This is a genomic window from Dietzia sp. IBK-p2-16D, assembly GCF_057773085.1.
In genome coordinates this window covers 1-56,409 of the sequence record NZ_JBYMTL010000008.1, presented here as the reverse complement: position 1 = coordinate 56,409, position 56,409 = coordinate 1, and the positions used below count along the sequence as shown (strand labels likewise).

General features: G+C 71.8%; 55 protein-coding genes (1 of these 55 only partly in view). 17 read left to right on the top strand and 38 right to left on the bottom strand.

Going from position 1 to position 56,409, the window contains the following annotated elements; translation table 11 throughout:
- Together AC3DE3_RS15830 and AC3DE3_RS15825 are read right to left on the bottom strand one after the other, a co-directional pair.
- On the bottom strand, position 1 holds a 1-nt sliver of the coding sequence (locus tag AC3DE3_RS15830; protein WP_260488764.1) for an XdhC family protein. 1,112 nt of this gene lie to the left of the window's left edge; only 1 of the gene's 1,113 nt is visible here; the start codon is cut by the window's left edge — 1 of its three bases falls inside, at position 1; its stop codon lies beyond the left edge, outside the window.
- 47 nt (positions 2–48) lie between these two features.
- Positions 49–336 (bottom strand): ArsR/SmtB family transcription factor, encoded by a 288-nt coding sequence (locus AC3DE3_RS15825; RefSeq protein ID WP_260488765.1) that lies wholly within the window; start codon positions 334–336, stop codon positions 49–51.
- A gap of 109 nt (positions 337–445) precedes the next feature.
- Here AC3DE3_RS15825 and AC3DE3_RS15820 point away from each other — a divergent pair, with 109 nt between their 5' ends.
- Genes AC3DE3_RS15820 through AC3DE3_RS15805 form a run of 4 tightly spaced genes read left to right on the top strand, consistent with a single transcriptional unit; the run spans position 446 to position 5,538 of the window.
- Entirely contained in the window at positions 446–2,125 is a 1,680-nt protein-coding gene (locus AC3DE3_RS15820) for an ABC transporter substrate-binding protein (RefSeq protein ID WP_488370599.1), read from the top strand.
- Positions 2,092–3,117, top strand: coding sequence for an ABC transporter permease (locus AC3DE3_RS15815; protein WP_488370598.1), 1,026 nt, complete (start codon positions 2,092–2,094; stop codon positions 3,115–3,117). The genes AC3DE3_RS15820 and AC3DE3_RS15815 overlap by 34 nt, the downstream gene beginning before the upstream one ends.
- Positions 3,110–4,852 (top strand): ATP-binding cassette domain-containing protein, encoded by a 1,743-nt coding sequence (locus AC3DE3_RS15810; protein WP_488370597.1) that lies wholly within the window; start codon positions 3,110–3,112, stop codon positions 4,850–4,852. The genes AC3DE3_RS15815 and AC3DE3_RS15810 overlap by 8 nt, the downstream gene beginning before the upstream one ends.
- The gene (locus AC3DE3_RS15805) at positions 4,849–5,538 is read left to right on the top strand and encodes an ATP-binding cassette domain-containing protein (RefSeq protein ID WP_488370596.1); all 690 of its coding nucleotides are present in this window, start codon (positions 4,849–4,851) and stop codon (positions 5,536–5,538) included. The genes AC3DE3_RS15810 and AC3DE3_RS15805 overlap by 4 nt, the downstream gene beginning before the upstream one ends.
- A 177-nt stretch (positions 5,539–5,715) precedes the next feature.
- Here AC3DE3_RS15805 and ccsB read toward each other — a convergent pair whose 3' ends face one another.
- The 4 genes from ccsB to AC3DE3_RS15785 form a co-directional block, all read right to left on the bottom strand.
- Positions 5,716–6,714, bottom strand: coding sequence for a c-type cytochrome biogenesis protein CcsB (gene ccsB / locus AC3DE3_RS15800; RefSeq protein ID WP_488370595.1), 999 nt, complete (start codon positions 6,712–6,714; stop codon positions 5,716–5,718).
- Positions 6,711–8,372: a cytochrome c biogenesis protein ResB gene (gene resB, locus AC3DE3_RS15795; protein WP_488370594.1), complete on the bottom strand. Its 1,662-nt coding sequence runs from the start codon at positions 8,370–8,372 to the stop codon at positions 6,711–6,713. Before resB ends, ccsB begins: the two co-directional genes overlap by 4 nt.
- Positions 8,373–8,515: 143 nt before the next feature.
- Positions 8,516–10,243, bottom strand: a complete 1,728-nt coding sequence (locus tag AC3DE3_RS15790; protein ID WP_488370593.1) for a hypothetical protein — start codon at positions 10,241–10,243, stop codon at positions 8,516–8,518.
- A 149-nt stretch (positions 10,244–10,392) separates the two neighbouring features.
- Entirely contained in the window at positions 10,393–11,088 is a 696-nt protein-coding gene (locus tag AC3DE3_RS15785) for a DUF3558 family protein (protein WP_488370592.1), read from the bottom strand.
- A gap of 1,062 nt (positions 11,089–12,150) precedes the next feature.
- Here AC3DE3_RS15785 and AC3DE3_RS15780 point away from each other — a divergent pair.
- Entirely contained in the window at positions 12,151–13,515 is a 1,365-nt protein-coding gene (locus AC3DE3_RS15780; protein ID WP_488370591.1) for an HNH endonuclease signature motif containing protein, read from the top strand.
- A 20-nt stretch (positions 13,516–13,535) separates the two neighbouring features.
- Here the strand turns inward: AC3DE3_RS15780 and AC3DE3_RS15775 are convergent, their stop codons facing one another.
- The 10 genes from AC3DE3_RS15775 to AC3DE3_RS15730 all read right to left on the bottom strand — a co-directional run bounded on the left by AC3DE3_RS15775 (position 13,536) and on the right by AC3DE3_RS15730 (position 22,532).
- Complete coding sequence (locus tag AC3DE3_RS15775; protein ID WP_163376369.1) at positions 13,536–14,396, bottom strand: cytochrome c biogenesis CcdA family protein; 861 nt, start codon at positions 14,394–14,396, stop codon at positions 13,536–13,538.
- Positions 14,393–15,001 carry a TlpA family protein disulfide reductase gene (locus tag AC3DE3_RS15770; protein WP_488370590.1) on the bottom strand — a complete coding sequence of 203 codons (609 nt, stop codon included), beginning with the start codon at positions 14,999–15,001 and terminating at the stop codon, positions 14,393–14,395. The genes AC3DE3_RS15775 and AC3DE3_RS15770 overlap by 4 nt, the downstream gene beginning before the upstream one ends.
- A 3-nt stretch (positions 15,002–15,004) precedes the next feature.
- Positions 15,005–15,913 (bottom strand): histidine phosphatase family protein, encoded by a 909-nt coding sequence (locus AC3DE3_RS15765; RefSeq protein ID WP_488370589.1) that lies wholly within the window; start codon positions 15,911–15,913, stop codon positions 15,005–15,007.
- Positions 15,910–17,220, bottom strand: coding sequence for a glutamate-1-semialdehyde 2,1-aminomutase (gene hemL, locus AC3DE3_RS15760; RefSeq protein ID WP_488370671.1), 1,311 nt, complete (start codon positions 17,218–17,220; stop codon positions 15,910–15,912). Before hemL ends, AC3DE3_RS15765 begins: the two co-directional genes overlap by 4 nt.
- Before the next feature lie 84 nt (positions 17,221–17,304).
- On the bottom strand, positions 17,305–19,149 hold the full coding sequence (locus tag AC3DE3_RS15755) for an alpha/beta fold hydrolase (RefSeq protein ID WP_488370588.1): 1,845 nt from the start codon (positions 19,147–19,149) through the stop codon (positions 17,305–17,307).
- Positions 19,150–19,401: 252 nt separating this feature from the next.
- Positions 19,402–19,653: a hypothetical protein gene (locus AC3DE3_RS15750; RefSeq protein WP_260488779.1), complete on the bottom strand. Its 252-nt coding sequence runs from the start codon at positions 19,651–19,653 to the stop codon at positions 19,402–19,404.
- Positions 19,650–20,171 (bottom strand): hypothetical protein, encoded by a 522-nt coding sequence (locus AC3DE3_RS15745; RefSeq protein ID WP_488370587.1) that lies wholly within the window; start codon positions 20,169–20,171, stop codon positions 19,650–19,652. Before AC3DE3_RS15745 ends, AC3DE3_RS15750 begins: the two co-directional genes overlap by 4 nt.
- Positions 20,158–20,796, bottom strand: a complete 639-nt coding sequence (locus AC3DE3_RS15740; protein WP_488370586.1) for a hypothetical protein — start codon at positions 20,794–20,796, stop codon at positions 20,158–20,160. The genes AC3DE3_RS15745 and AC3DE3_RS15740 overlap by 14 nt, the downstream gene beginning before the upstream one ends.
- A complete protein-coding gene (gene hemB / locus AC3DE3_RS15735; protein ID WP_488370585.1) occupies positions 20,793–21,833 on the bottom strand; it encodes a porphobilinogen synthase in 1,041 nt (346 codons plus the stop codon). The genes AC3DE3_RS15740 and hemB overlap by 4 nt, the downstream gene beginning before the upstream one ends.
- A 51-nt stretch (positions 21,834–21,884) precedes the next feature.
- Positions 21,885–22,532, bottom strand: a complete 648-nt coding sequence (locus AC3DE3_RS15730; protein ID WP_260488783.1) for a maleylpyruvate isomerase family mycothiol-dependent enzyme — start codon at positions 22,530–22,532, stop codon at positions 21,885–21,887.
- Between the two features lie 92 nt (positions 22,533–22,624).
- Here AC3DE3_RS15730 and AC3DE3_RS15725 point away from each other — a divergent pair, with 92 nt between their 5' ends.
- On the top strand, positions 22,625–23,074 hold the full coding sequence (locus tag AC3DE3_RS15725; RefSeq protein ID WP_488370584.1) for a MarR family winged helix-turn-helix transcriptional regulator: 450 nt from the start codon (positions 22,625–22,627) through the stop codon (positions 23,072–23,074).
- A gap of 70 nt (positions 23,075–23,144) precedes the next feature.
- On the opposite strand, the gene AC3DE3_RS15720 is transcribed toward AC3DE3_RS15725, so the two are convergent.
- The 3 genes from AC3DE3_RS15720 to AC3DE3_RS15710 form a co-directional block, all read right to left on the bottom strand.
- Complete coding sequence (locus tag AC3DE3_RS15720; protein ID WP_488370583.1) at positions 23,145–24,788, bottom strand: bifunctional uroporphyrinogen-III C-methyltransferase/uroporphyrinogen-III synthase; 1,644 nt, start codon at positions 24,786–24,788, stop codon at positions 23,145–23,147.
- 62 nt (positions 24,789–24,850) lie between these two features.
- Positions 24,851–25,849 carry a hydroxymethylbilane synthase gene (gene hemC / locus AC3DE3_RS15715; RefSeq protein WP_488370582.1) on the bottom strand — a complete coding sequence of 333 codons (999 nt, stop codon included), beginning with the start codon at positions 25,847–25,849 and terminating at the stop codon, positions 24,851–24,853.
- Positions 25,846–27,159, bottom strand: coding sequence for a glutamyl-tRNA reductase (locus AC3DE3_RS15710; RefSeq protein WP_488370581.1), 1,314 nt, complete (start codon positions 27,157–27,159; stop codon positions 25,846–25,848). The genes hemC and AC3DE3_RS15710 overlap by 4 nt, the downstream gene beginning before the upstream one ends.
- A 485-nt stretch (positions 27,160–27,644) precedes the next feature.
- Here AC3DE3_RS15710 and AC3DE3_RS15705 point away from each other — a divergent pair, with 485 nt between their 5' ends.
- Positions 27,645–27,995, top strand: a complete 351-nt coding sequence (locus tag AC3DE3_RS15705; protein WP_488370580.1) for an HNH endonuclease — start codon at positions 27,645–27,647, stop codon at positions 27,993–27,995.
- Between the two features lie 37 nt (positions 27,996–28,032).
- On the opposite strand, the gene AC3DE3_RS15700 is transcribed toward AC3DE3_RS15705, so the two are convergent.
- Entirely contained in the window at positions 28,033–28,302 is a 270-nt protein-coding gene (locus tag AC3DE3_RS15700) for a glutaredoxin family protein (RefSeq protein WP_488370579.1), read from the bottom strand.
- Between the two features lie 73 nt (positions 28,303–28,375).
- Between AC3DE3_RS15700 and AC3DE3_RS15695 the strand changes: the two genes are divergently transcribed.
- A complete protein-coding gene (locus AC3DE3_RS15695) occupies positions 28,376–29,572 on the top strand; it encodes an HAD family hydrolase (RefSeq protein ID WP_488370578.1) in 1,197 nt (398 codons plus the stop codon).
- A 41-nt stretch (positions 29,573–29,613) separates the two neighbouring features.
- Here AC3DE3_RS15695 and AC3DE3_RS15690 read toward each other — a convergent pair whose 3' ends face one another.
- The 7 genes from AC3DE3_RS15690 to AC3DE3_RS15660 all read right to left on the bottom strand — a co-directional run bounded on the left by AC3DE3_RS15690 (position 29,614) and on the right by AC3DE3_RS15660 (position 36,889).
- Entirely contained in the window at positions 29,614–30,747 is a 1,134-nt protein-coding gene (locus tag AC3DE3_RS15690) for a lysophospholipid acyltransferase family protein (protein WP_260488791.1), read from the bottom strand.
- Positions 30,744–31,970, bottom strand: coding sequence for an NAD-dependent epimerase/dehydratase family protein (locus AC3DE3_RS15685; protein WP_488370577.1), 1,227 nt, complete (start codon positions 31,968–31,970; stop codon positions 30,744–30,746). The genes AC3DE3_RS15690 and AC3DE3_RS15685 overlap by 4 nt, the downstream gene beginning before the upstream one ends.
- A 222-nt stretch (positions 31,971–32,192) precedes the next feature.
- Positions 32,193–32,294 (bottom strand): 30S ribosomal protein bS22, encoded by a 102-nt coding sequence (locus AC3DE3_RS15680; protein WP_003855542.1) that lies wholly within the window; start codon positions 32,292–32,294, stop codon positions 32,193–32,195.
- 182 nt (positions 32,295–32,476) lie between these two features.
- Positions 32,477–32,698, bottom strand: coding sequence for a helix-turn-helix domain-containing protein (locus AC3DE3_RS15675; RefSeq protein WP_010540934.1), 222 nt, complete (start codon positions 32,696–32,698; stop codon positions 32,477–32,479).
- Between the two features lie 285 nt (positions 32,699–32,983).
- Entirely contained in the window at positions 32,984–33,823 is an 840-nt protein-coding gene (gene proC, locus AC3DE3_RS15670; protein WP_260488793.1) for a pyrroline-5-carboxylate reductase, read from the bottom strand.
- Between the two features lie 358 nt (positions 33,824–34,181).
- On the bottom strand, positions 34,182–35,939 hold the full coding sequence (locus tag AC3DE3_RS15665) for a hypothetical protein (RefSeq protein WP_488370576.1): 1,758 nt from the start codon (positions 35,937–35,939) through the stop codon (positions 34,182–34,184).
- Positions 35,940–35,941: 2 nt separating this feature from the next.
- Positions 35,942–36,889: a Ppx/GppA family phosphatase gene (locus AC3DE3_RS15660; protein WP_260488795.1), complete on the bottom strand. Its 948-nt coding sequence runs from the start codon at positions 36,887–36,889 to the stop codon at positions 35,942–35,944.
- A gap of 33 nt (positions 36,890–36,922) precedes the next feature.
- On the opposite strand from AC3DE3_RS15660, the gene AC3DE3_RS15655 reads away from it, so the two are divergent.
- The gene (locus AC3DE3_RS15655; RefSeq protein WP_488370575.1) at positions 36,923–37,777 is read left to right on the top strand and encodes a DUF3109 family protein; all 855 of its coding nucleotides are present in this window, start codon (positions 36,923–36,925) and stop codon (positions 37,775–37,777) included.
- Here the strand turns inward: AC3DE3_RS15655 and AC3DE3_RS15650 are convergent.
- The 3 genes from AC3DE3_RS15650 to AC3DE3_RS15640 form a co-directional block, all read right to left on the bottom strand.
- The gene (locus AC3DE3_RS15650) at positions 37,759–38,448 is read right to left on the bottom strand and encodes a response regulator transcription factor (RefSeq protein ID WP_260488797.1); all 690 of its coding nucleotides are present in this window, start codon (positions 38,446–38,448) and stop codon (positions 37,759–37,761) included. The genes AC3DE3_RS15655 and AC3DE3_RS15650 overlap by 19 nt on opposite strands.
- Positions 38,445–39,641: a sensor histidine kinase gene (locus AC3DE3_RS15645; protein WP_488370574.1), complete on the bottom strand. Its 1,197-nt coding sequence runs from the start codon at positions 39,639–39,641 to the stop codon at positions 38,445–38,447. The genes AC3DE3_RS15650 and AC3DE3_RS15645 overlap by 4 nt, the downstream gene beginning before the upstream one ends.
- A 114-nt stretch (positions 39,642–39,755) precedes the next feature.
- Positions 39,756–40,502: a phosphoglyceromutase gene (locus AC3DE3_RS15640; protein WP_163376355.1), complete on the bottom strand. Its 747-nt coding sequence runs from the start codon at positions 40,500–40,502 to the stop codon at positions 39,756–39,758.
- 41 nt (positions 40,503–40,543) lie between these two features.
- Between AC3DE3_RS15640 and AC3DE3_RS15635 the strand changes: the two genes are divergently transcribed.
- Positions 40,544–42,253 carry a long-chain-fatty-acid--CoA ligase gene (locus tag AC3DE3_RS15635; RefSeq protein WP_488370573.1) on the top strand — a complete coding sequence of 570 codons (1,710 nt, stop codon included), beginning with the start codon at positions 40,544–40,546 and terminating at the stop codon, positions 42,251–42,253.
- Between the two features lie 26 nt (positions 42,254–42,279).
- On the opposite strand, the gene AC3DE3_RS15630 is transcribed toward AC3DE3_RS15635, so the two are convergent.
- The 3 genes from AC3DE3_RS15630 to AC3DE3_RS15620 form a co-directional block, all read right to left on the bottom strand.
- Positions 42,280–42,816 (bottom strand): type III secretion system chaperone family protein, encoded by a 537-nt coding sequence (locus tag AC3DE3_RS15630; protein WP_260489189.1) that lies wholly within the window; start codon positions 42,814–42,816, stop codon positions 42,280–42,282.
- A gap of 73 nt (positions 42,817–42,889) precedes the next feature.
- Positions 42,890–44,200 carry a D-inositol-3-phosphate glycosyltransferase gene (gene mshA, locus AC3DE3_RS15625; protein WP_260488801.1) on the bottom strand — a complete coding sequence of 437 codons (1,311 nt, stop codon included), beginning with the start codon at positions 44,198–44,200 and terminating at the stop codon, positions 42,890–42,892.
- A gap of 112 nt (positions 44,201–44,312) precedes the next feature.
- Positions 44,313–45,197: an alpha/beta fold hydrolase gene (locus AC3DE3_RS15620; RefSeq protein ID WP_488370572.1), complete on the bottom strand. Its 885-nt coding sequence runs from the start codon at positions 45,195–45,197 to the stop codon at positions 44,313–44,315.
- A 161-nt stretch (positions 45,198–45,358) separates the two neighbouring features.
- Here AC3DE3_RS15620 and AC3DE3_RS15615 point away from each other — a divergent pair, with 161 nt between their 5' ends.
- From AC3DE3_RS15615 to AC3DE3_RS15605, 3 genes are all read left to right on the top strand, one after another.
- Positions 45,359–45,808, top strand: coding sequence for a limonene-1,2-epoxide hydrolase family protein (locus AC3DE3_RS15615; RefSeq protein ID WP_260488803.1), 450 nt, complete (start codon positions 45,359–45,361; stop codon positions 45,806–45,808).
- A 115-nt stretch (positions 45,809–45,923) separates the two neighbouring features.
- Positions 45,924–46,703, top strand: coding sequence for an SDR family NAD(P)-dependent oxidoreductase (locus AC3DE3_RS15610; protein ID WP_260488804.1), 780 nt, complete (start codon positions 45,924–45,926; stop codon positions 46,701–46,703).
- Between the two features lie 105 nt (positions 46,704–46,808).
- Positions 46,809–47,345: a ferritin gene (locus tag AC3DE3_RS15605; RefSeq protein WP_488370571.1), complete on the top strand. Its 537-nt coding sequence runs from the start codon at positions 46,809–46,811 to the stop codon at positions 47,343–47,345.
- A 122-nt stretch (positions 47,346–47,467) separates the two neighbouring features.
- Here AC3DE3_RS15605 and AC3DE3_RS15600 read toward each other — a convergent pair whose 3' ends face one another.
- The 5 genes from AC3DE3_RS15600 to AC3DE3_RS15580 form a co-directional block, all read right to left on the bottom strand.
- On the bottom strand, positions 47,468–48,073 hold the full coding sequence (locus AC3DE3_RS15600; protein WP_472981653.1) for a dihydrofolate reductase family protein: 606 nt from the start codon (positions 48,071–48,073) through the stop codon (positions 47,468–47,470).
- Positions 48,074–48,130: 57 nt separating this feature from the next.
- Entirely contained in the window at positions 48,131–49,756 is a 1,626-nt protein-coding gene (locus AC3DE3_RS15595) for an ATP-binding cassette domain-containing protein (RefSeq protein ID WP_488370570.1), read from the bottom strand.
- Between the two features lie 141 nt (positions 49,757–49,897).
- The gene (locus tag AC3DE3_RS15590; protein WP_260488808.1) at positions 49,898–50,482 is read right to left on the bottom strand and encodes an acetyltransferase; all 585 of its coding nucleotides are present in this window, start codon (positions 50,480–50,482) and stop codon (positions 49,898–49,900) included.
- A 78-nt stretch (positions 50,483–50,560) separates the two neighbouring features.
- Positions 50,561–51,688: a membrane protein insertase YidC gene (gene yidC / locus AC3DE3_RS15585; protein WP_488370569.1), complete on the bottom strand. Its 1,128-nt coding sequence runs from the start codon at positions 51,686–51,688 to the stop codon at positions 50,561–50,563.
- 280 nt (positions 51,689–51,968) lie between these two features.
- Positions 51,969–53,063, bottom strand: a complete 1,095-nt coding sequence (locus tag AC3DE3_RS15580; protein ID WP_488370670.1) for a UDP-N-acetylmuramate dehydrogenase — start codon at positions 53,061–53,063, stop codon at positions 51,969–51,971.
- 123 nt (positions 53,064–53,186) lie between these two features.
- On the opposite strand from AC3DE3_RS15580, the gene AC3DE3_RS15575 reads away from it, so the two are divergent.
- From AC3DE3_RS15575 to AC3DE3_RS15560, 4 genes are read left to right on the top strand one after another with little or no spacing between them, the layout of a single operon-like run.
- Positions 53,187–53,687, top strand: a complete 501-nt coding sequence (locus AC3DE3_RS15575; protein ID WP_260488810.1) for a DUF2505 domain-containing protein — start codon at positions 53,187–53,189, stop codon at positions 53,685–53,687.
- 57 nt (positions 53,688–53,744) lie between these two features.
- The gene (locus AC3DE3_RS15570) at positions 53,745–54,599 is read left to right on the top strand and encodes an LmeA family phospholipid-binding protein (protein WP_488370568.1); all 855 of its coding nucleotides are present in this window, start codon (positions 53,745–53,747) and stop codon (positions 54,597–54,599) included.
- A complete protein-coding gene (locus AC3DE3_RS15565; protein ID WP_488370567.1) occupies positions 54,596–55,117 on the top strand; it encodes a metallophosphoesterase family protein in 522 nt (173 codons plus the stop codon). Before AC3DE3_RS15570 ends, AC3DE3_RS15565 begins: the two co-directional genes overlap by 4 nt.
- 58 nt (positions 55,118–55,175) lie before the next feature.
- Positions 55,176–56,126 carry an NADP-dependent oxidoreductase gene (locus AC3DE3_RS15560; RefSeq protein WP_488370566.1) on the top strand — a complete coding sequence of 317 codons (951 nt, stop codon included), beginning with the start codon at positions 55,176–55,178 and terminating at the stop codon, positions 56,124–56,126.
- Positions 56,127–56,409: the final 283 nt, after the last annotated feature.

Genomic DNA, 56,409 nt, shown 5'->3' with positions numbered 1-56,409 from the left:
TGCGCTCAGGATGGCGAGGTCACGTTGCCGAGGTGTTACCGCCGGGATTCAGTCGTGGCGCGCGCCCATGAGGTGCAGGATCCGGTGCACGGTGTCGTCGACGAGGGTGTAGCGCACGATGCGACCGTCGGCCGCGTCGCGGGTCGCGCTGACCCAGCCCTGCTCGCGCAGGATCCGCAGGGCCTGGGACGCCGCATTGCGCGTGATGCCGACGGCCCCCGCCAGGTCGGACACCGTCGCGACGCCCGGCCCGGCGTGGTGCATGTGCGCGAGGAGACCGAGGCGGGTGGGGTCGGCGAGCAGGTCGAATCGCGCGGCCCAGTCGTTCACGTCCATCGGCTCACGTCCATCGGTTCCTCCGTAACAGCCGCGACACATTCTGCCTCTACGCTCAGCGCGCTAGGTGTCCGGCCGGACACGTATCTCCCGTGGGCAGGAGACGCACTTGAGACCGTTCTACGCCGTCGTCGGTGTGGGCCTCGCACTGGCCCTGGTCGCATCGGGATGCGCGATGCCGTCCGCCGGCGGTGGCGGCGGTGGCGGCGGTGGCGGCGGCGGCGGCGGCGGCCGGATCGTGCTGGCCGACTCGGGGCCGCTGGGCGAGTTCAACCCGGTCGCCGGGTACGGCTCCACCGGCGTCTCGCCGCTGTACGAGGGGCTGCTGCGCCCGGCTGCCACGGACGACGAGACGCTGCCCGACCTCGTGCCGTCCCTAGCCGCAGCCGACCCGGAGGTCAGCGACGACGGGCTCACCTGGACCGTCCGGTTGCGCGCGGGAGTGCGGTTCCACGACGGCAGCGCGCTGGATTCCGGGGACGTCGCCGCCACCTACCGGGCGGTGGCCGATCCGGTGTCGGGCTCGCCGATCGCGTCGGATTACACCTCGATCGCCCGGATCGCCACGCCGGACCCGCTCACGGTGGAGTTCGGACTCGAGGCACCGGACCCGGGGATGCCCGCGCGACTACTGCTCGGGATCGCCCCGTCCGAACTGCTCGCGCCGGGGCCGGCGGCGGAGTCCCCGCTCAACACCGCGCCCGTCGGCACGGGGCCGTACCGGTTGGAGCGACTCTCCCCCGGCGAAGCCGTGCTCGTGGGCGATCCCGACCACCGCGACGGCGCCCCCGACGTCGACACCCTCGTCCTGCGATCGGTGCCCGACGAGAACGCCCGCGCCCAGATGATCGTCACCGGCGAGGTCGACGGCACCGTCCTGCCCCCGTCCCTGGCTGCGGGGCTGGCCGGCCGCGAGGGGTTGGAGCTGGTGTCGGTGGGCAGCGCCGACTGGCGGGCCGTGGCCCTGCCCACCGCGCACCCGTTCACCGGCGACCCGGCGGTCCGGCGCGCGCTGTCACTGGCCGTGGACCGGGACGCGCTGGTCGAGCACGTCCTGGCCGGACACGGCCGGCCCGCCACCTCGCCGATCACCGACGCCTACCCGGAGTTCGAACCGGTCGGCGTGGCCGGCGAGCAGGCCGGCGCGGACCCGGCCGTGCGCCGGGCCGACGCGCGGGGCCAGCTCGCGGCAGCCGGGTGGCGGCCCGGGCCGGACGGGGTGCTGGTCCGCGAGGGCGGATCGGGCGGCGGCGCTGGCGGGGCAGACGGGGCCAGGGCCGAGTTCGTGGTGGCCTATCCCGTCGCCGACTCGCTGCGCCGCGAACTGGCCTCGGCCGTGGCCGACCAGCTGCGCGAGGTGGGCGTGGCGGTGGAGTTGTGGGGCGGGACGTGGGATGAGATCGAGGCCAGGTCCGGGGAGGTGGCGGTCCTGCTCGGCGGCGGTGACAACCCGTACACCGTCGACACCCAGGCCTACCGGGCCCTGCACTCGCCGACCCCACAGTCCGGGCCGCTGGACAACCCCGGCGGCTACGGCAACGCGGACGTCGACCGCGCCCTCGACGCCGCCCGCCGCACCGCCGACCCGGACGAGCGCACCCGCCTCTACCGGCAGGCCCAACAGGCCTACCACCGCGACCCCGGACACCTGTTCCTCGCGACGCTGGAGCACACCTACCTCATCCGCGTCACCGGCCACAGCGGCCCCGCCCCGATCCTCGAGCCGCACTCCCATGGCGCGACCTGGGGACCGTGGTGGGCGATCGCGCACTGGACGGCCCGCCGGTGATCCGCCGACTGCGGGAACGGCGGCCCGACCTCGCGCGCATCACGGTCCGCCGGGCGCTCGCCGCGCCGATCATGGTCCTCGCGGTGACGCTGGCGGCGTTCGCGCTGGCCGGCGCCTCCCCGCTCAACCCGCTGGCCGCCCACCTGGGCGACGGCTACGAACGCCTCACCGAGGCCGAACGCTCGGCCGCCGCCACCGCCCTCGGGACCGATCGGCCCTGGTGGCAGGCCTGGGCGCAGTGGCTGGCGGGACTGGCGACCGGCGATGCCGGCTACTCCCCCACGTACCGCCAACCGGTGCTCGAGGTGCTCACCGAGCGGCTTCCGTGGACCGTGGGACTGTCGGCGGTGGGGCTTCTGATCGCCCTCGTCGTCGTCGTATTCTCCGGCCTCATCGCGGCGGCGCGCCCCCACGGCGCGGTCGACCGGGCACTCGCCGGGGCGGCAGTCGCGCTGAGCTCTGTTCCGACGTTCGCGCTGGCCCTGGGCTCGGTCGCCGTGTTCTCGGTGGCGCTGGGGTGGCTGCCCGTCTCCGGTGCGACCCCGCCCGGGCAGGCGGCCACGGTGGGCGGCGTCCTGCGCTACGGCGTGCTGCCCGCGGTCGTGCTGGCCGCCGGACAGGTGCCGTGGATGCTGCTCGCGTACCGACGGGCGGTGCTCGACGCGGAGGCGTCGCCGGCGGTCGCCGAGGCCCGGGCGCGCGGCCTGAGCGAATGGACCGTCCTGACCGGGCACGTCGCTCCCGTGGCCTGGGCGCCGCTGGTCGCGCTGCTCGGCTCGCGGGTGCCCGAGGTGATGATCGGATCGCTGGTGGTGGAGACGGTGTTCGCCTGGCCCGGGTTGTCGTCCGCGACCGTCGACGCCGCGCTGGGGGCCGACTTCGCCCTGCTCGCCGCGGTGACGGTCGCCGCCTCGCTCACCGTTCTGGTCGGCACGTGGCTCGCCGACTGCCTGCTGCTCATCGCCGACCCGAGGGTGCGGATCGATGCGTGATCGGTCGGTGGCGCGGGGGTCGGTGGCGCGGGGGTCGGTGGCGCGGGGGTTGTCCGGCCGCCGGGCCGCGGGGACCGTGCTGCTGACGGTGCTCGTCGCGTTCGCGCTGGCCTGGCCCGTGATCGCGCCCGCCGGGATGGCGGCGTCGGGCTACCTGTCGGCCGATCTGCCACCGACGTGGGCGCACCCGATGGGCACCGACGGGCTCGGCCACGACCTGTCCGTGCGGGTGGCTCAGGCGCTGCGGGTGTCATTGGCGGTCGCCGCGGGTGCGGCCGTGCTCGCCGGGGCGCTCGGCGTGGCCGTGGGGGCCGCAGCCGCGGCGGTCGGAGGTCGGATCGATGCCGCACTCATGCGGTGCACCGATGCGGTCGCCGCCGTTCCGCACCTGCTCGCCACCGTCGTGGTGGTGGCGCTGTTCCGGGGCTCGCTCGCCGCCATCGTGACGGCACTGGCGCTGACGCACTGGCCCGCCGTCGCGCGGGTGGTGCGGGCCGAGGCGCAGAAGGTCATGGCCTCGCGATACGTGGCCGCCTCCCGCGTTGCCGGTGCGTCCCCGCTCCAGCTCGCGCGGTGGCACGTGGTTCCGGCCGTGGTGGGGCAGGCCGGCCTGGCGATGGTGCTCATGGTCCCGCACGCGGTGTGGCACGAGTCGACGCTGTCGTTCCTGGGCATCGGGATGCCGCCCGAACGACCGAGCCTGGGCACGCTGATCGCGCTCTCCCAGTCCGGACTGCTGCTCGGCCGGTGGTGGCCGCTGGTCTTCCCCACCGCCGCGCTCATCGCGGTGACCGTGGCGGTGGCGCTGCTGGGGCCCGGGTCTGGGCGCCGAGGGCGCGGGGTGGTGGGGCGCGGGGTGGTGCGCGGCGGGGTGCTGCGGGGCGGGGCCTCCGACCGCGACGAACACAACCCCGACGACGACGAGGTGGGCGCCTGCCGCGCGGGGCTGACGGTGGTCGATCTCGTGGTGGCGCACCCCGGCCGCAGCTCGAACGCGGGGGCGGGCATCGGACCGGACCCAGGCGCGGGGGCCGACCGGGGTCCGGGCACGGTGACGGCCGTCGACGGGGTGTCGCTGAGGATCACGCCGGGCCGGCTCGTAGCGCTCGTCGGCCCCTCGGGCGCCGGCAAGTCCAGCCTGCTCGACGCGTGTGCCGGGCTGACGCCCCCGGGAGCGATCACCACGGGCCGGGTGGAGGTGGGCCCCGGTGGGTCGACCGGGCACGTCCCCCAGTCCGTCGCGGACGCGTTCACCCCGACCCGGCGCGTGCGGGGCCAACTCGAAGAGGGGCTCGCGGTGACCCGCGGGGGCAGTGGCTCCCGCTGCGCCCGTGACGTCGACGCACTGTGTCGCCTGGTGGGGGTCGATCCCGCCCTGGCCGACCGGTACCCGCATCAGCTCTCCGGCGGTCAACTCCGCCGGATGGCGATCGCGGCCGCCCTGAGCGCCGGGCCCACGGTGCTGCTCGCCGACGAGCCCACCACCGGGCTCGACCCCGATCTGGCCGTGCGCGTCCTGGCCCGGCTGCGCCGCCTCGCCGACGAGACCGGGATCGCCGTGCTCCTCGCGACCCACGACCTGGACGCGCTCGACGCGAGCGGCGTCGCGGACGAGGTCCTCGGAATGCGCGGGGGGCGATTGCAGGGGGCGGCGCCTGACTCCGTGTCAGCAGCGTCGGCGTCGGCGGCGTCGGCGGCGCCTTCCACACCGCCCGCGGAGTTGGTGTCGTCATGACCCTGTCCGCACGCGGGGTCGCCTTCCGGCACGCCGGGCCCGACGGATTCGCGTTGCCACCGACCGACCTGACCGTGCACGGGGGCCGGATCACCGCGCTCGTGGGCCCCTCGGGAAGCGGCAAGACCACCCTGGCACACCTGCTCGCCGGGCTGCTGGCACCCGCAGCCGGGTCTGTGACGGTGACCGACGAGCCCGGGACGCTGACCGGCGGCTCGCGTTCCCGGTCGGTGCGGCCCCGGCCGGTGCGACCCCGGCGCGGCCGGCTGCCCGGGCACACGGCACTGCTGGATCAGGACCCCGTGGCGGGAGCGGACCCCCGGATGACGCTCCGGCGGATGATCTCGCTGCCGGGGCGGCTGCGCGGGACCGCGGTGGACGTGGACGAACTCGCCCGCGAGGTCGGACTGGACCCCGGCCTACTCGACCGCCGGCCCGGACAGGTCTCCGGCGGACAACTCCACCGCGCCTGCCTCGCCCGGGCCCTGGCCCAGCGGCCGCGCTACCTGATCGCCGACGAGCCCACCGCGCATCTGGACCCCGAGAGCTCCGATGCGATCGCGGCGGTCCTGCGGGCTCGCGCCGACCGGGGGCTCGGCGTCCTCGCGATCACCCACGATGAGCGGCTCGCGGCCGAGTGGGCGGACGTCGTCCACACGATGGCGGCCCCGCCGGGTCCGTCGTGACCGCGGCCGTCGCGACGGGGCCCACACGAATGCCGGCACGTACACCGGGCCGAAACCACCACAGCCGCGCGCTCCAGAGTCATCCGGACGGGATATATAGCAGCAGAATGACTCTGAGGCGCGCGGCTGCGGGTGGTGGGTCTGCAGGAGACGCGGCTGCGGGCCGGCCCGCGGCGACTAGTTCAGACCGGCGTAGGAGTGCAGGCCCGAGACCACGATGTTGATGAAGAACAGGTTGAACACCAGCACCACGAAGCCGGCGATGTTGATCCACGCCGCCTTCTTGGGCCCCCAGCCGGAGGTCGCGCGGGCGTGCAGGTAGCCGGCGTAGAGCACCCACGAGATGAACGACACCGTCTCCTTGGGGTCCCAACCCCAGAAGCGGCCCCACGCACTCTCGGCCCACACGGCGCCGAGCAGGATGCCCACGCCGAAGACCGGGAAGCCGATGACCGTGGTGCGGTAGGCCAGACGGTCGAGGGTCTCGGCGGCCGGCAGCGGGCGAGCCAGGCGGGCACCCCACCCGGACTCCTGGCCCTGCGGCTGCCACACGCGGATGAGGTACATGATCGACACGACACCCGGGATGAGCAGGATGCCGGAGCCCAGCGCGATGATCGACACGTGGATCGGCAGCCAGTACGAGCGCAGCGCCGGCACCACGGGAGCGGCGTCGGAGTACAGGTGCGTCCCGCCGAAGAACAGCAGGACCAGGATCGGCACCAGCAGATACGGCCACACCACCTGCAGCGCGGGCTTGCGCAGCCAGATCAGCCCCGCCGCCACCGCCAACAGGGTGCTGCCCAGGATGAACTCGTACATGTTGCCCCACGGGAACCGCTCCGTGGACAGCCCGCGCAGCACCAGCGACGCGGCGTGGAAGACGAACCCGATCACGACGAACAGCTGCGCGATCCGCGCCCACCGCACGTTGCCGGCCGAGGCCCGCTCCTCGTCGCCGGTGTCGGTGAGCGAGCGCGACTCCGTCAATCCGGTCCCGCCGGCGGTGACCAACTCCTTCTCGGAGACCTTCGCGACGCGGAAACCCGCGTAGTAGATCAGCGACGCGATCAGCGCCAGTGCATAGATCCCGAAGGCCGTCCGGAACGCCAGGTCCGAGTAGGTGGCCAGCGTCTCGTCGATGGGCAGGCCCTGTGCGAGGGTCAGAGTGATCACCGGGTGTCGTCCTTCCGCGCGGCGTCGGCGGCGGTGCCGCGACTAGTTGAAGTGTGGCCCGCGTCGGCATCACCCGGCAACACGGGTGTGACGGACGACGCCGAGACCAGCCGGTCCCTCAGCTCGTCGAACTCGCTCCCCCAGCCCGATCGGTCCGTCTTGGCGAGGCCACCCAGCTCGACGCGGGTGACCTCGTCGTCGTCGACACTCACCCGCGCCCAGATCCTCCGGCGCCGCACCATCAGGCTGAGCACCAGTCCCGCCATCATCACGGCGGCGGACACGCCCACCCAGATCTGCGTGGGGTCGGAGGAGACCTGGATGTTGACGAACTCCTCGGCGCCGTCGAAGCGGACCTCCGTGCCGTCGGCGAGAGTGGTGGTCTCGCCGGGCTTGAGGTTGACGCGGGCCTCGCGGTTGAGCGCGCCGGACTCGATGAGGTCCGGTTCGAGCGAGAAGATCGACTGCGGGCGGCCCGTGTCCAGGCCGGCGTCACCGCGGTAGACGTCGATCGCCACCGCCGGGTCGTCCATGCGGGGGAACCGCGAGCTCAGGAGGGTGCCGTCGAACTGGGCGGTCGGGGCGAACAAGCCCTGGATGGCGATCTGCTGCGTGCGCCGCTCGGCCAGATCCGGGTACAACCCCGCCGGCGGGTCGAAGCGCATGATGCCCGAGGAGAGGAACGTCTGGAGCTCGGTCGGCGACCAGTGCTGGGTGTCCGTGCGGGTCTCGCCGTTCGGGAACGTCACCGTGAACGTCGGCGCGAAACCGTGACCCTGCAGGTAGACGCGGGTGGACCCGATGCGCAGCGGGTGGTTGACCCGCATCTCGAACGGCTCCCACGTGTCGGGGTCGGTGGTGGTGACCTCCTCCGTGTAGCGCACGTTGGAGGTGAACATCTCGGCCTGTCCGTTGGGCAGGTAGTCGGCGCGGAAGTCCTCGATCTTGATGCAGAACTGTTCGAGGTCCGTCCCGTCGACCAGCAGTCCGGCGCGGAACGAGTCGTAGGCGCTGGGGGTGGTGTTGCAGAACGCCGGGGAGTCCGGGTTGGCGACGACGACGCGCATGCCCTCGGCGTAGACGAACTTGCCGGCCGCGAACATGATGAGCAGCGCGAGCAGGCCGAAGTGGAACACGATGTTGCCGACCTCGCGTGAGTAGCCGCGCTCGGTCGACAGTTCGATGGTGCCGGGGACACGGCCGTCGCCGTCGTTGCGCCGGACCCGGCCCTTGAGCTCGCGACGGATCTGGTCCGCGGCCTGCTCCGGCGTGGCCGTGGTCCGGTACGCGGCGTGGTGCGGCAGGCGGGACAGGTTGCGCGGGGTCAGCGGCGGGGGCGTGCGCAGCTGGCGGACCAGCTCGAAGCAACGCGGGGTGAGGCAGCCGACCAGCGAGACGAACAGCAGGACGTAGATGGCGGTGAACCACCAGCTGCTGAAGACGTCGAACAGTTGGAGCTTGTCGTAGGTCTCGCCCAGCCACCCGTTCTCGGCGATGTACTCGTTGACGTTGCCCTCGTTGAGGCTGCGCTGTGGCAGGAGCGCGCCCGGGATGGCGGCGACGGCCAACAGGAACAGCAGGATCAGCGCCGTGCGCATGGCGGTGAGAGTGCGCCACGCGTTGCGGAGGAACGCGGTGACGGCAGCGGTTCTGGGCATTTGATCCATCTGCGGGTCGCGGCGCGCCGAGGCGGCTCGGCGCCGGTCGCACCCAGGCTAGTAGGGCGACCCTGAGCGGATCCTGGCAGGGTGTGGCCGTTCGGGGTGGGTGTGGCGGCCGTCTCCGTGGGGGGCGGACGGGGTCACTGACGGTTGGCGCCTCCGCCGGTGTAGTCGCGGCCGATCACGCGACCGCGGGCAGGTTCGGGCCGGTCCGGGGCCAGGGAGGCGGGGTCTTCGGCGGGTTTACGGCCGAGCACCGCGGGCGCAACCTTGACCGGGTCGCCGATGATCGCCGTCGTGTTGGTCGCGTTGGTCAGATAGCTCGCGGGGGTATGCCCGCGACGGTCGTTGTTCTGCCCGGCTCCCGCGGCGCCCATCATTCCGCCCATCGGCATCGCACCGGCTCGCCCAGCCTGGGCCGCACCGGTCGACGACGACGAGAACGCCCCCGCACCCGGTCCCGCAGCACCCGCACCTGCCGAACCGGCCCCGGGGACCCCGGCGGCCGGACCGCCGGAACCGAATCCAGCCAGCGTTCCGGCTCCGCCCATCCGTGACGCGCCGGCACCTGCGCCCGCTGCCGCAGCGCCGCCACCACCGACCAGTCCGGCCGACGACCCGAACCCGCGATCATGGCTCCGATTGTTGCCAGCGGTTGCTCCCCGGATCCCGCGGATGCCGCCCGCACCGGCGGCCCCGGCGCCGGACTGCTGACCGTTCGCACTCGGCACCGGCGCGAACGGTGCCCCGGCAGCGGTGGTGGCCGCGTTGACGACACCGCCCGCACCCGGATGGCCCGCAGCCGGTGCTGCCGCTCCTCCCCCGTCTCCCGCGCCCGCCCGCGCGGCCAGGAGCGCCTGCTCCGTGGCTGCGTCCGTGGCCGCGACTGGCGAGTTCGCCGTCGTGACCCCTGCGCCCGCAGCGCCGGGAACCCCGGCCACACCGTGGCCTCCGACCTCCGCGCCGTCGACACCGCCCGTGATGGCGGCGATCGCAGCCGGGTTCGGCGCTGCGGGTTGGGCTGGCCGCGGGATGCCCTCCGTGTTCCAGATCCGGGCCATGTCGATGCCATTCGGCCCACCCAGGGCCGAGGTCGACACCACCCGGTACGCCGCGGTGAAGTCGAGGTCGTCGAGGTTGGCGTCCATCACCGCCGGGCTGTACTCGGTGTTCACGATCGCCCTGGCCTGCTGTTCTGCCGCCTCGAGCCGTGCCCGCGACGCCGCGGCGGCAGACGGCGCCACCGGACCGTGCTCGTCACCGGAGATCTGCGCGATCCTGGCCTGTGCGGCCTGCTCGGCCACGTTCCTGCGGGTCGTCACGAATCCCTCATGCGCGCGCCCGGCCTTGGCCGCGACCTGCTCCAACTCCCCCGAAAGCGCGATCGCAGAATTCACCAGCCCCGACACCGAATCCTGCGCGCTCGCGGCGAACTCACCCTGCCAGCCGCTGCCAAGCAAATTGCCCAATTCGCTCTGAAGCTGAATCGCAGCGGTACTCAAGGCCTCGGCTACGGCGGTGGCCCGCTCCCGGATGTCACTGAACTGACTCGGTTCCAACGCCTCAGCACACTGCGCGATCCGCTCGAGTGGTGAATTCGACACGTCCTCGGGCCCGACCCGGCCATACGCGCCCATCACACACATCTCGTCGAGGGAGAACACCTCCGTGTCGCTCGCATGGATCAGCCCGAGGCTCTGCAACCCGGCAGGCTCCTCAGCCGCCTTGGACAATGCCCCCGCCAACGCCTCATCCTGCGCCTCGATAAGCCCACCGGCGGCGGCGAAGAGTAGCGACATTGCCCGTGCTTGATCTACGAACCCATTGAGTAACGTCCTGAGGTCATCATCCGCGAATAGGGAATACACCGTCCCTAGTTGTTTTGCAGTCGAGAAGGCGCCAGTTGAACTTCGGGATGCCTCGACAAACTCGAAGTTGGATGCCGATCTCACTACTGCGGCGAAGTCGTTGCACTTTTGGACGCAGACCCGAGCCACACCAGCCTCTAAGTGAAGAGTCACTTGAAGTCCCCCTCTGGCACAAATTTTAGGAGCGGAGCAATTGCCTGGTCGAGGGCGTCACAGGCCTCCACAAAGCGGTTTCCACGAAACTCGCCTAGGCCATTCACCACGTCCACCTTGATCCACGTTGCCCCTCGACTGGTAAAGAACAACTGGAGACATGTACTGCCCGTTTGGTCGCCTACCTCCACCATTCGCATTCTCCGGTCGCCCTGCTCAACCTGCCTAAGGCTCTTATCGTTCAGGAACTGGGCTCTCGATTTCCATGAAGCTGCGGCTGTGACGTGCACTTGTTCGTTCGTCCACCCACACGCCATCAAGCTTCCTGGTTCGTGCCTAGTGAGGCTGCTATTGGGATCGACCTTTGCGCCAACCCCCTCCTCGATAGCCTCGATCGGGATCTCGGCACACGGGTCGAACAGGGCAGGCCTCTGCTCGATCGGCAGGTCCCAGGGATTGCCCGGGTTTTCGGTGACGGTTGGGCTCGTCGTCGTCTCATCCCCCCCGTCAGCCGACGCGCACCCGGACAGCACCACCCCGGCGGTCACCAACGCGGCTACGAAAGCTTTACTTCTTCCCACAACCTGTACGACGGGCCGAGCCGCCGAACGGTTCCCCCGACTTGACGAATCGGCTGCAAGGTCGCATCGGCGCAGTTCAGAGGGGATTCCCTCGAGGTGGTAGAGGCTCACGATCAGAGATCATCGCAGTCGTCACCGGCCGACGGGTGGGTCATCACAGCCGCGGGCCCGGAGAATCCTTCGCCCGCCGTGGAACCAGACGGCCGCTTCGCTGCGTCGTACATGCGATTCCGCCCGAAGTGGGCGGGGTGATCATCCGGGGAGAATTCTTCGCCTAGTTCGATACCAGCGGCGGACAACTTCGCTGGACTCGGATCCGGTCGCGACACACGTGTCAGAGTTAGTTGTTGAGCAGATTCCTGCATTCCTCTTCAGTCGATTGCTCGAGGCACTCCATCCATCGGACCTGGTCATCAACCCATGGGTGCCGGGCTTCCTGCCCCACATCGTGTCGCCACAGGTAGTTGTCACAAAGGATCGCAACCCCACTGGCGTCGACCGCCCTCCGGCCGATATCCGCTCCGATACAACTATCGCCAAGTTGTGGCCCTGCCTGCCGCATCGCCTCGTCGGCTGCCGGGTTCGGTGCCAACTGCGGGTCGCGCGACCACGCGGTACCGTCGGTGTACTGCAGACGGGCGCAATAAGCGGTCACACCGTCGGCGAAGACGGCCTGTGCTCCGCGAGGCCCGCACTCAGCACCCTCGGCCACGAGCGCCTGAGCCGGCGCAGCAGGACTGCGGGGCGGCTCGTAAAGCGGTGTCATGGAGGTCGGTGTTGCGACCTCCTTCGAAAGGGTCGATGCGGCCGCAGTCGCAACCGGTGACGACGACGCGGCGGATGTGGGAGCCGGCTCCGGTGCCCCATCAGCGTCTCCTCCGGGCCCACCGCACCCGGACGCAACGATGAGCACCGTCGTCAGTGCGCCGACACCGATCACTCTGACTCGATCCGTGGCCACGTTCATGTGATCAGTATTGACACCGCCCCCTTTGCCGGGGGCCCTGTTGTACAAATTAGTTGACGCGGCGCTCCTCAAAGACCAGACGAGTCGGCGGGCAATTGGGCGAGTGGCCCACGAACACTCGGCGATGACGGCATCGGCGTTCCTCTTTCGCCGACGTGAACTGGGACGACGTGTTTGTGTCGTACCCCGATGATCTAATCGAACACATGAGCGACACCGAGGCGCGAGCCACTGTCAGTAGCGAGCTGACTGCCGTGCTGTCCGCGCTCGATGCGCACCTACTGAACGACTGGACCGAGGCGTCCGCCGCTGAGCTACACGCCGAACTGGTCGCGCTCGAACAGGCCCAGCGCCGCATCCGCGCCACCCAGGCCCGTGTCATGTCCGCCGCCCGCTCCTCCAGCACCGCCCGGCAGATGGGGTTCATCAACGAGCGCCAGATGCTCACCGGCGGCCTCGGGCTCGCACCGGGCGATGCCCGCGGCCGGCTCGACGACTCCGCCATCGCCGACACCGCCCGCATGCGCGCCACCGCCGAGGGCACCCTGTCCGCCGGACATCTCAAGGTCATCAACACCGCCCTGGCCGCTCTGCCCGACGACTACGACGACGAGGAGCGCGCCCGCCTGGAAGCGCAGCTGATCGCCCTGGCCGCCGACCAGTGCACGACCCGCCGCCTCCAAGAACACGCGCACCGACTCCTGGACGCTGTCGATCCGGGGCGCACCGAGCGCGGCGCAGAAGATCGAGCTCGCCGCCGCTCGGTCACGTGCGGGGGCCAAGGACTGGACCTGATGGCCCGCGCCTCGATCACCATGGACCCCCAACTGGCCGCGTTGATGCGCGAGGTCCATGCCCGCTGGGGCCAACCCGGCCGCCTGTGGCCAGATCCGGAAGAGAAGGACACCCGCACCGACGGTCAACGAATGCACGATGCGATGGTCCACGCCCTGCAACTCGCCCTCTCTGCGGACGCCACCAAGACCGGCGCACCGGCAGCGATCGTGGTGCGTGTCGACCTCGACCAGCTCGCCACTCTCGCCGGCTGCGGCGAGACCGACGGAGGGATCCGCGTACCCGTGCCCCAGGCACTGGCCATGGCCCGCGGCAACCACTGGTTCCTGGCGTTGTGCGACAAGGAAATCGACCTACGGCTGTTCCGGAGTCGCCGCACCGCCTCCCGCTACCAACGCCTGGCTCTGTTCGCCGCCTACGGAGGATGTACACACCCCGACTGCGATCAGGACGCCAGACATTGCGAAGCCCACCACGCGGGCAGACCCTGGGCCGCCGGGGGCCACACCAACATCGACGAACTCGCACTGGCCAGCGGCGACTGTCACGCGATGATCCACGAGACCGGCTGGTCGACCGAACCCGACCCGCACGCACCTCAGGGCGTCAGATGGATCCCACCCGCCGGCACACCCCGCGCGGCCAACCCACCACCACCGAAACCCGGACCCCCACCACCGGCACCACTCGACGCACCGATACTGCCGTACGCCCTCCTCCGCGATCTGGATGCGGCGGTCGCTGACCGGCTCGATACCGGCCAGGAGGCGGCGTGACGCCGCGCGGTCAGCTCGGGTCAGATGGGCAGCGTGGTGTCGGAGATCGCGAAGTCGCGCAGCCAGTCGATGAACAGCGCCCACCCGCCGGACAGCAGCAGCAGGCCCACGATGATGAGCATGACGCCGCCGAACACCTGAATGGTCCGGGTGTGCTTCTGCAGCCAGCCGACGGTCCGCATCGCCCAGGTGGAGCCGAACGCCACGATGATGAACGGGAGGCCCAAGCCGAGGCAGTAGGCGACGATCAGCAGCACTCCGCGCGCCGCGTCGACCCCGGTGCCCGCGGCGACCGAGAGCGCGGCAGCCAGGGTCGGACCCAGACACGGGGTCCAGCCCAGGGCGAACACGGCGCCGAGCATCGGGGCGCCGATCCAGGTGGACAGCGACTTGGGCTGCATGCGGGTGTCCCGCTGCAGAGTGGGAACGAGGCCGATGAAGACGAGCCCCATGAGGATCGTCACCACGCCCCCGAGACGCTGCAGCAATTCCTGCTGGGGTGCCAGGTACTGCACGGTGCCCAGCACCATGGCGCTGAGCATCACGAAGACCACGGTGAAGCCACCCACGAACAACAGGGACGCGCCCACCACCCGTGCCCGCGAGGATCGACGGGTGCGGCGCTCCTCCATCGTCAGCGTGGCGGTGGCGGCCCGCTGGCGTTCGGCGGCGGCAGCAGTAGCCGGCGGACGCTCGGCGCCCACGACGCTGGCGAGGTACGCCAGATAACCGGGCACCAGCGGGATGACGCACGGCGAGGCGAACGACACGAGTCCTGCCAGGATGCACGCGCCCAATGCGAGCAGGATCGGGCCGCTGGCCACGGTCTGCTGGAACGTCTCCCCCACACTCTGCGCGAGCAAGATCGTCTCCGGGTTCACGTCTGGTCGACCTCCTCGGCGAGGATCGCGTTGACGGTCTCGCGCAGCTTCTCGTCGGTGATCTCGGCGAGGTACACGGCGGCCACGCGGTGCTGCTTGTCCAGGATGATCGTCGCCGGAACCACGGAGGTCGGGAAACCTCGCAGCGCGGCGACAGCGGCGTTACTGGGATCCCAGATCGAGGGGAACGTGATGCCGTTGTCCTCGACGAAGTCCACCGGCTTCTGCCGGTTGGGGTCGCGCAGGTTGATGCCGAACACCGTGGCGCCCTTCGGCTCGAACTCCTCCTGCAGACGCTGCAGGTCGTCGGACTCGGCGCGGCACGGCCCGCACCACTGGCCCCACAGGTTGAGGATCACGACCCGGCCCTCGAAGTCCTCCTGCACCGTGAGCGTGCGATCGGGGTCGAGCAGGTCGGGCCCGGTCAGCGTGGCGACTGGCTTGCGCTCGGCAGGGGGGTCATAGTGGATCTCGATCTGCCCGTCGGGGCTGACGAACTCGAACGTCTCCGGGCCCACCACCACGGCGTCATCGCCGGTCGCGCAGCCGGCGGCGAGGGCACCGGTCAGCAGCAGGGCCCCGAGGACGGCCTTGGTCTTGCGCATGGTTCAGGCTCCAGTCTGCGACGGGTCGGACGCCCCCGCCGGTTCCGAGTACACGATGTCCCGCAGCGTGGTTCCCTCGAACACCAGCGACGTGATCGAGGCCAGCGAGCACTGCCGCTTGCGCGGGTCGTGCCACAGGCGCCGCCCCTCGAGGAAGCGACGCGTCGTGTACACCGGCAGCTGGTGGCTCACCAGAACGGCCTCGCGCCCGCGGGCGGTGTCGAGCGTGGAGTAGACGGCGCCGATCATCCGATGTGCGATCTGGAGGTACGGCTCGCCCCACGACGGGCGAAGCGGGTTGAGTAGGATCGGCCAGTACTGCGGGTCGCGCAGGGCGCCGCCGGGGCCACCCACCTTGCGTCCCTCGAAGCGGTTGTCCGCCTCGATGATGTCGGCGTCGATCCCCACCGGCAGACCGAGAGCCTCGGCCAGCGGGGCGGCGGTCTCCTGGGCGCGCTGCAGCGGCGAGGCCACGATCGACACGATGTCGTGCCCCTGCCCCAGCACCCGGCCGACGGTCTCGGCCTGACTGCGCCCCAGCTCGGAGAGCCGGTAGTTGGGCAGCCGACCGTAGAGGACGCCCTCGGGATTGTGTACCTCGCCGTGGCGCACCAGGTGCACGATCGTCTGCGTCTCCCCTGCGCGTGCCGAGGTGTCTCGGGGGGTCGACGACGACGAGACGGGCTGTCCCGGAGCGGCGATCGTCCCCGGCTCGGCCCCGTAGGACGCGGACCCCTCCGGCTGGGTCTCGACGGGAGGTTCCTCCGGGGCCGCGGTGGCCGCGGAGCCGCCCAGCGACGGCGGCGCGACGGCGGGCGCCGGATGATCGCCGCGGAGGGGGATCGGCAATGAGGTGGGACCCGTCGACGGGACGGCGAGTCGGCCGCGCATACCCCGGCCGTCGCGGCTCATCGGCCCGCCTCCGGGGCGGACGCGGCGGCGGCGGCCTGCGCGGCCACCGGCAGGGCGTCGGCGATGTGCTGGAAGTCGTCGTCGGTCAGGGCGGTGGAGACAAACCAGGTCTCGAACGCGCTCGGCGGCGCGTAGATCCCCCGGTCGAGCAGCGTGTTGAAGAACGGCGCGTACCGGAACGTCTCGGCGGCCTTGGCCCCGGCATAGTCGGTGACCTGGTCCTCGGTGAAGAAGACGCTGAGCATGGTGCCCGCCCGCTGGATGGTGTGCGCGACACCCGCGGCCTGCAGGGCGTTGCTGATGAGCGCCTCGAGCCGGTCGGCGTTGGTCTGCAGCGTGTAGTAGCAGGCGTGGTCGGCCAGCCGCAGCGAGGTCAGGCCCGCCGCCACCGCCACCGGGTTACCGGACAGGGTGCCGGCCTGGTAGACGGGCCCGGCCGGCGCGAGGGAGGCCATGACGTCGGCGCGGCCACCGAACGCGGCGGCGGGCAACCCGCCGGACATGACCTTGCCGAACGTCGTCAGGTCGCCGGCCACGCCGTCGATCCCCCACCAGCCGCGGTCACCGGCACGGAATCCGGTCATGACCTCGTCCATCACGAGCAGGGCACCGTTCTCAGAGCACAGGGTGCGCAGTTCCTCGTTGAAGCCGGGGAGCGGCGGGACGGTGCCCATGTTGCCGGCGGCGGCCTCGGTGATCACGCAGGCGATCTCGTCGCCGTGGTTGGCGAAGACCAACCGGACGGCGTCGATGTCGTTGTACGGCAGAACGATCGTGTCGTGGGCGGTCGCGCCGGTGACTCCCGGCGAATCCGGGAGGGCGAACGTGGCCAGGCCCGATCCCGCGTCCGCGAGCAGGGCGTCGACGTGCCCGTGATAGCAGCCGGAGAACTTGACGATCTTCGAGCGGCCGGTGAATCCCCGGGCCAGGCGCACGGCGCTCATGGTGGCCTCGGTGCCGGAGTTGACCAGCCGCACTTCCTCGACGGAGGTGCGGGCGACGATCTCGCGGGCGAGGTCGACCTCACCCTCGGTCGGGGTGCCGAAGCTCAGTCCCCGGGTCGCGGCGTCGCGGACGGCGTCGACGATCTCGGGGTGGGCGTGCCCGTGGATCATGGGGCCCCAGGAGCAGACGAGGTCGATGTAGGTGTTGCCGTCGACGTCCGTCATGCGAGAACCCCGCGCTTCACGCATGAAACGCGGGGTTCCGCCGACGGAGTTGAACGCGCGGACCGGGGAGTTGACTCCGCCGGGGATCAGCTCGCGGGCCTCGGCGAAGAGCTCGGCCGATCGGGTGGTGCCGGACATGCCGGACGGGGTCGTGAAGGCATCACTCGAAGAGGTCACCGGACCAGTGTCTCAAAGTCCGGCCGCGAGTACCCCCTCGCGGTGTCAGGCCTGCGGCGGAGCCGGCGGGGCAACCGGTGCGAACAGCGATTTGGCGGCCGCGTCGACCTGTCCCGCGAAGTCGTGGAACGCCTTCTCCGCCTGCTGGTGCAGTTCCTGCGGCGTGGGCAGGGGTGCGGGGGCGGGCACGACCGGAGCAGGTGCGGCTGCCGGTGCGGGCGCGGCGGCGACGCCGGCGTCGCGGTGGGTGCCGTACCAGTCATCGGCCCCGGCGACGGGCGCGGACATGCCCTTCTGTGCGGCGGCGATGCGCTCGGCCTCGCCCCACTTCGGCAACGGCTCCGGGGACGGCTTGCCGTCGACGTGGCCCGGCGTGGCGATCCCGTTCTCGAGGAAGTCCATCACCAGCTTGTCGACGGCCTCGTTGCCCATGCGGAAGGTGCCGTGGTCGCCGCCGCCGACGGTGACCAGCGCGCCGCCCATGGCCTCGGCAACGCGGTGCGCACCGGCGATGGGGGTGACCGCGTCGTCCTCGGAGTGCAGCACCAGCGGCTTCTCGTCGAGAGCCTCCCCGTTGGGGTCGATCGTCCGGGCGATCGGCTGCCAGCCCACACAGTCGTCACCGGCGGCCTCGACCGCGGCGCGGGTGGTGAGACGGTTCCCGCCGGTCGCCTTGTCGGCCTTGGCCGCCATGACCCCCAGCTGGTCGGCCGGGGCGGCGGTCTCGTTGCAGGTGATGATCGCGTTCATCTCGATGTCGGTGCGGTACACCGGCGAGCGGCTCTCCTGCGCGGCCAGGATCAGTCCCACGGTCTCGTAGTCGGCGCGCGCGATGGTGCCGCCGTCGTTGTAGTACTTGAGGATGTGGGCGAGCATCGGCCAGGCCTGCTCGGAGTAGGTGGCGCCGACGGTTGCGTCGAAGAGTCCGGTGGTGGCGTTGTTGGTCAGCCCCTGCAGCGCGGCGGCGCGGGCGAAGCCCTCGGCACGGGCGCGGGCGGGCGCGGTCCCGTTGATCACGTCGAGCGCTGGCCGCTCGATCGCGCTGCCGCGGAGCTCGACGGGCAGGTCACCGGTCTGGGCCGGCGGCGGGGTGAGGTTGGCGGGGCCGCCCACCTCCTGGTCGGTGACCCACTTCCAGGAGTGGAAGACCTTCAGCGGGGTGTCCCCGAGGCCGTAGTAGTCGTCGCGCTCGGCGATCCAGGCGAAGATGTCGTTGACGCGCTTCTCCTGGGCCAGCGCCCCCTGCTCGGCCTGCTTGTTCCACCGCCAGTCGGGGTGGGTGTTGGAGTCCAGCACCATGCGGCCGGTGTGCTCGGGGTACAGGGTGGCGAAGTCCGTGCCGATCGCGGTGCCGTAGGACACGCCCACGTAGTCGATCTCGGCCAACTCGAGGGCCTCGCGGACCGCGTTCATGTCGCGGGCGGCGTTCTCGGTGGTCATGGACTTCATGTACTCGGGGTCGGTCCCGTAACACGCGTCGTGGAGCGGATTGACCGCGCCCGGGCCCACGAAGTCCACGTTGCAGACCATGGGATTGGAGCCGTAGAGCCCGCGCGGCTGGACGGCCACGAGGTCGTGGTTCTCGTACAGGCCGGCCGGACCGGCGCCGTCGAGGGCCGGGCTCCAGAAGTTCAGGGCGTAGTTGCCGGGCCCGCCGGGGTTGCCGAAGACGGTCGATCGCGCCTGCCCGGACGAGGCTTTGATGCGGGTGAGCGCGACCTGGGTCTTGGCGGCGTCGGGGGCGGTGTAGTCGACGGGAACCTCGACGGTCCCGCACTCGAGTCCTGCGGGGACGTACTCGGCCTCGATGCCGAGCATCTCGGTACAGTCCTGCCATTCGACCTGGGCGGCCGAGGCCACTCCCGATCCCAGAAGTGCGATCGCTCCCACGACCGCGGTGGTGCCAACGAAAGTGCTAGACGGCTGCACCGATCCCCGTTTCCATGTGCTGTAGGTGTGACTCCGGCGAATCGGACGCATCGACTGCCCATTTTCACGAGCGTCACATGCGTCCGAACCGACCCAAATGTAGCCTGTGGCCCGCGCCACGAGTCAGCGGCCCGGGCACACTCAGAAAACCGTCATACGATCGTTACCGCCGCACATGGACCGGCCGGAAAAGCCCAGGCAGAAGTAGATCTGTCAGGCTCCGTCCTTCTCCACCCCGGGGGTGCGGCGGAGGATCGCGAGGGTCGTGAGGACCATCGCCATCCCGGCCGCGACGGCGGCGGCCAGGAGCAGCCGGGTGTCGGTGCGGAGACGGTCGAGGCTGCCCTCGACGGGCGGGTCGACGATGGGCGGCGCGACGGCCACCACATCCCGGGACAACCACCACAGTGCGACCGCGAGAACGGCGGTGGCGACGGCGGCCACGGCGAGGCGGCGAGAGCTCACTCGGGTCCCGGCTCGCCGCGGGTCGCGGCGACGGCTCCGTCGAGGGCGCGGTGCAGGGCCGCCCGGTTGCGGGCCCAGGCGCGGACCTCGCCGCCGGTGTCCAGGCGCAATCCCACCGCGGCCCGGCGCCGGGGCATGTCACGCAACTCGCCGAGGGTTCGGGCGGTCTCCCACGAGGCCTCGGGGTCCCCGGCGGCCGGGAGCGGCAGCACCTGTTCGACCCGGTCCAGCTCGAGCTGCTCGGTGCCCTGGATGTACACGTCAGGCGTCACGCGGACGCGGCCGTGGACGCGGGTGGCGGCGATCATCACGCCGTGGCAGAGGGCGGACGCGATCGCGCACACGGTGAGCATCATCCAGTGCACGGGGGCGCCGGTGAGTAGCTCGAACCCTGCGGCGGCGGCGCAGAAGACGGGGGCGGCGAGGATCCAGGCCCAGCTCCACCCGTCCTCGGAGTACAGGATCGGTCCCTCGGGCTCGGTGCCGGGTCGGGTGGCGGCGGGTTCACTTGCCGGCACGCGCGCCGCCTCCCGGGGTCGTGTACTGCATGGCCTCGGGCTTGTGCTGGCGCCACACGGCGGTGGCTGCGCACAGACCGGCGAGGATCTGGAGGGCGATGACGACGAAGCTGACGACGTCTCCCCGCTCCCCCGCCGTCGCGACTCCGCCGAACACGCCGATCACGACGGACACTGCGTCCACGATGAGGAAGATGGCGACGATGTCGAGCATGGTGCGGGCCCAGCCTCTGCCGGCGCGCAGGCGGAAGGCCAGCCACACGGTGACCGCGGCGACGATCAGCGCCAACACGGCGCCCGCGGCCAGTGCGATGGAGAACATGCCCTCGACGGAGATGTCCGCGGATCCGGTGTTGGCGACCGCGTCGCGGAAGGCGTCCCGGGTGGCGGTGGGCAGATCTCCGAAGCTGGCGGTTGCGGAGTTGATCAGCATTCCGACCAGTCCGAACGCGGCGGCGGCCAGCCACAGCACCCACGCGGTGTGGATCTCCTCCGGCGGCGGGCCGACCGGGCCGGCGGGCGGCTCGCCGCCGGCGGCACCTTCCGGCCCGGCGCGCCCGGCGGGTCCGTCGGGCCCCGGGCCCGTCTGCGCGGGCGGGCGCCACGGCCCGCTGCCGCGGGTCACCGGGCGCCCCACCCCTGTGCGAGGAGGCGTGCGGCGTGCAGGGCCCAGTAGGTCAGGACGATGTCCGCGCCGGCGCGGCGGATGGAGATCAGGGATTCCATGACGGCCGGGTCGTGGTCGATCCAGCCGCGTTCTGCGGCGGCGGAGATCATCGCGTACTCGCCGGAGACCTGGTAGGCGGCCACGGGCACGTCGGACAGCTCGGCGGTCTGACGCAGGACGTCGAGGTAGGACATGGCGGGCTTGACCATCACCATGTCGGCGCCCTCCTCGAGGTCGAGCTGCACCTCGCGCAGCGACTCGCGCTGATTGGCCGGGTCCTGCTGGTAGGCGCGCCGGTCACCGCGCAGGGACGAGCGGACGGCCTCGCGGAACGGGCCGTAGAAGGCGCTGGCGTACTTGGCACTGTAGGCCAGCACCGCGACGTCCTGGTACCCCTCCCGGTCCAGGGCCCCCCGGATGGCGGCGATCTGGCCGTCCATCATGCCGCTGGGTGCCACGACGTGCGCGCCGGCGGCGGCCTGGCTGACGGCGAGGTCGTTGTAGGCGACCAGCGTGGCGTCGTTGTCGACGATCTGCTCGCCGCGCGGGTCGGTGCCGAGCACGCCGCAGTGGCCGTGGTCGGTGAACTCGTCGAGGCAGGTGTCGGCCATGATCACGAGGTCGTCGCCCACCTCGTCGCGGACGGCGGCCAGGGCGCGGTTGAGGATGCCCTCGGGGTCGGCTCCGCAGCTGCCGGTGGCGTCCTTGTCGGCGTCGAGGGGAACGCCGAACAGCATGATGCCGCCCAGTCCCGCCTCGGCGGCGGCGACGGCCTCGCGGCGCAGCGAGTCGACGGTGTGCTGGACGACGCCGGGCAGCGACGAGATGTCACGCGGTGCGTCGATCCCGTCGGCCACGAACGCGGGCAGTACCAGCTGTCGCGGGGCGAGCGTGGTCTCGGCGACGAGCCTGCGCATGGCCGGCGTGGAACGCAGGCGACGCGGGCGCACCAGCGGCGCGGGAACGGACGGGGTCTCGTCAGGCGGTGTCGTCACGACCTCCACTGTACGAAAGTCGCCGGTGGTCGGGCGCGGCGCGGACCTTCGCTAGGCCGCGACGCGCCCGCGCACGAGCTCGGCGCCCGATCCGCCGAGGCGGTCGAGGTGCGCCGTGCGCCCGGTGAGAACCAGGAACAGGTCCCGCATCGACCCGGTCACCCCGGGTCCGTCGCCGGTGGCCCAGTCGAGGTCGTCGGCGACCAGGCGCACCCCCGCGGTCGACAGCGGGTGGAACACCTTGGCGTTGCCCCGGCCGCCGTAGGACACGACCCGGTCGGCGGCCTCGGCGATCTCCTCGGCGGGGATCGGGATCTCCCGCCCCAGGGGCACGGTGATGTCCTGGGTGTGCCCCACCACGTCGATCAACGCCTCACGGCAGGTCAAGCCGGGGAACGGCCGGTGGTGTCCGATCATGCGACGGAGGGCGTCGACGATCTGTTCGTCGGTCATCCGCCGGGCCAGCGCGGTGGACCCGTCCCGGATCGTTCGGTTGGTGCTCCCCGGGTAGCGCAGGAAGATCGGCACGAGGCGCCACCGCGGGAGCCCGGCGAGCGTCAGGTGCGCGGCGACCTCGCGGACCGTCCACGCATCACACAGGGAGGGCCGGTCCCAGTCGTCGGGCGGGAGTTCGTCGAGGTAGTCGGCGATCGCGCGGCGGCGTCGGTCGACGGCCGCCCAGACCTCGGTGTCGTCCATGACGACCCCTTTCTCCGGTGCGGCCCGACCCCCCGGGCCGCGACTAGTACCATGATAGGACTATCTTCGGACGCCTAACCTGAGGAGTCGCCGTGGACCCCGAGACCCCGGCCGCCGACCCCGCCCCGACGAGCCTGCTCATGTGGCTCGGTTACCGCGCGGCGGAGGACCGGATCGCGGCGGCGCTGGCCGCGGCCGGATTCGGTGACATCACGCGCGCGCAGATCCGCCTGCTCGCGGGGATCGACGACGACAACGGCACCCGCCTCGTCGTGTTGGCCGAGCGTGCCCGGATCGCCAAACAGACCGCGACCGCCCTGGTCGACAGGTTGGCGGCGGCGGGGTATGTCCGGCGCGTGGCGGATCCGGACGACGGCCGGGCCCGGTTGGTGCGGCTCACGGCGCGGGGCCGGGAGATCAGCCCGGTCGCCCGGGCCGAGGAGCGACGGATCGACGCCGAGTGGCGGGCGCACCTCGGCGAGGAGCGGATGGCCCAGTTGCGGTCGGCGCTGGCCGAGCTCCGCGGTCTCGTGGACCCCTGAACACGCGCCCGCCCCGCGCGGCTGGTCGGCCGGGCGGGGCGGGCGGGGCGGGCGGTGCGGTCGGGGCGGCTCAGCGACGCCGGGCGCGGCGGCGCGGCGGCGGCAGTTCGCCGGCGGCACGCAGGTGATCGGCGTGCGCGGCGAGGGCGTCGACCAGCTCGAGCACCGAGGCGTTCTCGGGCTGGACGTCCACGCGCAGGCCGAACTCGGCCGCGGTCTCGGCGGTGCGCGGCCCGATGCAGGCGATGAGCGTGCGGGCGTGCGGCTTGCCGGCGATGCCGACCAGGTTGCGGACGGTCGAGGAGCTGGTGAAGCACACGGCGTCGAACCCGCCGGTCTTGATCATCTCGCGGATCTCGGCGGCCGGCGGGGCGGCGCGGACGGTGCGGTAGGCGGTGACGTCCTCGATCTCCCAGCCGCGGCCCGTCAGGCCCTCGGCGAGGGTCTCGGTGGCGATGTCGGCGCGCGGCAGGAGCACCCGGTTGACGGGGTCGAGCACGTCGTCGTAGGGCGGGAACACCTCGAGCAGGCCGAGGCTGGACTGCTCGCCGGTCGGCAAGAGCTCGGGCTGGATACCCAGTTCGCGGACGCGGGCGGCGGTGCCCTCGCCGACGCAGGCGATCTTCACGCCGGAGAAGGCGCGGGCGTCCAGGCCGAACTCGACGAACTTCTCCCACACGGCGCGCACGGCGTTGGAGGAGGTGAACACGACCCACTGGTAGCGGCCGTCGACGAGTCCCTTGACGGCGCGCTCCATCTGGGCGGGGCTGCGGGGCGGCTCGACGGCGATGGTGGGCACCTCGACCGGCACGGCGCCGTGCTCGGCGATGCGGTCGCTCATCTCGGCGGATTGCGCCTTGGTGCGGGGCACGAGCACGTTCCAGCCGAACATGGCACGCGACTCCCACCACTGGTGGCGGTGACGCTCACCGGCGGACTTGCCGATGGTGACCACCAGGTCACCATCCATGTCGCGACCGACCTCGGCCATGGTGGCCAGGGTACCGTCGGCGGACTTCTGGGCACAGAGCGATCCGGAGCAGGTGACGGTCACCGGGGTTCCGGCGGCGAGGCCCTGCTCGGCGAGGTTGGAGGCTGCCTCGGCGAGGTGGCGGCCGGTGGTGCGCAGGACGATCGGGCCGGGCGAGCCGACGAGGGCCGCCCAGTCGACCTTGCCGCGGCCGTCGGCGAACACGTAGCCGGAGCCGAGCGCGATGCCGGCGAAGGCGGGCACGGCGGTGGCCTCGGCGACGCCGGGGACGACCTCGAACGGCACGACGGTGCGGCCGACGGAGGCGATCTCGGTGACGGTCGCGTCGGTGGTCATGGGGTCGCCGGTGACGAGGCGGACCACGTCGCGACCCTTCTTGGCCTCGGCGACGAGCTGCTTGGCCACGGCAGCGGGCTCCCCGAGCACGGGGCGGACGTCGGCGGCGGTGGGGGCGGGCAGGGCCTTGAGCCGCTTGACCTCGGCCTTGTCCTCGGCGGCCACGGCGGCGTCCATCTCGGCCCGGCGCGCGTCGAGCAGTTCCTGCGGGACCGGGACCTCCGTGGCGACCAGCGCCAGTACGTCCTCGGAGACGTCGGCGTCGGCGAACACCAGCGGGTTGCCGGCGAGGACCTCGCGGGCCCGGCAGGTGAGCATCCCCGCGTTGCCTGGACCGCCGCCGACGAAGCGGACGGTTCCGGGGCGGGTGGTGCGTGCTCGAGTCATTGTTCGTCTCTCCGTGGGGTGGGTGCCGCGCGCTGGCTGCGCGCGAGATGGGAGTTCGGGGGTCAGGATCCGGTGACGGTCGGTGGCGCCGTCGTGGATTCCCTGGGTACGAGTGGGGCGCGTTGCTCGGGCGATTCCTCGGACATGAGGTCCCGGGCGCCGCGGTCGAGCAGCTCGGCCGCGAGTCGGCGGCCGAGCTCGTCGGCGGCGGCGACCGGCCCGTCCGGGTGGTCGGCGGTCCCGGTGGTGCCCGTCGTGCGCAGGACCGTGGAGCCGTCGTGGGCGGCGACCACCGCGTGCAGCGTCAGTTCGCCCTCCTCGAGCTCGGCGCGCGCGCCGACGGGCGCGGTGCAGCCGGCCTCGAGGTCGCGCAGGAGCCGACGCTCGGCGGTGATCCGTACCCGCGACGGCAGGTGGTCGACGACGGTGAGGGCCTCGGCGGCCTCGGCGTCATCGGCTCGGCATTCGACGGCGAGTGCACCCTGCGCGGGGGCGGGGAGCATCTCGTCGATGCCGAACCGGTGCGTGGCACGCTCCCCGACACCGGTGCGGTCGAGGCCTGCCGCCGCCAGGACGACCGCGTCGAGGTCGCCGCTGGTGACGTATCCCATCCGCGTGTCGATGTTCCCGCGCAGCGGGTGCAGGTCGAGGTCGGGGCGCAGGGCCGCGAGCTGGGAGCGCCGGCGCGGGGCGGAGGTGCCGACGCGGGCCCCCTCGGGCAGCGTGTCCATGGTGAGCCCGTCGCGGGCGATGAGCACGTCGGACGGGTCGACACGCGGCGGCACGGCGATGGGCGCGAACCGGTCGTCGGGCGCGGTCGGCAGGTCCTTGTACGAGTGGACGGCGATGTCGCAGTCCCCGCGCTCGAGGGCGGCGCGCAACTCCAGGGTGAACACGCCCACGCCGATGCGCTCGACCGGGGCCATCACCACGTCGCCACGGGTCCGCACGATCACCAGCTCGGCCGGGTATCCGGCGGCGATGAGGGCGTCGCGGACGTGCCCGGCCTGGGTGGTGGCGAGGGTGCTGCCACGCGTGCCCACCTTCAGGGTCCTGCTCATGACGCCTCCTCGTCCACGTTGTTGTCCAGGTCGAACAGTGTGCGTACGACCGCCGCGTAGTTCTCGCCGTCCGGTTGGGCGGCGAGTTCCTTGAACCGCACCGTGGGCGGGTGCAGGAGTTTGTCGACGACCCGGCGGACGGTGTTGGCGACCTCGTCGCGGACGCGGTCGTCCATGTCCGGCAGCCGGGACTCGAGACGGCGCATCTCGGCGGCGACGACCTGCCCACCGCGGCCACGCAGTTGCCCGATGAGCGGACCGACACCGGCCATGCGCTCGGCCTGGGTGTACGAGGTGAGCTCGGCGTCGACGATCGTGCGGGCGGCGTCGGCGTCCGCGGCGGCGGCGGAGGTGGCGGGGTCGGCCTTGAGCGCCTCGATGCCCAACACCGTGACGCCGGGCAGTCCGGCGACGGCGGGGTCGACGTCGCGCGGCATTCCCAGATCGCAGATGACGAGCGGGCCGCGGTCGCCGCGGCGGGCCAGCGCCGTGTGCACGTCACCCAGCGTGACGACGGTGCCGACGGCCCCGGTGCAGGTGAAGAGGATGTCGGCGCGGGCGACGGCGTCGGCGAGCCCGTCGAGTGGGAACGCGATGGCCGGGGTGCCCGAGTCGCGGGCGATCTCCGACAGGCGGTCGGCCCGCTCCGGGGTGCGGTTGGTGATCTCGATGTGGGAGATCCCGCCCCGGCCGAGGTGCGCGACGGCCAGGCCGCCCATCGCACCGGCCCCGAGCACGACCGCCCGGCGCCCGTCGAGGCCGCGGCTCGCACCATCCGAGAGGATCTCGGCGGCGCGGTCCAGTGCCACCGACACGACCGAGGCGCCGGCCGAGTCGATGCCGGTCTCGGTGTGGACGCGCTTGCCCACGTGCAGCGCCTGCTGGGCGAGCCGATGCAGGGTGGTGCCGGCCGCGCCGATCTCGGACGCCGACTGGTAGGCGGTGCGGATCTGGCCGATGATCTGCTGCTCGCCCACGACCATCGAATCCAGGCCCGACGCCACGGCGAACAGGTGCTCGGCAGCGGACTCGGAGTAGCGCACGTACAGGTGGCGGCTGAGCTCGTCGGCGCCCAGGCCGGAGTGGCGCGACAGCAGGGCCACCACGTCGTCGAGCGCCGGGTGGAACGCGTCCACGGCGGAGTAGACCTCGACGCGGTTGCAGGTGGTGACGATCATCGCCTCGTCGACGTTCTCGCCGGCGATGAGCTGCTCGGTGAGTTCGTCGCGTTCGGACTCGGAGATGGCGACCGCCTCGAGCAGGGACACCGGCGCACTGTGATGGGACAGCCCCACCAGGAGAATGCTCACAACCGACCCCCGGGCGTCAGGGCCACCGGGGCCCATGCCAGAATGAATGCCAACTCGTCAACTCGGCCGCACGCCGGGGGGCGCGACGACAGCTGGCGCGAAGACGGGGCCCCGCAGGACGAACTCGCGGAACGCTGGTCCACAGTCGGTCGTCTCCCGTCGGTGTGCACGCCTGTCTACACGGCGCTTCCATGCCGGAAATGCCCTGCCGGGACGGCCGTGGCCTCAAGCCTGCGTACGACCCGTAACGGGCTCCACCGTAACCCGCCTGACACCCCGGGACAAAACCGTCACAGGGGCGGATGCTATATCCGGCGACCCTCCCGCGGCGGCCGTGAACAGCGCGGACCCCCACCCACCACCCGCCCACCCGTCGCCCGGGGGCCCACTCTCGGGACACCGCTCACCACAGGGGCTCGTCCGGCGCCGCGGCCGTCCGCCGTACGGTGACGGTCGTGCCCCCTCGTCGCAGGTCCTCCTCAACCATGTCCGCCGCGACCCGTGCCCGCTACGCGAAGCGGCGTCAGCGGCGCCTGTCGCGCGTGGACAACGACCTCACCGACCCGCAGTGGACCCTGATCCTCGACGCGTGGGGCGGCTGCGCCTACTGCACCGCGACCGGGCCGGCCCTCCAGAAGGACTGCGTCCAACCCATCTCGCGCGGCGGGCGCTACACCCTGGAGAACGTGGTCCCGGCCTGCGCGTCGTGCAACGCCAGCAAGTACAACAGCGAGGTCACCGGGTGGCTGCGGCGCAAGAAGCTCGACGAGGGCGCGTTCCTGCTCCGGCACGCGACCATCCTGCGGGACCTGCGCGACGCGCGGCGGGAGGAGTGAACGGCGGGTCCGGCGACCGCTGCGCCCGCCGGCCGGTTCAGTCCCATCCCGTGAACGGGCGGGGGTCGGCGAGAGTGGCGACGAGCTCGTCGTCGTCGACCTCCCAACACGAGTGTTCCTCGCCGTCGACCAGCACCACCGGCAGGCGGTCGCCGTACTCCGTGGCGAGCTCGCGGTCCGCGGCGTGGTCCACGTCGGTCAGCTCGAGCCGGGCGTCGGCGCGCTCGCACAGCGGGATCAACTGGCCGTGGACGCGGACGCAGCTGCCGCAACCCTCGCGGATCAACAGGGTCACCGTGTGCACCATGACTCGATAGTGCACCACCCCTTCGGGGCTGCCCTAGGATGGGGTCCCAGCGCCCTTCAGGAGGTCCCGCCCGGTGAATGACTCCCGCCCGGTGAACGACGACGACGCCGCCGACGCCAGCGGCGCCGACGACAACAGCGACGACGACAACAGCGACGACGACAACGCGCACACCCCCGGCGTTGAGGGTGTCGCCGGCTCCGCCGAATCCGCGGGGTCGAACCGCTTACGGTCCGGCCCGCGACTTCTCGGCCGGGCCGATCTCGTCTCGGCTCTGGGCCGGCTGGTGTGGCGACGCCGCGACGCGCGGATCCAGCGGCGCGCCGGTGAGGCCTCCGCCCGGCACGCCGTCAAGCTCGAACCCGGCGCCGAGCCCGGTCCCCCACTGGCCGACTACGACCGGAGCGCAGGCTCCGGCACCGCCCTCGCCGATCGGGACGCCCCCGACGCGACCCTCACGGAGCCGTTCGAGCCGGACCCGCAGGTCGCGGCGTTCTTCGACGTGGACAACACCCTCATCCAGGGCGCGTCGATCATCCTGCTGGCCCGCGGGCTGGCCAAGCACCGCTTCTTCACCGCGCGAGACGTCGCCGGGTTGGCGTGGTCGCAGGCCAAGTTCCGGATCTCCGGGGAGGAGAACGCCGAGGACGTCGCCGCCGGCCGCGACAAGGCCCTGAGCTTCGTCGCGGGCCGCACCGTCGCCGAGCTGACCGAGCTCAGCGAGGAGGTCGTGGACACCTCGATGCTCGACCGGGTCTGGCCGGGCACACGCTCGCTGGTGCAGATGCACCTGGACGCCGGGCAGCAGGTCTGGCTGGTCACGGCGACGCCGGTGATGCTGGCGCGGGTGATCGCCACCCGGCTGGGCCTGTCCGGTGCGCTCGGTACGGTCGCGGAGGAGGAGTACGGCGTCTACACGGGCCGACTCGTGGGAGACATCCTGCACGGGCCCGGTAAGGCACACGCGATCTCGCGCCTCGCCGAGGCCGAGGGCTTCGATCTGAGCAGGTGCTACGCCTACTCGGACAGCTTCAACGACATGCCGATGCTCACGATGGTCGGCAACCCGGTCGCCATCAACCCGGATTCGAAGCTGCGCAAGTACGCCTCGGAGAACGGCTGGGACGTCAAGGACTTCCGCACGGTGCGCAAGGCGGCGAAGAGGGCGATGCCCGGTGTTCTCGCGGTCGGCGGCCTCGCCGGTGCGCGAGTGGCCGCGCGCTCGACCTACGGAAGTCGCGCACTGGACCGGGCGCGCCGCATCTTCTGACGCCGGCTCCCCCGCCGCCGGCTCACCCGCCGGGCGGCGGCTCAGCCGAAGAAGACGCTGCCGCGGCGGGCGAGGTTGCGGAACAGCGTGTTCTGGATGGTCTCGCGCACCTGGTCGGTGATCTCGAAGACCACCATCGGGTCCTCGGCCGCGTCGGGGCCCAGATGTGAGGTCTCGATCGGCTCGCCGAACTCCATCGTCCACTTTGTGGGCAGCGGGATGCCGCCGAGCGCGCCTAGCAGCGGGAACCCGGGTGTGACGGGCATGTAGGGCAGCCCCAGCAGCCGTGCGAGCGCCGGGACCTCACCGATCTTGGGGTAGATCTCCTCGGAACCGACGACCGAGCACGGGATGATCGGCGCGCCGGCGGCCAGCGCGGTGGCCACGAACCCGCCGCGGCCGAAGCGCTGCAGGCGGTAGCGGTCAGCGAACGGCTTTCCGAGCCCCTTGAAGCCCTCCGGCCACACGGCCACGACGTGACCGCTCTCCAGCAGCCGCTCGGCGTCGGCGGCGCAGGCCAGGGTCGCACCGGCCCGGCGGGCAAGCGGAGCGGATACCGGCAACGACATGGCCAGGTCGGCGGCGAGCAGGCGTAGTGCGCGTCCGGCATGGTCGTGGACCGCGACGGTGGTCATCATCCCGTCGAGCGGCAGGACGCCAGCGTGGTTGGACACGATCAACCCGGCGCCCTCGGCGGGGATGTTCTCGGCGCCGATCACCTCGACCCGGAACCAGTGCTCGAACAGCGGCCGCCAGAGGGGCAGCCAGATATTGGTGTGGAAGTGCTCGTCGAACCCGAACTCGTCGACCTCGTACCCGCCGGTGACGCGGGTGGCCAGCAGCTCGCCGGCGGCGTTGACCGCCTCGGCCATGCTGGTCAGAGCGCTGACGTCCCCGGTCGCGAGCATCGTGTCGACGCTGCGGGCCAGATCACGGACGGGAGACAGGACCTCGGCGTCGATCGGCAGGGCCTCGACCGCCTGCCCGATCGAGCCACGCATCGAGGTGAGGAACCGGTCGACGATCCGCCCGATCTCGGTGGCCGCGGCATCGCTGCTGGTGGTCTCGCCGACGAAGCCCTCGCCGACCGCGCGGTCCCCGCGGGCGTCGCGCCGGCCCTCACCCCAGCGCGGGCCGCCGAGGGGCTGGGACAGGTCGAATTCCGGGCCCTTCACGGCGCCTCCTCCACGGTTGGCTCGAGTGCGCTGGTCTCCGGCGCAGGGGTGTCCGGCGCGCTCGGGTCGAGCGAGCTCGGGTCTGGCGCGCCAGGGTCGGGCAGGGCGCCGATCGACTCGAGCTCGCCGAGGGTGGTGTCCACGCCCGCGCGCAGGCGGCTGGCCACCGGCCCCGGAAGCCTCCTGGCGATCTTGGCGGTCTTGCGCTCCAGCGCGGCCCTGGTGATCAGCGGCTCGGCGCCGGAGTCCACGATGTAGGCGTGGAGCGCCTCCTCGGTCGTGTACCTGGGAGTGAACCCGAACTCGGTGCGCATCCGGGTGGTGTCCAGGGTGCGGCCGTACCGCATGAAGCGCAGCTGCGCCGGCCCGATGTCGCGCAACCCCTGGCTCGAGAGCAACCGGGCTGCCAGCTTGAACGTCTGCGGCATCACCGGCAGCGGGATGTGGCCGGCGCGACGGATGGCCTGCGTCAGGGTGAGGATGCCGTCGCCGGCGATGTTGTAGGTGCCGGGGGTCGCGCCCCTCGTGGCATGCAGCAGCGCGTCCAGGGCGTCCTGCGGGTGCAGCAACTGGATGCGCGGGTCGTAGCCGGCCAGGACCGGCGCCACCGACGGCAGCAGCAGTTCGCCGACCACCGTGGGCTCGGGTAGCCCGAGGATCGCGGGGATGCGCAGGATCGTCACGTCGATGTCCGGGCGCTTGCGGGACATCCCCCGCACGTAGCCCTCCACGGACGAGTGGTCGAGCGGGATGCCGCCGCTGGGCAGGCGCCGGGCGGCCATGTCCTCGGTGAACATCGCCGGGTCGACGCCGGAGGAGCCGTACACCGAGGTCGAGGAGATGAGCACGAAACGCTTCACCGTGGCGGCCCGCCCGCACGCGGCGATCACGTGCATGGAGCCCATGATGTTGGCCTCCTTGACGGCCGCGCGGCCGCCGGGGGCGAAGTCGGTGTGGTGCAGCCCGGCGTGCACGACCGTGTCGATGCCGGCCTCGCGCAGGATCCCCTGCAGGCGCGGGGACTGCGGGTCGAGCCGCACGAACTCGGCGTCGCGCATACGTCGGCGGTGCTGCGGTGACGGCTTCACCGAGTCGATGGCCAGGACGCGCTCGACGCTCTCGTCGCGCAGCAGCATGCCCACCAGGTGCGCGCCGAGATACCGGCTACCGCCCACGACCGCGACGGCACGGGCCGGGCGACGGTCTGGCAGTTCGGTGTCCACCCGGCCGAGTCTAACCGCGGACCCCCTCGGCCATGTGCGCAGTCCTCACCGCGGGCGCCGTCGGATCCCGCGTCCGCGCACCCGCCCGCCCGCGAATACGCCGCCCGTAGGCGCCCCGCCCGTAGGCGCCCCGCCCGCAAATACACCGATGCCCGCCACCACTGCTGGTGACGGGCATCCGCTACAGGCGTGAGTCCGGGCGCTATCGGTGCGCCGCAGAACTCACTTACCGAGCTTGCGACGCTGCACGCGGGTCCGGCGGAGCATCTTGCGGTGCTTCTTCTTGGACATACGCTTGCGGCGCTTCTTGATCACAGAACCCATATCGGGGTCACCTACCTGTCGACTACTGGTCTGGGGCCTTACAGCCCGCGAAGGGCCTTGACTTGCGCTCCGGCATCACGAGCGGGCTCGGGCAGCCGGGACGGAACCCGTCCAGACTACCTCCCGCGCCCCGCTGCCACGAAAACGGGCCGGACGCCGCCCCGCCGGGGCGGCTCACCGCGTCAGCCTGCGGAGAAGTACGACGTATCGAGGTACTCGTGCACGGCCTTGGAGTGGACCCGGAACGACCGACCCACCCGCACGGCGGGCAGCTCGCCCGAGTGGACGAGTCTGTAGACCGTCATCTTGGACACGCGCATCAGCGCGGCGACCTCGGCAACGGTGAGGAACTGCGAGCCCCCCGCCGCCTGCGAGCCGCCTTCGGTCTTGTCGGTAGTCGCCATCGTCACAACCCTTCGTGGCACGCGTCGTGCCGCAGGCTTCCCCTCCTGCGGTACGGACACGCACGTGCTGGGTATGAGCCTAGCGTGAATGGTGTGATCAATGCGACGGGAGTGGGCGAATTACATCGACGACACGCCGCCCGATCTCGCCTTCACCCATCCTGAGCTGGGGTTGTGCTAAATAAGCGACCCGCCGGGTGGCTCACATCTCACCCGGCGGGTCGGTTCGGTAGGCGCACACGCGGCCCGTTCGGCCACGGCGGCGACGGGCGGGGCGCGGGTCGGTCAGTCGTCCTCGTCGTCGTCGTCGGAGACCGAGGCCTGGGCCAGCGCCCGCGACCGCGTCGCCGCCGCCTCGACCGCCTCCGCCACGGCCGAGCGCAGTCCCCCGGCCTCGAGCCTGCGGATGGCCGCCGCGGTGGTGCCGCCCGGGGAGCTGACGTTGTAGCGCAGCTCGGCGGGCCCCTCGCCGCCGGCGGTGAGCATCGCGCCCGCGCCGAGCGCCGTGCCGGTCGCCAGCGTGAGCGCCACGTCGCGGGGCAGCCCGCGCTCCACGCCTGCGTCGACCATGGCCTCGGCCAGGAGGAAGAAGTAGGCGGGGCCGGACCCGGACACCGCGGTCACGGCGTCCATCTGGGACTCGGCGACGACGACGACGAGTCCCACGCTCTCCATCATCGTGACCACCTGCGCGAGGTGCTCGTCGCGCGCATAGCGGCCCTTGCAGACCGCGGAGACGCCGTGCCCCACGAGCATCGCCGTGTTGGGCATGACCCGCACGACCGGCGAGCCGGCGCTGAGCTTGTTCTCCAGCACAGTGGTGGGCACGCCTGCCGCGAGCGAGACCACGATCGACTCGTGGACGCTGTCCGAGATGGCCTCGCCGATGCGATCGACCACCGCCGGCACGTCCTGGGGCTTGACGGCCACCACGATCACGTCGGCGCCCTCGCAGCCGATGTCGAGGCTGGTGGACAGGATGTTGTACTTCTTGGCCAACTCGTCGGCGCGGGCCTGCACGGCCTCGATCACCACGATGTCCGAGGCCTCGGTCCCGGACTCGCGGAGCCCCGCGATGAGGGCCTCGCCGATGCGTCCGCCACCGACCACTGCGATTCTCGTCATGCCGTCAACAGTGCCACACGCGATCAGTGCCGCACGCGCGCCGCCGTCGGCCGGCCGTGGGGCTGCCCTCCCGCTCCGGCACCGAACCTCACCTGTCGGAATGCGACTGACCTGCGGGGCCCCTCAGGTCAGTCGCATTCCGACAGGTGAGTCGGTGGCTCCCCCGGGATTCCGGCGCGGGCGGCGGCGGGCAGCCGCGGGCTGACGGGGCGGGCGGCGGGGGGCAGCCGCGGGCTGACGGCGCGGACTGGCGGCCCGGGCCGTCGGCTGGACGCTCATACCGGGCGCCGCCGCAGAGACGACTCCGCCCGCACCTGGTGCAGGTGCGGGCGGAGTGAGGTTCGCGGCCGGGGTCCGGTCAGGTGACCAGCCTGAGCAGGAGCGGACCGCACGTCACGCCGAGACCGACGATCACCGCGAGGGCGATACTGACCGAGTCGTTGGTCCTGCGCAGGACCCGGACCATGGCGACCAGGCCGATGATCACCACGATCGCCAGCGCGAAGGCCACCCACGGCAGGTCGCGCCAGAGCAATTGGAAGCCGATGAACAGGGCCGCGCCCGCGACCGCCGAGGCGAGCACCTGCGCGATGAGGATCAGCCACTGCGATGCCGGTGACCGCTCGGGCTCCGCGCCTCCGGGGGTGTACTCGAAGTCGCGGTATCGCGAGGAATCCGGTTCGCCCGGGGCCTGACGCGGCGCGGCCGCCGGCGCTGAGGCGGTGTCCGCGCGATCGGTGCCCGCACGGTCGGTGTCTGCGCGATCGGTGCCTGCACGGTCGGCGGCGCCGGACGGCTGCTGACCCGTCGACCGCTCTGTCGTCGTCTCGTCGGACTTCGGCCGCTCGGTGCCGGTGCCGGTGCCCGCCCCGGTGACGGCCGCGGCCATCCCCGCGACTCCTGCACCTCCGGCAGCGGCTGCGGTCGCCGCGCCGAGGGCACCCCCGCGCGTGGCGGTGCCGGACTCGCCGTCCTGATCGGCGGGAACCTCGGGGGCACGGTGGGCGGTCGAGCCGCTACCCGACGGCACGCCCCATGCAGGCGCGTCGGCTCCCGCAGGGGCCTTGTCGGCTCCCGCGGGGAACTTGTCGGTCGGGGCGCTCGTCGGTGCTGCCGCGCTCTTGTCAGCCGCAGCGCCCTTGTCAGCCGCCGCGCTCTTGTCAGCCGAGGGCTTGACCCCAGGGGCCGCGGACGAGGCCGGGGCGGGCTTGACCGCAGGGGCCGCGGACGAGGCCGGGGCGGGCTTGACCGCAGGGGCCGCGGACGAGGCCGGGGTGGGCTTGTCGGCACTGTCGGCGGCGGTCTTGTCGGCGGCTGCGGCACCGGCGACACCCGCCGCGCCGGCGCCCGCGACACCTGCAGCAACGGCGCCGGCCGGCCCCACGCCGCCGCGATCAGGTCGATCGGTGGGCGTCGGGCGGGTGGCAGGCGCGGTGGACCCCGACTGCTCCGGCTCCTTGCGCCTGCGGCCGAACAGCCCGCGGAGGCCACCCTTCTTCTCGGGCTGGCCGGTGTCATCGGCGATGTCGGCCCGCGGCTGGGCCGGAGCCGACGGGGACGGAGTCGACGACGGCGCGGCGTGCTGCGTCGAGGCGGCCGGCATCCGCGTGGTCGCCTGCTCTGACGCCGATGGGGTCGGGGTCGGCGTGGCGGCCGACGGCGTTGTCGACTTCTCGGCCGACCCGGCGGGGGCGGTCGTCGACGCCCCGGTCTCGGGGGCCCGCCGCCTGCCCGAGGGCTTCGGAGCCTGCTGGCCCTGAGGCGTGGCCGAGCCCGTCGTCGTCGTCCCCGGGGTCTTCTGGGCCGCCTTCGCGGCACCGTCCCCGGCGCCCGTCACGGCACCGCCGTCAGCGCCCGCCTCCGCGCCCTGACCTGCGTCGGCACCGGCGGCGGCTGCTTCCTCGGCCTCCCGGGCCCGACGCCGCGCCGCGCGACCACTGAGCACGGTGTCGTCGGTGATCCTGGGGATCTCACCGGTGAGCTCGGAGACGCTGAGCCCGCCGTCCTCATCGGCCCGGCGACGACGACGCCCGGTCGGAGCGGCCTGCTGCTCTGCGCCCATGCGCTTGAGCAGCTCCGCCACGGTGATCTGCTGACCGTCTGAATCCTCGGCCATCGTCAGCTCCCCTTCCCGTCGCCGCCCACGTCCCGGTCGAGACGCTGCAGGATGAGCCCCTCTCGCAGAGCCCACGGACAGATTTTCACACTTTCCAGACCCAACGCACGCATGGACGCCTCCGCCACCAGCGCCCCCGCCACCACCTGATGCGAGCGGTCGGAGCTGATGCCCTCCAACTCTGCCCTGTCCGCGGCCGTCATGCGGGAGATAAACGCGATCACCTGCCGCAGACCGGCAGCCGTGAGGACCCGCTCGGCGCGCGGGCCCTCCGACGACGGCGCCGCACCCGTGAGCCGCGCCAGCATGCGGAACGTCTTGGAGGTGGCGCACGCCAGGTCGGGTTCGCCGGCCGCGCGCAGTTCCCTGGCGGGCCCGTCGAGCTCGGCGTCGATGTAGTCGCGCAGCTGGTTGATCCGCTTGCGTTCCGGCGGGTCGGTCTTGAACCAGTCGTGGGTGAGGCGGCCGGCGCCCAACTGCAGGCTGTGTGCCTGCTCGGGCAGCTCGTCCTCCCCGGAGGTCATCTCGAGCGAACCACCACCGATGTCGAGATTGACGATCCGCCCCGCGCTCCAGCCGTACCAGCGGCGCGTGGCGAGGAACGTCATACGCGCCTCGTCCTCGCCGGAGAGGACCCGCAACTCGATCCCGGTCTCCTTCTCCACCTTGGCCAACACGTCGTCCGAGTTGGCGGCGTCCCGCACGGCGGAGGTGGCCAATGCCATGACCTCACGGCACTTGGTGGCCTCGGCCAGCTCGGCGGCCTCGTTGACGGCGTCGACGAGCCGGGCGATGCCGGTCTTGGAGATGTTGTTGTCCTCGTCCAGGTACTCGATCAGGCGCAACCGGGTCTTGGAATCGTTCATGGGCGTGGGATGGCCACCACGGTGGGCATCGACCACCACGAAATGGACCGTGTTACTTCCCACGTCCAGGACACCTAATCTCACACGCCCACCCTAAACGGTCTACGGTCGCTGGTTGTGACCGCCACCGAACGCCCCTCGACCCCGGGCGCCCAGCTGCCCGAGGTCCCCCTCGACTTCCCGCGCGAGTGGTACACGTTCCCCGACCCCGCGAATGACGAACATCTGATCTCCGCCGACATGACGTGGCTGCTGTCGTCGTGGACGTGTGTCTTCGGTACGCCGGCCTGCCACGGCATCGAGCGCGACCAGCCCGACTCCGGTTGCTGCACCCACGGCGCGTTCCTCTCCGACGACGCCGACCGACAGCGGCTCGAGGCCAACGTCGCGCTGCTGCGGCCGGAGGAATGGCAGCACCGGGACGCCGCCCGGGCCGCCGCGTCGGCCGACGGGAGCGCGCTGGAAGCGTGGCTCGAGGAAGACGAACTGACCGGCGACGACGGCGAGATGGAGCCCGCTCTCAGGACGCGCCGCCTCGGCGGACGGTGCGTGTTCTTCAACGACGTCGGGTGGCCGACCGGGTCGGGCTGCGCCCTGCACCACCTCGCCGGGCGGACGGGGCGGAGCCTGCCCGAGTCCAAGCCGGACGTCTGTTGGCAGCTGCCGATCCACGTGACCCGCGAATGGGAGACCCGCCCCGACGAGGTGGAGATCCTCCACACCCGCGTCGGGGAGTACGACCGTCGCGGCTGGGGCCCGGGCGGGCTGGACCTGGACTGGTACTGCACCGGGTCCCCCGAAGCGCACGTCGGCGTGGACCCCGTCTATATCTCCCTGCGTGACGAGTTGGTCGAACTCCTGGGCGCCCAGTGCTACGAGGTGCTCGCCGCGGCGTGCCGGCGCCGGCGGCAGCTCGGGATCGTGGCCGTGCACCCGGCGACAGAGCGGGCCGGTCAGCCCTCGAACTTGTAGCCCAGCCCGCGGACGGTCACCAGGTGCACCGGCTTGCCGGGATCGGACTCGATCTTCGAGCGCAGGCGCTTGACGTGCACGTCGAGGGTCTTGGTGTCGCCGACGTAGTCCGACCCCCACACGCGGTCGATGAGTTGCCCGCGGGTGAGGACCCGGCCGGAGTTGCGCAGCAGGTACTCCAGTAGGTCGAACTCCTTGAGCGGCAGCGTGACCGCCGACCCCCGGACGAGCACCGTGTGGCGCTCGATGTCCATCCGCACGGGCCCGGACTCCAGGACGCCGATCTCGTCGACCGGTTCGGACTCGGCCTCGGCGCCGCGCCGCAGCACGGCACGGATGCGGGCGATGAGCTCGCGGGCCGAGTACGGCTTGGTGACGTAGTCATCGGCCCCCAGTTCCAGGCCGACGACTTTGTCGATCTCACTGTCCCGGGCGGTCACCATGATCACCGGGACGGTCGAGGTCATCCGCAGTCGCTTGCACACATCCGTGCCGGACATCCCGGGGAGCATGAGGTCGAGCAGCACGATGTCCGCGCCGTCGGACTCGAAGTTCTGCAACGCGGTCGGGCCGTCCCCCGCGACGGTGACCTCGAAGCCTTCCTTGCGGAGGAGGAACGCCAGCGGATCCGCCAACGAGTCCTCGTCCTCCACGATCAGCACCCTGGTCACGGCACCTGGTCCTCTCCTTGTGTGGCCTGCTTGGCGTCGGGTGGTCCCCCGTCGCCGCCCGGCTCCACATGAGCCGGAAGTTCGAGTGTGAAGGTCGACCCGGTACCGGGCCGGCTCCACAGACTGACCGCGCCGTTGTGGTTCTGCGCGACGTGCTTGACGATCGCCAGGCCCAGCCCGGTCCCGCCGGTCGCGCGGGAGCGGGCCTTGTCGACGCGGAAGAACCGCTCGAAGACCCGGGCCTGGTGCTCCGGGGCGATGCCGATACCGCGGTCGGTGACACGCAGCGTCACGGTGTCGCCACTGATGCCCCGGGTGATCGACACCGGGGTGTGCTCGGGCGAGTAGTTGATGGCGTTGGAGATGAGGTTGGACACCGCCGTGACCAGCAGGGTCCAGTCGCCCCTGACCTCGAGCCCGGACGGCGCATCGGTGATGAGCTCGATCCCCGCCGCCTCGGCCGCCGAGGCGGACCGGTGCAGCGCCTCGGCCACCACGTCGTCCACGTCCACCGGCTCCGGGTCGCGGATCCGCTCGGCGCCCTGCAGTCGCGAGAGCTCGATGAGCTCGGAGACCATCTTGCCGAGCCGCTGGGCCTCGCTCACCACGCGGCCGCCGAAGTACTCGACCGAGTCCGGATCGTCCTTGGACTCCAACAGCGCCTCGGCGAGCACCGCCATCGCCCCGACCGGGGTCTTGAGCTCGTGGGAGACGTTGGCGACGAAGTCGCGGCGGGCGGCCTCCATGCGACGGTGTTCGGAGTCGTCGTCGGCGAACACCACGACGAACTGCTCGCCGTTGCCCTCGAGGATCTCCCCGCGTCCACTCACCGACGGGATGCGGCGGCGACCGGGGGCCATCTTGGCCGGCAGGTCGAAACGGGTGGAGTGCCCGTCCGTGAACGTCGACTCGGCGGCGCGCCAGACCGGATCCACCAACAGGCGGTCGTCCACGATCCCCAGCTCGGCGGCGCGACGGTTGTAGAGGACCACATCCTGGTGGCGGTCCACGACCGCGAGAGCGTACGGCGCCTGCTGATAGACGCCCCGCAGCACGTCCAGCCGACTGGGCCCGGCCTGTTCGGCACGGCGTCGCTCGCCGCGCCGGTGGATCAGTGGGACGACGAAGCCTCCCACGACGAAGCCGATGATCCCGGCGACGATCGCGAGGAAGATCCCCAGACTGACCTGCACGACCCCGATCCTACGGTGTGACGTTCCGTCGCCCGAATCGACAAACCCCCGGCCACCTGCGAGAAGTTCGCGGGATGCCGGGGGTTCGCGACCCGTTCACCGGGCCTTCACCTACTACTTGCCGCCCTGGTTGGCCACGGCCGCGGCGCCGGCGGCGGCGGCCTCCGGGTCGAGGTAGGTGCCGCCCGGGTTGGCGACCAGTCCGGTCTCGTCGAAGTGGTAGACCAGCGGGATCCCGGTGGGGATGTTCAGGCCCGCGATGTCCTCGTCGGAGATCCCGTCGAGATGCTTCACGAGCGCACGCAGCGAGTTGCCGTGCGCGGCCACCATCACGGTCTTACCCTCCGCCAGCTTCGGGGCGATCTCGGCGGCGTAGTACGGGATGAACCGGTCCACGACGTCCTTGAGGCACTCGGTCAGCGGCACCTCGGGCAGATCGGAGTACCGGGTGTCGGAGGTCTGCGAGTACTCATTGTCCGGGTCGATCGGCGGGGGCGGGGTGTCGTAGCTGCGGCGCCACAGCATGAACTGCTCGTCGCCGAACTGGTCCTTGATCTCCGCCTTGTTCAAACCCTGGAGTTTGCCGTAGTGACGCTCGTTGAGCTTCCAGTGCCGGATCACCGGGACCCAGTGGCGGTCACACGCGTCCAGCGCGATGTTCGCGGTGGTGATCGCGCGACGCAGCAGCGAGGTGTACAGGATGTCCGGCAGGATCCCCGCCTCGGCGAGGAGCTTGCCGCCGCGGACCGCCTCCTCCCGTCCGAGATCGGTCAGGTCGACGTCGACCCAGCCCGTGAACTGGTTGGATGCGTTCCACGTGGACTGCCCGTGACGCAGGAGGACGAGTGTTCCGTAAGCCATACGGTCATTATGACCCGCGCTCCGAGGACTACGGTGCAGACATGACCACACACGCCGGAGACACCCCCGAATCGAGCGACCGGCCGTGGACCGTCCACTACACGCCGGGAACCACGCATGACCTGGACTACGGCAGCACCACGCTGATCGACCAGTTCGACGACGCCGTCAGCACGTACTCGTCCCGTCCCGCCACGGAGTTCTTCGGCCGCCTGACGACCTATTCGGAGCTCGGCAGTCGTGTGCGCCGCGCGGCGGAGGGTCTGCGCCGCCTGGGGGTCGCGCGCGGTGACCGTGTCGCCGTGCTGCTGCCCAACTGCCCCCAGGGCATCACGGTGTTCTACGCGGCGCTGCGGATCGGCGCGGTGGTCGTGGAGCACAACCCGCTCTACACCGCCGACGAGCTCGAGGCCCCCTTCGCCGATCACGGCGCCAAGGTGGTCGTGACCTGGAACGTCGTCGCGCCGGTGGTGCGGGATCTCGCCGAACGGCCCGGTACCGCGATCGAGCACGTCATCGCCGTCGACCTGCTCGACGAGCTCCCCGCCGTCAAGCGCCTGGCGCTCAGGCGACTTCCCCTCCCGTCTCTGCGGGCCTCCCGGAACAAGCTCTCCCGGCCCGCGCCCGGCACCCTGGACTGGGCCGACTTCGAGACCGGCGCCGAGCTGGACTTCTCGTATCCACGGCCGGCCGCCGAGGATCCCGCCCTGATCCTCTACACCTCCGGCACCACCGGAACCCCCAAGGGGGCCGTCCTGTCCCACGCCAATCTCGTGGCCAACGCCAAGATGGGCCAGGCGTGGGTGCCCGGGCTCGAGTTCGGCCGCGAGCGGTTCCTGGCCTCCCTGCCGATGTTCCACGCCTACGGGGTGACGCTGTGCGTGGTGATCGGGATCGCCGTCGGCGCGCGGCTGCAGCTGGTGCCGACCCCCGACATGGACCTCATCATGCCGATCATGAAGAAGGACCTGCCCACCTTCATCCCGGCCGTCCCGCCGATCTACACCAAGATCCTCGAGGAGGCGGAGAAGCGGAAGATCCCCCTGCACGGCATCAAGCACTCACTGTCCGGCGCCATGAGCCTGCCCGCCGAGCTCATCGAGCGGTGGGAGGCCGCCACCGGTGGCCTCCTGGTCGAGGGCTACGGGATGACCGAGACCTCCCCCATCACCGTCGGCAACCCGATGTCGACGGCGAGGCGGGCCGGCTCCATCGGCGTCCCGTTCCCGGACACCGACATCCGTGTCGCACACAAGGACGATCCCTCGGTCGACGCACCGGCCGGCGAGCCCGGTGAGCTCCTGGTCAGGGGACCGCAGGTCTTCCCGGGCTACTGGCGCAACGAGAAGGCGACCGCCGAGACCTTCCACGACGGTTGGATCCGCACCGGCGACGTCGTGGTCCAGGACGGCGACGGATTCCTGCACGTGGTGGACCGGATCAAGGAAATGATCGTCACCGGCGGGTTCAACGTCTACCCGTCGGAGGTCGAGGCGGTGCTGCGCGCGGCCCCGGGCGTCGCGGACTGCGCCGTGGTGGGCCGCCCGAGCTCCGACGGCGGCGAGAAGGTCATCGCCGCGGTCGTGCCGGAACCCGGCGCCTCACTAGACCCCGACGCCCTGCGCGCGCACTGCAAGGGCTCGCTGGCCGGGTACAAGGTCCCGCGCGAGTTCGTCGAACTGGACGAACTGCCCACCAACCCGATGGGCAAGGTCCTGCGCAAGAAGGTCGCCCAGCAGATCAACGCCTGACCGGCACGCTATCCGGGTGTCCGGGGCTACTCCGGCTGGGGCAGGTCCTGGGTGAGGTGGCGGAACGCGTCGAGGTTGCGCAGCGGCTCGCCCCGGGACACGCGCCACTCCCACTCGCGGCGGATCGAGGTGTGGAAGCCCAGCTCGATGAGGATGTTGAAGTCGTGGTCCGCGGCCTCGAGCACCTGGCCCAGCACGCGGTCGAGTTCCTCTTCCGTCACCGCGACCAGCGGCATCCGGCCGACGAGGTAGATGTCGCCGTTGTTGTCCAGCGTGTACGCCACCTGGTACAGCCGACGGTTGCGCCGCAGCATGTACTTGTAGACCTTCTCGAAGTCCTCGTCGGGCTGGCGGCACACGAACGCCTCGATGCGCACGCTCTCCCGGTTCACCGTCAGGTGGCAGGCGGTCTTGAGGCGCTTCTCCCCCGGCAGGATCACGACGAACGTGCGGCCGTCGGCCAGAGTCGACTCGATCTCCCGCTCCACCAGGAAGTTCCGGATCCGTTCGACGGTCGGGGCGTCGACGTCCTCCCGGCTCGCGGCCGGCCCGTCGTCGTCCATGCGCTTGCTCTCGGTGGGGTCGATCATCGTGACTCCTTCGGGGTGGTCGGCTGGGACTCGGGCGGACGGGAGATCAGGACGCGGTGGCGTCGGCACGCCGGGCCCGGTACGCGGCCATCGTGCCCGCGTACGAGGACACGAGCCCCTCGGCCGTGGCGTCCCAGGAGAACCCGGAGGCGTGCACCGGGGCGGCCCGCGACATCGACAGGCGCAGCTCGTCGTCGTCCAACAATCCGGACAACACGCGCGCCCAGACACTCGGATCGTGCCCGTCCACGGTGATCCCGGTCCGGCCGTCGGCGACGGCCGTGGGGAGCCCGCCCACCGCGGCCGCGACGACGGGGGTCCCACACGCCTGCGCCTCGAGGGCCACGAGCCCGAACGACTCCGAGTACGACGGCACCGCCACGATGTCCGCGGCCCGGTAGACGTCCACCAGCTCCGACGGCGGCCGGGGAGCCAGGAAACACACGCGATCGGCCACTCCCAGCTCCTCGGCCAGGTCCATCAACGAGCGCGGCCTGGAGAGCCCCGACCCGCTGGGTCCGCCGACGACCATCAGACGCACGTCACGGCGGGGCTGGGCGCGCACCATCTCGGCGAGCGCCCGCACGATCACGTCGGGGGCCTTGAGCGGCTGGATCCGGCCGACGAATGCGATCACCTCGGAGTGCTGCCCCAGCCCCAGCGCGCGGCGGGCCTGCTCGGTGCCGCGCCGGGTGCCGGGGGTGTACTGCTCCAGGTCGGCGCCGGGCGAGACGACGTCGACGTCGGCGGGGTCGGCGTCGTAGTACTCGACGAGTTCGCGCAGCTCGCCGGTGGTGTTGACGACGAGCCGGTCCGCGGCGTCCACGATCTGCTGTTCACCGATACGCCGGGACTCGGGCTCGGGGGTGTCTCCCTCGGCGAGGACCGCGTTCTTCACCGCCGCCAGCGTGTGCGCGGTGTGGACCAGTGGCACGCCCCAGTGCTCGGACGCGACCAGCCCGGCCTGGCCGGAGAGCCAGTAGTGGGAGTGGATGAGGTCGTAGTACCCCGGCGCGTGCCCGGCCTCCGCGCGCATCACGCCGGCGACGAACGGGCACAGCTGCGTGGGCAGGTCCTCCTTGCGCAGTCCCTCGAACGGCCCGGCCACGATGTTGCGGACCAGGACGCCGTCGCCGGCCTGCTCGACCGGCGGCTGCGACGAGTGGGTGGCGCGGGTGAAGATCTCGACCTCCACGCCGAGGCGGGCCAACCGGCGCGCTGTCTGCAGGACGTACACGTTGAGTCCGCCCGCGTCGCCCGTGCCCGGCTGGGCCAGCGGCGAGGTGTGGAAGGACAGGACCGCGACGCGCCGGGGCAGGGGGTGCGCGGCGCCGGGGTCGAGGTCGGTTACGGTCACCCGTCCGATTGTGCCCCTGCCCGCGCCGGGGTGCACGTCGGCCGTGCCCCGCCGCCCTGATGTGACGACGACGAGGTGGGCCTCCCCGACCGGGCCCGCCGCCCGAGGATCGTTACAGGGAGGCGGCGAAATCGTCGAGCTCGGCCAGGAAGCGGGGCGTGTCCTCGAGGAACGGCGCGTGCGCGGACTCGGCGAACTCGACGTAGCGGCCGTCGGGGATCATCTCGGCGTTGGCCCGGCCGGCGGAGGGCAGCACCACCCCGTCGTGGGCGCCGTGGAGGACCAGCGCGGGGATCGTCAGACCGCGCAGGGTGTCGTCGTTGTCCACCTTCCGGGTGAGCAGCGCCTGCCGGACCGCCGGGGGCGTGGACAGGGACAGGCCCAGGATCCGCTGCCCGTCGGCGCCCGATCCCGAGCGCATCATGGCCTTGCCGAAGCTCGTGAACGCGGCCAGCGCGACGGAGGGCTTCTCGTCGAACGCGCCGCCCGAGGTCACCTCCTTCATGGCGGGGCCGATCGCGCCGCCGGCCGAGCGGGAGAGCGAGGTGACCGCGCCGCAGAGCACGATCCCGCCGACCCGGCCCTCGCCGCGGGCGGCCAGGTAGTCCGAGACCACCACGCCGCCGTACGACCACCCCAGCAGGATCGCGCCCGCGTCCTCGCCGATGCCCGCGGAGTCGAGGACGGACTCGACGTCGTCGGCCCACTGCCGCGCCGAGTCGTAGCCGCCGGCCGGGACGTCGGAATGCCCGTGGCCGCGCAGATCGATCGCCACGACGCGGAACCGCTGCGCCAGGGCGCCCAGCAGCTCGGTCCCCCAGCTCGAGCTCGACTGGGCCCAGCCGTGGATCAGTACGAGCGGCCGGGCGGCGGGATCGCCGAGGACCCGGTAGGCGATCGCGGTGCCGTCCGACGAGACGGCCGAGGCGAGGGTGGGCGCGGGCGTCGAGGCTGCGGGCTCGTGGGCTGAGGACTCAGAGGTGGGCGCGGAGGTCATGCGCCTCATGGTGCCAGCCACGCTCCGGGTTATGCGGCCTGTCTGCACGGAATCCACCCGCGTACGCGTGCGGAATGGTCCATAGAGAGCGCGCACCCGCAGTGACGCCGATCGTCACGATCCGACCCCCACACCGCGCCCGCGCCGGTTACCGTTGCGCAATGGCAGCCACCACCACCCGGACCGACCCCGATGTCGTGGTCCGCACGTTCTTCGACGCCCTGATGACCGGGTCCACCACCGCCGCCGGCGACCTGCTCGCCGAGGACGTCTGGTGGGCCAACATCGGCCTGCCGACCATCCGGGGCAAGCGCGCGGTCGTCGGCGCGATCTCCTCGATGAACCGCAGCATCCGCTTCGGAGTGGAGATCCACCACCTCGCGGTGTCGGCGCCCGCGGACCCGACCGACCCGGCGGCCCCCGTCGTGGTGCTCACCGAACGCACCGACTACCTCGGGGTCGGGCGGTTCCGCGTCGGCTTCTGGGTGTGCGGCCGCCTCGAGGTCCGCGATGGCCGGATCTGCGGCTGGCAGGACTACTTCTCCAAGGCCGACATGGCCAGGGGCGCGGTGCGCGGACTCGTCGAGATGGTCACCGGCCGGGGTCGCTGACCTCGTCGTCGTCGCCACCCCGTCGCCCCCGAGGTCGCCGACCCGCCGCAACCTTTTCGCACGCGGCGCGCACATCTCGTCGACCCCGTCGGACCCGCCGCCTACCCTCTAGGACATGAGCACCGATCACTCCGCCGCCCGTGAGCGGCTCGCCGCCCTGCCCGCCGAGACCCGCGTCGCGGTGGTGACGGGGGCGTCGTCGGGAATCGGTGAGGCGTCCGCGCGCGAGCTGGCCGGACTCGGGTTCCACGTGATCGTCGGGGCGCGTCGGGTCGACCGTCTGGAGTCGCTCGCGGCGGAGATCGGTGGCACCGCCCTCCCGTTGGACGTGACGGACGCCGACTCGTGCGCGGCGTTCTGCGCGGCCATCCCCCGGCTGAACGTGCTGGTCAACAACGCCGGCGGCGCCAAGGGCACGACCAGCGTGATGGATGCCGACGAGGACCAGTGGCGCTGGATGTGGGAGACCAACGTCCTCGGCACGCTGCGCATGGTCCGCGGCCTCATGCCGGTGTTGGTCGACACGGGCGACGGACTGGTCATCACCATCACCTCGATCGCCGCCCTCGAGTCGTACGACAACGGCTCCGGCTACACCTCGGCCAAGCACGCGCAGGCGGTCCTGCACCGCACGCTGCGCGGGGAGCACCTGGGCCAGCCGGTGCGGTTCACCGAGATCGCGCCCGGCATGGTCGAGACCGAGTTCTCCCGCGTGAGGTTCGACGGCGACGACGACAAGGCGGCCGCCGTCTACCGTGGGCTGACCCCGATGGTGGCCGAGGACGTGGCGGAGATCGTCGGGTTCGTGGCGAGCAGGCCCTCGCACGTCAACCTGGACCAGATCGTGGTGAAGCCGCGGGACCAGCACTCCGCGACGCGCGCCCACCGGAACTGACGGGCGCACAGGTGAGGCTGCCCAACGAGGACCCAGGTTAGGCTTACTGACCTGGCAGAACGCCGCCGGCGGCCATAGGCTGGCCCCCTACTGAAAGGGGCCCCCATGGCCAGGAACAAGAACTCATTCGTCGAACTCCTCTCGGCTCAGGTCGGTCACGAGTTCGCCGCCAGTCAGCAGTACATCGCGATCGCCGTGTGGGCGGACGCGCAGGACCTGCCGCAGCTCGCGTCGCGCTTCTACTCGCACAGCCTGGGTGAGCGGAACCACGCGATGATGATGGTCCAGTACATGCTCGACCGGGAGATCGACGTGACGATCCCGGCGGTGCCCGCTCCCCAAGCCGCGTTCGGTGACCCCGCCGACGCACTGCGGACGGCGCTGGAGCAGGAGAAGCAGGTGACCCGGCAGATCGAGGCGATGTTCCAGGCCGCCCGCGCCGAGTCCGACCCGCTCGGCGAGCAGTTCATGCTGTGGTTCCTCCGCGAGCAGGTCGAGGAGGTCGCCAACATGAACACGCTGGTGACCATCGCCGAGCGCGCCGCCGACGACTGGTTCCGCATCGAGGAGTACCTGGCCCGCGAGACCGACTCCTCCACCAACACCGGAACCCCGCCCTCGGTCGCCGGCGGCGCGGTCTGATCTACGCCCCCCGAGCGCCATAGCGCCATAGCGCCATCGAAAAGAGCGTTCCGCTCACATCCGCCGAGTGACGGCGCGCGAAACGCTCTTTTCGATGACAGTCCGGGGACTCGCGATGGCGGTCAGGCGCGGGCGTACTCCACGTAGCTCACCCCGCTGTCGAAGTCATGACGCCGGCCCCGGGTCAGCGCCAGCGGGAGCGCCCCGCCCGCCGCGCCCGGCCCGCCCGTCGCCCGCGCCACCAGCGGGATGCCCGCGCCCAGGACAACCGGGTTGACCTTGAGCCGGAACTCGTCGATCTCGTCGACCAGTTGACCGGCCAGCGAGCCGCCGCCACACAGCCAGACGTCGAGCGCCGAGTCCTCCGACTTGAGCCTGCGGACCAGGGTCACGGGGTCCTCGTCGGACGCGGTCAGCCCCTCCTCGGCGGGCAGCTCGTCCGGCCGGTGGGTCACCACGTACTGGCGCAGGTGCGGGTAACCGCTGGCCAGTCCCTCGTCCACCGCCACCTGATGGGTGGTGCGGCCCATGATCACGGTGTCGAATGCCCGGTGTGGCGTCGTCGTCACGCCGAGGGAGCCGCGGAAGTGCCCGGGTATCGTCTCCGGGTAGTTCTCGATGAGCCAGGGCATGTTCGCGGCTTCGACGGGGAAGACGTCGAACCCTCCGTCCGGGTCGGCGATGAAGCCGTCGATACTGACGGCCACGTAGTAGATGAGCTTGCGCATGGTGGGTCCTCTCTGGGAATGGTGGTGAGCGTCTGCGTCCACCCCGCCGGAGCGGGGTCAGCCGAAGGTGATCACGTCGTCCACCCCCACCCGGTCGCAGAAGCCGTCGTCGTGGGTGACGAGCAGTAGCGCCCCCCGCCACTGCGCGAGTGCGTCGGCGAGCACCCGGACGCCGTCGAGGTCGAGGTTGTTGGTCGGCTCGTCCAGGATCAGCAACTGCGGGATCGGTCGGGCGAACAGCCGCGCCGCCAGCGCCGCACGGAGTCGCTCGCCACCGGACAGATCGCCGAGTCGGCGGAACCCGGCGTCACCGGTGAACAGCAGCCGCGCCGCGTGGGCGTGGGCCTCCTCCGCCGGTGCGTCGGGGCGGACCGCCCGGATCGCGTCGATGACAGACCACCCCGGATGCTCGACACGAAGATCCTGCGGCAGCAGGGCAAACGGGACGTGGACTCCCTCGTCGTCGACCCCGTCGCCGCTACCGTCGCCGCCACTAACGCCGCCACTGCCGCTGCCGCTCCCGATGCCCACGAGGCGTCGCAGGAGCGTCGTCTTGCCGCTGCCGTTGGGCCCGGCCACCCGCACGCGCGCGGGTCCGGCGAGGTGCACCCGCCCGGCGACGGGGTCGGCGACATCCAGGACGACGCGGCCGGCGGGCAGTCCCGGGTCGGGGAGCTCGACCCGCAGCAGCTCCTCGCGCCGGATGGCCGCGTCCGCCGCGCGCATCCGCTCCCGCGCCTGCTCGACGCCCCTCTCGTGAGTGGCCCGGTACCGCGCCGCCGACTCCTGCGCCTGCCGCTTGCGCATCCCCATGACGATCTTGGGTTCACGCTTGTTCGCCTCCATCTTGCGGCCGTACCGTTGGCGCCGCGCCAGCACCACCTGCGCCTCGACCTTGTCCCGCTTCTCGGCGCGCAGGTCGTTCCGCGCGCCGGTCAGCGACTGACGCGCGGCGGCCTGCTCGGCCTCGATCACGTCCCGATAGTGCGAGTACGGCCCGCCGAAGACCCGGCACCCGCCGGCCCGCAGCTCGACCGTCGTCTCGGCGCTGTCCAGCAAGTCCAGATCATGGCTCACCACCATCACCACGCGGTCCCCGCCCGCAACGAACTCACCGACCGCCGCGAACAGTCGCTCCCGCGCCCGGGCGTCGAGGTTGTTGGTGGGCTCGTCCAGCAGCAGGACCCGCGGCCGCCGGAGAAGCCGACCCGCCACCGCCGCCAGGGTGCGTTCCCCGCCGGACAGCGCGACCACGGGCCGGCCCGGTTCGGTCGGCAGGCCCAGGTCGTCGAGCAGCGCGATCGTGCGCTCTTCCACCGACCAGTCGTCGCCGATGCGGGCGAAGTCGTCGTCGTCGCCCTCACCCGCCTCGATCCGGGCCAGCGCCGCCAGCTGCCGACCCACGCCGAGTTCATCGGCGAGAGTCCGCTCGGCGGGGGCGTCGGCGAGCAGCTGCGGAAGATACGCGACGGTGGGTGGACCCGCGGGCTCGCCGTCGACGCTGATCGAACCGCGCGCCGACCGGAGCTCGCCCGCGACGAGGCGCAGCAGGGTGCTCTTGCCGGCGCCGTTGCGGCCGACGAGTGAGGTCAGACCCGGGCCGACGGCGAGGTCGAGCCCGTCGAAGAGTGGGGTGTCGTCGGGAAACGCGAACGCGACATCCGACAGGACGAGGGAAGACATGCGTGCTCCAGGAGAGGTGGCGTGGGGCCGGGACTCACCTGAGGTTCAGCACTGTCCTTCGATCTCCTCGTCTGGTTCTTCTCGGCTCCGCGCCCCTCGCGACCCCGGGTCTCCCCGCGGTCGCGCCGTGCGCCTGCCGACTCATCCGGTGACGCTACGCGGTGGACCCGCTGGCGGCAAGGGTCGGTCGATCCGGCAGATCGCGTGGAGGGGTGTGTCGCCGGGGACGTCGGGGGTCAGCTCCGCGTCCGGCAGCCGCCGGAACCCCGCCCGGACCAGCGCGCCCCAGGATCGGGGGTTCTCGATGTTCACGGGCACGATCACGCAGGTCGCCTCGGGGTGGCCGTCCCAGATCCCGGCCACCGCCCGCGCCACCATGGCCGCGCCCGCTCCCCTGCCGCGCGCCGCGGGGTCGGCGATCAGGTAGTCCATGCTCCACGCGTCGGTGGGCACCTCGATCCCGGCCCCGGTGAGCTCGTCCACGCCCGAGGGTTCTGCCGCGATCGGGTATCTCATGAGCATCCCGGCGTCCTCGCCGTCGACGATGACGACCAGGCACTCCGTCTGCCCGTCGTCGAGGAACGGGCCGAAGTCCTGCTCGACCCGGTCCGGCGAGTTCTCGGACCACCACCGCGCGACGAGCGGCTCGGCCAGCCAGCGCGCGAGCGTCGGCAGGTCGTCGCGGGTGAGGGGACGAAACGTCACCTCGGGAGCGGCGGTCTCCACGGCTCCAGCGTAGACCCGGATGGGGCCCCTGCCGCCCGCTCGGCGGCCGACCCTTCCCGCGACCGTTCCCGGCGGGGCCTACATGAACGCGCTGGGTGGCAGGCCCTCGCGGCTCGTCATGGGCAGCTCCTTCTCCAGCCGCTCCATGAAGAAGTGCGACTGCACCGCGGTCCAGACGTTGTTGGTCAGCCAGTACAGGCCGATCGCGATGGGGAAGTTGAAGAAGTACGCGCCCACGATCGGGAAGACCGGGAACAGGTACATCATGATCTTCATCGACTGGTTCATCGACTCGGTCATGGATTCGGCCATCGACTGGAAGTCCTGCGGCTTGGCCGCCGCACCAGCGCCCGGACCGGCCGCGCCGGCAGCACCCGCGGTGGCGGGAGCGCCCGGGGTGCCGGCCGCGCCGTCGCGACGCTCGGCCTCGTCCCCGGACCGGGCGTCGGCGTCGGCGGCGGTGACGGGCTTCTCGCCGTCGATCTCGAGCACCTCGCCGTCGACGAACGGCCCACCGGCCCGATCCTCGGCCTCGACCTGCGCGACCGCCGCCTGCTCGGCCGCCTTGGCCGCCTTCTGCCGGCGGAAGGAGTTCCACATGTTGATGAACGTGGCGATGCCGGCCAGCACGAACAGCGGCACGGCCAGCACGAGGATGTCCTCGCGGACGAGCCCCGGGTGCAGCGAGTCCATGACCTCCTGCGGCATCCGGATGTAGGACGCCAGCGGCACCCCGAAGATCTCGGCGTTGAGGAACGAGGCGACCTGCTCGGGCTGGAACGCCCCGTTGGTCATGGTCGAGGCCTCTTCGATGGACACCCCACGGGGCGAGAAGTTGAGCAGCACGTAGTACAGGCCGAGGAACACGGGGATCTGCACGAACAGCGGCAGACACCCGGCCGCGGGGTTCACCCCGGCCCCGGAGTACAGCTCCTGCATCTCCTTGGCCTGCGCCTGGCGGTCCTCCGGGGACTTGCGGTCCTTGTACTTGAGCTGCAGCTCCTTCATCTTGGGAGCGAGCTGCGCCATCTTGCGCATCGAGTACTGCTGCCGCCACATCGACCGCATGAGCAGCAGTCGCACGGTCACCACCAGCAGCAACACCGAGCCGACCCATGCGATGCCCGAGTCGGGGTCCACGACGAAGCTCAGCGCCCAGTGCCAGAACTTCATGACGAGCGACACCGGATACGCGAACAGGTCCACGGGCTTCTCCAACGACGAGCGGCGCCGGGGAGGGCGCGCGGGGCGGGACAGACCACAAAGGTCGGGCTCCAGCGTGCCAGGGTGGGCGCCGCAACGGGGAATCAGGGTCAGCCGCCGGAGGTGGGTGCCGGGGCCCGACGCCCTACGATCCGCGCCTCCGATGACGATGCACCCCCGGGGCCCGAAGCGCGAGTCGCATTCCGAGGGGCGGATCGTGGCGGGGTGGCCCGCATTCCGAGGGGCGTATCGTGGCGATGAAACGGGCGCCGGGCGGCCCGGGTCAGATGTGGCAGCCCACCCACACCGGCTCGGGGTGCAGTTCCACGCCGAACGCCTCCCGCACTCCGTCGCGGACCTCGCGCGCCAGCGCGATCACGTCCTCCGCGGTGGCCCGACCCCTGTTGGTCAGCGCCAGCGTGTGTTTGGTGGAGAGACGAGCGGGTGACGACGACGAGGGATGCCCCTTGGAGAAACCGGCCCGCTCGATGAGCCATCCCGCCGAGAGTTTGACGCCCCCGGGCGCGGAGAAGGCGGGCATCTGCTCGGCCTGCGCGGTACCGAGTCTGTCCGCCACCCGGGAGCGCACCGTGGGGAGTTCGTCCTCGGGCACCACCGGGTTGGTGAAGAACGATCCCGCGGACCAGGTGTCGGAGTCGTCGTCGTCGAGCACCATCCCCTTGCCGCGGCGCAGTTCCAGCACGGTGCGCCGCACCACGGCCGGGTCGGTCCGGTCGCCCGGCGCGACGCCGAGACGGCCGGCGAGTTCGGCGTAGCGGATCGGTTCACTGCGACCGTCGGGGTCGAGGCGGAACTCCACCTCGAGGACCACGGCGCGGTCGGTGTTCTTGAGCACCGAGGTCCGGTAGCCGAGACCGAGCGCGTCGGGGGTCACCCACTCGTCGACGCCGGTGGCGCGGTCGAACCAGCGAACGCGGTGCAGGATCTGGGCGACCTCCACCCCGTAGGCGCCGACGTTCTGCACGGGGGTCGCGCCCACGGATCCGGGGATCCCGGACAGGCACTCGAGACCGCCGTACCCGCGCCCGACCGTGTCGGCGACCAGTTCATCCCAGGTCAGTCCCGCGCCGGCGCGGACGATGAGGCGGTCGTCGGCGGCGCCGGTGAGGTAGTCGATCTCCCGGTTGCGCAGGGCCACCACCACGAGGTCCAGGTCGTCTCCCGCCACCACGAGGTTCGAACCACCGCCCAACACGAGCACCGGCACGTCCGCGGCGTCCAGGGCCCGCACCGCCGCGACGACCGCGTCCGCGGTCGCGCACTCCAGCAGCGCGCGGGGGCGGCCGCCGATGCGCAGGGTCGTCAGGTCCGCGAGGCGGGCACCGGGCACCGGGTCGATCCCGTGGACGTGCGACAGCTCGGCGACGACCGGGTCGGCGGGGTGCGGCGCGGTGCTGGCGGGGTCGGGCTGCGCGGCGGGGTCGGGCGGCGACGGGTTCACACGACCGAGGGTAACCGGCGGCTTGTAGGGTCTGACCCCATGGCGACCCGCTTCTCCCACACCGCACGTATCGACACGCACGTCGAGAACGTGTTCACCTCCTACGGCGACGAGGCCTTCTGGCGCGACCGCATCGCCGCCGTCGGCAGTCCCGAGGACACCCTCGACGACTTCTCCGCCACCGGCGACACGGTCACCGTCACCGTCACCCAGCACATCCCCGACTCCGACATCCCCGACCTGGCCCGCAAGGTCCTGCCCGGGCAGCTGGTGATCGTCCGGACCAGCACCTTCGGCGACTTCGACGGCGAGCGGTTCACCGGAACCGCCCGCGCCGAGGCCGCCGGCGGGCTCGGGATGATCAGCGGCGGCGCCGAGGCCGTCCACCGGGACGGGGCGGCCCACGAATCCGTCTCCGGTCAGGTCAAGGTGTCGGTGCCACTGCTCGGCGGCAAGCTCGAGAAACTCGTCGTGGGGCACCTGGACCGACTGTTCGAGGCCGAGTACCAGCATCTGCGCCGCTGGACCGCCGCCCGCTGACCTGCGGCGGGGACGTGGGCACTGCACGCCCGGCCCGGATCGGTGACAATCGGACGAATGCAGCAGCCGCACGAGACGCAGCGACTCCCCGCCTACGACCGGCCCGGCGTCCAGCACGCCGAGACCCAGCAGTTCCCCACCGCGCGCGGCGACGCGTGGACCCCGGACCCTGCGCCCGCCACCGACGGCGCCGCCCGCCGCCGACGCGGGCCCGTGATCGCGCTCGTCGCGGTGCTCGCCGTGGTGGGACTCATCGCCGGGCTGGTCGGCCTCGAGTTCGGGATGCGGGGCGCCATCAAGAACCGCATGGCCGAGGAGGTCACCGCCAGCCTCGGCTCCCCCGCGCAGGTCGAACTCGGCGCGCGCCCGGTGCTCCTGTCCTACCTCGACGGCAATCTCGGCTCCGTCCGCATCACCACCGACGGCTCCGCGGCCGAGGGGGCCACCGGACCGGCCCCGCAGATCGACATCCGGGCCGACGGCGTGCGATCCGAGGGCGACCTCACCCGCGTGGACTCGCTCAACGGGTCCGCGTTCGTCTCCGAGCAGGCCATGTCCACCGCCGCGCAGCAGGAGAACCCCGCCGGCGGCGGCATGCTCGGCGGGCTGATCCAGGTCCAGGACATCGTCGCCGACCCCGGCGCCGGCACGCTCCGCGTCTCGATCAGTGGACTGGCCGAGGCGGTCGTGACCCCGCGGCTCATCGACGGCGACCTCCAGATGCAGCCCGAGCAGGCCTCGATCTTCGGGTTCCAACTGCCCGCCGAACTGCTCGGCGGGACCATCTCGATGATGGACTCCGCGCTGGCCGAACTGCCCGAGGGAGTGCGGCTGACCGGCGTCCGGGTAGTGCCGGGCGGCATGACCGTCGACATCGCCGGGGAGGACGTCCTGCTCGAGGCGACCCGGTGACCGCGGGCGGCACCCGCCTGCTCATCATCGCCGACACCCACGTCCCGACGCCGGCCCGCGACCTGCCCGCCCGGGTGTGGGACGAGGTCGCCGCCGCCGACGTGGTGATCCACGCGGGCGACTGGATGGACCCCGGGCTGCTCGACACGCTGGAGGAACGCTCGGACCGGCTCATCGCCTGCTGGGGCAACAACGACGGCCCCGAACTCCGCGAGCGGCTGCCCGAGGTGGCCCGCGTGACGATCGAGGGCGTCCGGCTGGCGGTCACCCACGAGGCCGGCGCGTCCGCGGGCCGGGACACACGCATGGCCAAGGCCTACCCGGACACCGACGTCCTGGTGTTCGGCCACTCGCACATCCCGTGGGACACCACCACACCGAGCGCATCCGGCCGGGGCGAGTTGCGGCTGCTCAACCCGGGCTCCCCCACCGACCGACGACGCCAACCGCACTGCACGTACATGACCGCGACCGTCGACGGCGGCCTCCTTCGCGACGTCGAACTGCACCGGCTCTGAGCTCGCCCCGCCGGTCCGGGCCCGACGGGCGTCACCGGGATCCGCCTACCCTGGGCCCATGAGCAACGACACCACCATGCGCGCCGTGCGACAGGACACCCTCGGGGAGCCGGACGTCCTCGCCGTCGTCGACCTCCCCCGCCCCACGCCACGCACCAACGAGGTCCTCGTGCGCGTCGAGGCCGCCAGCGTCAACCCCACCGACTGGAAGCACCGAGCAACCGGCGGCTTCCTCGGCACGCCCCCGTTCGTGCTCGGGTGGGACCTGTCCGGCGTGGTGGAGGAGGTGGGCATCGGCGTCGCGCGGTTCGCCCCCGGCGACGAGGTGTTCGGCATGCTCTCGTACCCGTTCGGCCACGGTGCCCACGCCGAGTACGTCACCGCCCCCGCGGCGTGGTTCGCGCCCAAGCCGGCCTCACTCGACCACGTGCAGGCCGCCGCACTTCCACTGGTGTCGCTCACCGCGTGGCAGGCGCTCGTCGAGAACGCACGGATCCAGCCGGGCCAGCGGGTGCTCATCCACGCCGCCGCCGGTGGGGTCGGGCACGTGGCCGTGCAGATAGCGAAGGCACGCGGCGCATACGTCATCGGCACCGCCAGCGCCGGCAAGCACGACTTCCTGCGCGAGCTCGGAGTCGACGAGGCGATCGACTACCACGGCGTCGACATCGCGGAGGCCGTGTCGGACGTCGACGCCGTGCTCGACACGATCGGCGGCGAGACCTCCCTGAAGTCGCTGCGGACGCTGCGCCCCGGCGGGATCGTGGTGTCGATCCTGCCCGTGGGCTCGGACGATTTCTACCGCGAGGCCGAGGAGCTCGGCGTACGCGCGGTCCGGATGCTCGTCGACGCCTCCCGCCACGACCTGGTCTCGATCACCGAGCTGGTCGAGCAGGGTTCGCTGCGGGCGACGATCGCCGACGTCTTCCCGCTCGAGCAGGCCGCAGAGGCGCACCGCCGCGGGGAGACCGGCCGGACCACCGGCAAGATGGTGCTCACCACGAGCTGACGCCCCGGCGGCGGGTGCGGTCGCGGGTGCGGGTGCGGTCGCGGGTGGCGGGTGCGGGTGCGGTCGGCGGGCGCGGGTGCGGTCGGCGGGCGCTCAGCCAGCACAGCCGGGCCCGGATGCGCTGCGTCGGTGGCTTGCGAGCCCTGAATGGTCCATACCCGCAGCGCAACCCCGGCGATCGCGTACATTCCGCCATCGCAAGCCACAGCGCCAGCGCATCCGCCGGCGGATGTGTGATGTCTAAGGACATCGGTGACAGTTCTGCCTAAGGACATCGGTGACA

Excerpts from the sequence above, each read along its gene's own strand:
- AC3DE3_RS15770 (WP_488370590.1), bottom strand. The coding sequence starts at position 15,001 with ATGCGCAAGACCAAGGCCGTCCTCGGGGCCCTGCTGCTGACCGGTGCC.
- AC3DE3_RS15765 (WP_488370589.1), bottom strand. The coding sequence starts at position 15,913 with ATGAGCCGCGACGGCCGGGGTATGCGCGGCCGACTCGCCGTCCCGTCG.
- AC3DE3_RS15810 (WP_488370597.1), top strand. The coding sequence starts at position 3,110 with ATGCGTGATCGGTCGGTGGCGCGGGGGTCGGTGGCGCGGGGGTCGGTG.
- AC3DE3_RS15605 (WP_488370571.1), top strand. The coding sequence starts at position 46,809 with ATGGCCAGGAACAAGAACTCATTCGTCGAACTCCTCTCGGCTCAGGTC.
- AC3DE3_RS15630 (WP_260489189.1), bottom strand. The coding sequence starts at position 42,816 with ATGGACGACGACGGGCCGGCCGCGAGCCGGGAGGACGTCGACGCCCCG.
- AC3DE3_RS15635 (WP_488370573.1), top strand. The coding sequence starts at position 40,544 with ATGACCACACACGCCGGAGACACCCCCGAATCGAGCGACCGGCCGTGG.
- AC3DE3_RS15575 (WP_260488810.1), top strand. The coding sequence starts at position 53,187 with ATGGCGACCCGCTTCTCCCACACCGCACGTATCGACACGCACGTCGAG.
- AC3DE3_RS15620 (WP_488370572.1), bottom strand. The coding sequence starts at position 45,197 with ATGACCTCCGCGCCCACCTCTGAGTCCTCAGCCCACGAGCCCGCAGCC.
- proC (WP_260488793.1), bottom strand. The coding sequence starts at position 33,823 with ATGACGAGAATCGCAGTGGTCGGTGGCGGACGCATCGGCGAGGCCCTC.
- AC3DE3_RS15675 (WP_010540934.1), bottom strand. The coding sequence starts at position 32,698 with ATGGCGACTACCGACAAGACCGAAGGCGGCTCGCAGGCGGCGGGGGGC.
- AC3DE3_RS15700 (WP_488370579.1), bottom strand. The coding sequence starts at position 28,302 with ATGGTGCACACGGTGACCCTGTTGATCCGCGAGGGTTGCGGCAGCTGC.
- AC3DE3_RS15680 (WP_003855542.1), bottom strand. The coding sequence starts at position 32,294 with ATGGGTTCTGTGATCAAGAAGCGCCGCAAGCGTATGTCCAAGAAGAAG.
- AC3DE3_RS15805 (WP_488370596.1), top strand. The coding sequence starts at position 4,849 with ATGACCCTGTCCGCACGCGGGGTCGCCTTCCGGCACGCCGGGCCCGAC.
- AC3DE3_RS15730 (WP_260488783.1), bottom strand. The coding sequence starts at position 22,532 with ATGGACGACACCGAGGTCTGGGCGGCCGTCGACCGACGCCGCCGCGCG.
- AC3DE3_RS15560 (WP_488370566.1), top strand. The coding sequence starts at position 55,176 with ATGAGCAACGACACCACCATGCGCGCCGTGCGACAGGACACCCTCGGG.
- AC3DE3_RS15595 (WP_488370570.1), bottom strand. The coding sequence starts at position 49,756 with ATGTCTTCCCTCGTCCTGTCGGATGTCGCGTTCGCGTTTCCCGACGAC.
- hemL (WP_488370671.1), bottom strand. The coding sequence starts at position 17,220 with ATGTCCGGCACCACCCGATCGGCCGAGCTCTTCGCCGAGGCCCGCGAG.
- resB (WP_488370594.1), bottom strand. The coding sequence starts at position 8,372 with ATGCCCAGAACCGCTGCCGTCACCGCGTTCCTCCGCAACGCGTGGCGC.
- AC3DE3_RS15720 (WP_488370583.1), bottom strand. The coding sequence starts at position 24,788 with ATGACTCGAGCACGCACCACCCGCCCCGGAACCGTCCGCTTCGTCGGC.
- AC3DE3_RS15610 (WP_260488804.1), top strand. The coding sequence starts at position 45,924 with ATGAGCACCGATCACTCCGCCGCCCGTGAGCGGCTCGCCGCCCTGCCC.
- AC3DE3_RS15600 (WP_472981653.1), bottom strand. The coding sequence starts at position 48,073 with ATGCGCAAGCTCATCTACTACGTGGCCGTCAGTATCGACGGCTTCATC.
- AC3DE3_RS15640 (WP_163376355.1), bottom strand. The coding sequence starts at position 40,502 with ATGGCTTACGGAACACTCGTCCTCCTGCGTCACGGGCAGTCCACGTGG.
- AC3DE3_RS15780 (WP_488370591.1), top strand. The coding sequence starts at position 12,151 with ATGAGCGACACCGAGGCGCGAGCCACTGTCAGTAGCGAGCTGACTGCC.
- AC3DE3_RS15825 (WP_260488765.1), bottom strand. The coding sequence starts at position 336 with ATGGACGTGAACGACTGGGCCGCGCGATTCGACCTGCTCGCCGACCCC.
- AC3DE3_RS15705 (WP_488370580.1), top strand. The coding sequence starts at position 27,645 with ATGTCCGCCGCGACCCGTGCCCGCTACGCGAAGCGGCGTCAGCGGCGC.
- AC3DE3_RS15665 (WP_488370576.1), bottom strand. The coding sequence starts at position 35,939 with ATGGCCGAGGATTCAGACGGTCAGCAGATCACCGTGGCGGAGCTGCTC.
- AC3DE3_RS15615 (WP_260488803.1), top strand. The coding sequence starts at position 45,359 with ATGGCAGCCACCACCACCCGGACCGACCCCGATGTCGTGGTCCGCACG.
- hemC (WP_488370582.1), bottom strand. The coding sequence starts at position 25,849 with ATGAGCAGGACCCTGAAGGTGGGCACGCGTGGCAGCACCCTCGCCACC.
- AC3DE3_RS15570 (WP_488370568.1), top strand. The coding sequence starts at position 53,745 with ATGCAGCAGCCGCACGAGACGCAGCGACTCCCCGCCTACGACCGGCCC.